Below are 57671 nucleotides of genomic sequence, written 5' to 3' on the forward strand. Positions count from 1 at the left end.
GCTTCATTTTGAAGCACTTTAGGTTTTTGCTACTTTTTAGGAGATTTTTAATCTCCGCTATAAAAAGTAGTTATAAAAGATAAGGTTCCTTTTTAAATGGGAACCATTTAAGACAGGCTTCATTCTTGAAGCACTTTAGGTTTTTGCTACTTTTTAGGAGATTTTTAATCTCCGCTATAAAAAGTAGTTATAAAAGATAAGGTTCCTTTTTAAATGGGAACCATTTAAAAAGGAGAGTATTTGAGAATTAGTGTTCCAGCAACTAGTGCCAATTTAGGGCCTGGATTTGACTGTTTAGGAGTAGCTTTAAATTTAAAAAATCAAGTAATAATTAGACCATCAAAATTTCATAGTGTATCTTTAAAAGGTGAGGGTTCAAATAATCCTGCATTAAAAGATAATAATATGTTTATATCTATTTTTAATGATTTTTACTACAATTTGACGCAAAAAAAGAGACATTTTAGATTTGAATTTTTTAATGAAATCCCACTTTCAAGAGGTTTAGGAAGCTCTTCTGCCGTTATTGTTTCTGCAATTGCTAGTGCTTATGCAATTGAAGGAATAAAAGTTGAAAAAGAGAGGCTTTTAAATCTATCGTTGGCGTATGAAAGTCATCCTGATAATATAACACCAGCTGTTATGGGCGGATTTAATGTAGCAAGTGTGCATGAAAATGAAGTTAAATTTATAAATAAATCAATTCCTAGAAGTTTAAAAGCAGTTGTTGTTGTACCAAATAGACCAATTTCAACTACACTATCAAGAAAAACACTTCCATATAAATATTCAAAAGAGGATACAATTTTTAATATATCTCACTCATCACTTTTAACAGCTGCATTTATGAGTGAAAATTGGGAAATGTTAAAGTATGCATCAGCTGATATGGTTCATCAACAATTTAGAATGAGACATATGCCAGAGCTATTTGAAGTACAAAAAACAGCTCTTAAAAATGGCGCTTTAATGAGTACACTTTCTGGTTCAGGTTCAACATTTTTCTCAATAGCATATAGTGAAGATAGTCAAAAGCTTGAACTAGCTTTAAAAGAGAAATTTCCTCACTTTAGAGTAATGAGTGTAGATTTTGATAACAACGGTGTAAAAATTGAAATTTAATTATTTTATATTATTAAGAAAAATTTAGGTATAATAGTTGGCTAATTTGAAAACAATCTTAAGAACTTGCATATTTTGTAGGAAAAAGCTTGAACAAAAAGAGCTTTTAAGATTTAAATGTTCAAATAAACAGTTATCTATTTATGATAACATTGGAAGAAGCTTTTATATTTGCAAGCCATGTAAAGTTGATTTTCTAGATATGAAAGAGATTAAGAGATATGAAAAAGCACTTTGTAGAGAGTGTAAAAATAAAGATAAGTATGTTATACAACTTGAGGAGATTTTATTAGATGTCAGATAAAGTAAGAGTTTTTGAAATTGCAGAAGAAGCCGCATCAACAAGTGCTGAGGTTATGCAAAAAGCAAAAGAGTTAGGGATAGATTTAAAAACAGCACAAGCTACAGTTTCTTATGAAGATGCAGAAGAGATTACGCAATATATAATGACTGGAAAGAGTTCTAGAATTAAAGAGCCAGTACAAGAAAAAGTTGCAAAACCTAAAAAAGAGGTAGAAGTAAAAGAGGAATCGGAAGTAAAAGTTCCAAAAATAAATGAACAAGATAAAGTAATTGGCAACTCAATAAAAACTGAAATCAAAAAACCAACTATTTCAAAACCTATTTTAAAAACTGAAGAAAATGTTACTAGTCTAAATGATGAAGATAATATGATAAATCCAACAAAAGTTGTTCCAAAAAGAAAAGGTCTTGTAATTATTAAGAAAAAAAGACCTGAAGAGCAAGAGGTAAAAATTGTAAAAGAAGATTTTGAAGTTAAGAAAACTCAAAAATCTTTAAGTGATATTTTTAGTGAAAATGAAGAGAAAAACTTTGAAAAGAATAATAGAGTAAGAGAAGATAATCAAAGAAATCAAAAAGTAAAAAAAGAGAAGAAAAAAACTCCTATAAAAGCTCAAGATCATGGAAGAAAAATAGAAGTTTCACATACTAGTGAAGAGTTTAAAAGTAGTGATGATTCTCTTTTAGGAGATGAAGTTGTTCTTCTTGATATGGATTTACAAGATAATTTTAAAATCTTTGATGAACCAAAACCAGTAAATACTGCAAATCACTCTAGAAGTTCAAAACCTGCAGCTTTTGGAAATACTCCAACAGGACTTAAAAGAGGAAAAAGAAAGAAAAGAGTTGTTAGAACTCAAGAAAAAGAGGATATTACTTCGATTGTAATTCCTGAGGATATTAGAGTTTATGAGTTTGCAGAAGCTTGTGGAAAAACTCCAGCTGAAGTTATTACTGTACTATTTCACTTAGGAATGATGGTTACAAAAAATGACTTTTTAAAACAAGATGAGTTAGAAATACTTGGTGAAGAGTTTGGTATTGAAGTAACTGTAAAAGATGCATTAGAAGATGTAAATTATGAAGAGAGTTATGATGAGGAGATTGATACTAAATCATTTGTAACTAGACCTCCAGTTGTAACAATCATGGGACATGTTGATCACGGTAAAACATCTCTATTAGATAAAATTAGAAGCTCAAAAGTGGCTAGCGGTGAAGCTGGTGGAATTACACAACATATAAACTCATATACAATTACAAAAAATGGACAAAAAATTACTTTTGTTGATACTCCTGGTCACGAAGCATTTAGTGCAATGAGAACAAGAGGAGCAAATGTTACTGATATTATTATTATAGTTGTTGCTGCTGATGATGGAGTAAAAGCTCAAACAGAAGAGGTAATTTCTCATGCAAAAGCAAGTGGTTGTCCAATTATAGTAGCCATGAATAAAATGGATAAAGAGTCGGCAAATCCAGATATGGTAAAAGCTCAAATGGCTGAAAAGAATTTAACACCTATTGATTGGGGTGGAGATATAGAGTTTATTGGAGTATCTGCAAGAACAGGTGAAGGAGTTGATGATTTACTTGAAAATATATTAATTCAAGCTGAACTTCTTGATCTAAAAGCTGATCCTACTGCTAAAGCTAAAGCAACTGTTATTGAGTCATCTTTAGAAAAAGGAAGAGGTCCTGTTGCAAATATTATTGTTCAAAATGGAACTTTAAGAGTTGGAGACAATATAGTTTGTGATACAACATTTGGAAGAGTAAAAGCTATTACAAATGATATGGGAGAAATTGTAAAAGAGTTAGGTCTTAGCGAAACAGGAACTGTTTTAGGTTTAAATGATGTTCCAACAACTGGTTCAAGTTTAGTTGCAATGGATAGTGAAAAAGAAGTAAGAGATATTGCAACAACAAGAGCTGAGCATGCAAGAGCAAAAGAGTTATCAAAATCTACAAAAGTATCACTTGAAGAGATGAGTGGATTAATAGCAGAAGGAAAAATTAAACAGTTACCAGTAATCATTAAAGCAGATGTTGGTGGTTCTTTAGAGGCAATTAAAGGCTCTTTAGAAAAAATTGCAAATGATGAAGTAAAAGTAAAAGTTATTCATTCGGCTGTTGGTGGAATTACTGAAAGTGATATAGTTTTAGCAAGTGCTAGTGAAGGTTGTATAATCTTAGGATTTAATGTACGACCTACAGGAGCTATAAAAGCAAAAGCAAAATCTGATGGAGTTGAGATAAATACATATTCAATTATTTATGATTTACTTGATGATGTTAAAAATGCTCTATCTGGAATGATGAGTGCTATTATAAGAGAAGAGAATACTGGACAAGCAGAAGTTAGAGATACATTTGTTGTACCAAAAGTTGGAACAGTTGCTGGATGTTTAGTAACAGATGGAAAAGTAATAAGAGGTGGTCATGCTAGAATTATTAGAGATGGAGTTGTTACATATACTGGAAAAATTGCATCACTAAAAAGATTTAAAGATGATGCTAAAGAGGTTGCAAGTGGATATGAGTGTGGAATTATGTTTGATAAATTCAATGATATAAAAGTTGGAGATTATATTGAAACATTTATTCAAATTGAAGAGAAAGTAAAAATTGACGATTAATGAAAAGTATAAATCTTCAAAGAACTGAATCATTATTGATGGAGCTTATACCTCAGGCTCTATCACAACTACAAAATAGTAAAATAAACTCTTTGCCAATAACAGGTGTAAACTGTAAGAATGGAAAATATGATGCTATTGTATATTTTGATGGTAGTGATTTTGATAAAGATGAGGTAAAAGAGGTTATTGAATCTCTAAAAAAAGCAAATGGAAGAATAAAAAGTGATGTATTGGCAAGTACGGGATGGTATAAATGTCCAAATTTTAAATTTGAACTTGATACATCTTTAGAGAAATCAAAAAAGATAGAAGACCTATTTGCAAAAATTAAAAAAGATAAAACAAAAAGTGAAGAAGAATGAATTTAGAAGAACAAATTAAACTAATAGTTGAAAATAGTGGTTTAAAACTTTATGATATTGTTACAACTAAAGAGCATGAGAGAAATATTTTTAGAGTTGTTGTTACAAGTAAAGATGGTGTAAATCTTGATAAATGTGCTGAAATTTCAAGATTAATATCTCCAATTTTAGATATTGATGAACCAATGGGTGGAAAATATAATCTTGAAGTAAGCTCTCCTGGAATTGAGAGAAAACTAAAAAAGCCTGAACATTTTATAGCAAGTGTTGGTGAGCTTGTAAAAGTAAAAAATATTGAAACAGATCTTTTCAAAGGTGAACTTATAAATGCTGATAATGAAAAAATTACTATAAAAACGCAGTTCGCAGATGAAGAGATTACTTATGATAATATCTTAAGTGCCGCAACATATTTTGAGTGGTAAAAAGTAGTTTTTTGTGAAGATTGATGATAATTTCTATATGAAATTAGCCATTGATGAGGCTTGGAAATATCAACTTTTAACTTATCCCAATCCTGCTGTTGGATGTGTTGTTGTAAAAGATGGAAGGCTTTTAGCAATTGAAGCTCACAAAGAAGCAGGAATGCCACATGCTGAAGTAAATGCTTTAAAAACAGCACTTCTTAGCAAAGAATCTAACTCTTTATTAAGAGCCTTAACAAAAAGTTCTGAAATACATGAGTATTTAATTAAAAATCATAATAACTTTTTTAATGATTGTGAAATATATACAACTTTAGAACCTTGTAATCATGAAGGAAAAACTCCATCTTGTGCAAAACTTTTATCTATTTTAAAACCCAAAAGAGTAATTATTGGCTCTATTGATACAAATAAAATTGCAAGTGGTGGAATAAAAACATTAGAAGATGAAAATATAAATGTGACAACAAAGGTTTTAGAAAAAGAGTGTGAAAATCTTTTAATTCCTTTTAAATCTTGGCAAAATAAAACATCTATTTTTTTCAAAATGGCACAAACTTTAAATGGCTCTATAGATGGACAAATAAGCTCTCAAAGAGCAAAGCTATATGTTCACACATTAAGAGACAAAATAGACCTTATTTTAATTGGTGGAAACACTATAAGAACTGATAAACCAACCTTAGATACAAGATATATAAAAGGAAGAGAACCAGATATTTTTATCTATTCAAAAAGCAAGGCTTTTAGTCAAAATATACCACTTTTTAAAGTACCAAATAGAAAAGTAATCATTAGTGATGATCTATTTAAACTGCTTGATTATAAGTTTGTAATGGTTGAAGGTGTCTATAATCTTCTTGATATTTTAAAGGATAAAATAGACTTTTTTATTTTAATTATAAGCCCAAAAATAAGAAATGGTGTAAACGCTTTAAATGAACTAAATATAGATTTTGAAATATTGCATGAGAACTATTTAGGAGATGAAAAGATAGTTTTTTTAAAGAGAAAAGTTTAAAATTACTTTATCTTTATATATCTAAAAAAATCTCCATAAATAAATTTATTTCTTTCTAAAAACCTATAAAAATATATATTTTCGTGTTTATAAACATCATATGTAACAAGATAGTGACAATTATTTTTCAAGGCAAAATCACTTAAAAAGTCTATCATTTGACTACTATAATTTTCATCATATTCAAACATTATGTTAAGTTCATTTATAAAAAGATGTTTTTATAATAAAGTGTTGTCTGTATGCTAACCCCAGCATAACATACAAGAGTATCATCTACAAATAATCCAAACATCTTATAATCATTTTTTTCTTTAATCTCTTTTATTAGCACTACAAAATCATCATAACTTTTAATATTTTTTATAAAGTTTTTATTTATTATTAGCTCAAAAACTTCTTTTAAGTAATTTGAACCAAGCTCACGAATATTCATAATATTTTCATAATTTGTAAATATTGCATCATTTTCTTTTTTGCAACTTTTATCAGGTGCTATACTACTAAAATTATATTTGAATTTTTCAAGAGATTCTCTTTTTGTATCATTGAAATAAAGTTCTATTTTTTGCTCATCTTTTGGAATATCAAAAAATTTACTACCAAAGATTATTTGTGTCTCTTTTGGTAAATTGTTATTAAAATTTTCCATAATATCACTAATTTCAAATAAACTTATATCTTTATTTACATGAAAGATTACTATCAAAGATGAGAAATTGTTCTTATAAAGTTCAGCAAAAGATTTAAAATCAAGAGTTAGTTTTTTTATATATTTTGTATCTTTAAAAGCAATTTTAAAATCCTTTTCATCAACATGTATTTCATCGCTATTTTTTGGAAACTCAAAATCTTTTATACACTCTTCTAAACTATCATATGATTTCTCTTCATATTTTACTTTTACTGAGCTATCTTCTAAAAGAGTAGAAACCCTCCTATTTAACTTATCTATTAACTCAATTTCTGCCATAATATCCTCTTTTTTTATAAAAATCTTATTGCTAAACCATCTATGATATGATATTCATCTATCTTTGTATCTATGCTCTTGTGTTTTCCAAAGCCAGAGGTTTTTATATTTGAACTAGTTGAGTGCTGATAGCTGTAGTTTATTATAGCATCTGCTTTTATATTAAAAGCTAACTCTAATAGTTGCTCTTCACTATTTTCAAATGATTTTCCCTCTATATGAAGCCTTCTAATCTCCTCATACTCTAATCCTTTTGGAGTAGTTTCCCAAAATTTTAGTTGCTCTTTGTAACTTTTTTTTAAAACCATTTTTTTAACCACCTCATAAGGTGAAGAAAATACTAGAAATAATTTAACAATATAAAAAGCTATAAATAAAGAAGCCAACATAGATAAGACAAAAATACCAGAATTTGAAGTTTTAGCTGTAAACATAATATATAGTGGAATAAGTAAAACTAAAATAGATAAAATTAGATAAATTTTATACTCTTTTTGGATTGCTTCAGAGTGTTTTGGGTTTGATAACTCATTCTCTATAGATTTAAAATCAACTTTTTTAATATTCAAGCTACTGCTAGTTGGAGTTTTCTCCTCTTTTTCTATCTTTATAGCTTCTTTTGAACTCTCTTTTGTTTTTATAGGGTAAATCTCTTTTGCTATATTTTCATCTACAATAAAATCAACTTCACAATCAATATCTATAGATTTGTTTTTGCCTTTATAATCAGAAATATCAAAAATATATCTATTTCCATCTTCTCCTAAAATCAATCCATTATTTTCTGTATTAGAAAAATCTAGTACTGTTCCTTTCATCTTTTTCCCTTTTTTTAATAATATTATATCTTAACACTATATTAGTGAATTATAAAAACTTTCCATTTTCCATTCTCTTTTTGGTAAGTAAAAACATAATCATACTCCCTAGACCAATTTTTTCTATCTCCTATAAAATCTCTCCAAGCTGCTTCATCATCTTTTGCTGTTTTATTTCTCACTGTAAAATACACAGAATATTGACCACTTATCTCTTTGGTTTTTACAATTTTAATTTCATATTTATCTGGATTTTCAACTTTACCATAAAGGTTTCTTGATCCAGCATCAAATCTCTTTTTAATGTATTCTTCATTACCATAAATAAATTTTTGAACATTGTCCTTATTTGTTTTAGCTAATTCTTTAAATACATACTCTGTAATCTCTTCTGGAGTACCATTTTCTATATTACCACATCCTGTAAATCCAAAAGCAATAATTATTGTAAAAAATATTTTTTTCATTATACTCTCCTTAAGTCGTTTTTATTATTTATAATTATCGCTATATATTGCTTAAATAGAAATTATTTCGCAATAAAATATAAAATAGCAATATTTTAATCTATATTATGGATAATATCTCTTATTTTTGGAAATATCTCATAAACTATCTTTTTTATAATCTTCTCATCTATTTTTTCATAATCAAACTCTATAAAAGTTCTAGCTTTTTTTATATATTTCAAATCTTCACTATCAAATTTTTGCAAAACTTCAAATTCGCAACTATCTTTTAGTTTGCAAAATTCTTCATCAACTCTCATAATATTCATATAAATAGATGATTGAACAATTTTGCTATCTATTTTAGAACTAAAAGCAAAATTTATAGTTTCAATAGAATCTAAGATATTGTTAAAGAGATATCGTTTAATTCCAAACTTCCTATTTAGATAATCTTTGTCGTTTAGTTTAATATCTTTAATGCTTATATCATCAGAAAAGTTTGTATCTTTTAATATTTCTGTAAACTGCATAATATCAAATTTATTTCGCTCATAAAATATCTCCAAGAGTTTTCAAAGTTATGCAATTATGATACAACATAAAGTTATCTTCTAAAAGGATTGCTTTGTTCATTTTTTAAATTTTTCCTAATATATCTATCATAATTAAATCCAACCTTTAATTTTCCACTCATTATTAATTTTAATTAATGTAAAATTTTTTGAACTATCATATTTTGTTCCTGAAAAAAGAGAAGTCCACCTTTGGTCAAAATTAGGATTAATCATTAAAAGAGTATAAATATTAGTCCCATTCATATTTTTTTCAACTTTAAAATTCCAATCTTTTACATTATTAAAAGTTTTATAATCACTTCCCGAATTTGTAAGATGTCTATAAAAACCTTGTATTTCAGTTTCTAAAATATTTTTAGTTCCTAAATTGGGTTTCATAATATTTTTTGGTTTGATAAAACTTTGTTTATCTAAAAAATTCTTTGCCTTTTCAAAATCTTCATTTTGAATAGCAGCTGCAAATCCTAAAATAACACTTTCAGGAGTATTATTACTTGCGTAAACATTTAAACCAAATCCCAAAACTAGCATTAAAGCTAAAAATAACTTTTTCATTTTATATTTTCCTTTGTATATTCAAATTATATCGACAATTATTGCAATATATTGCTTAATTAAATATTATTTTGCTATAATATATATCAAATAGTATAAAAAGAGATACAGATGAATGAAATAGAGTTTTATATTGAAAAATTATTGAATTATTTTAATGTTACAACAATTAGTGATTTAGCTGAAGTTATGGAGATAAAACAATCTTCAATTTCTAGTTGGAAAATTAGAAATTCTATAAGTGCTATTAGAAAAAAATGTAGAGAATTGGGAATTTACAAAGAGATATTTGGAGAGTTAAATGACTTTTCAAACTCTAGCTACAACTTAAACAACCATTCAAGTTTGATAGATAATTCAAATAATAAATATATTTCTACTCAAATAACAAATATTCCAGATAATTTGATTTTTGAATTAAATAGTCTATTCTCGAGAATTACAGATGAAAATCTAAAAAAAGAGATATCTTATAAAATAGAAGATTTTATAATAGATATTAAAAAACAAATAAGAGAATAGATGAACCAAAATTTTGATTTCTCAAACTCGAAACACTCTTTGGACAATAAAAGCAAAGTTATTGACAACCAAGGTGCAAATATAGAAAACCAAAATTTTCATATTCATTTAGCTATGAATAAAAAAGCTTTTACTATTTTTGTTTTTATTATAACTACTTTTTTGATATTTTATTGTTATAAATCTTACCAAGAATATAAAGATAAAAAATACAAAGAAGAGAGAATAAGAGTTTTAATCGAAGAAAAAAATAGCATTATTAAGCAAAATTTTGACAAAGATAAAGCTAAAGAAGATATTAAGAAAATTCTTGAGTAGAATTTTTGTAGATTTTATTTATAAAAAGCTAGAATAAATCTAGCTTTTTAATTATTTTACTTTTTCTAAGTATTCACCAGTTCTAGTATCTACTCTTATAACATCACCTTCAAGTATATGAAAAGGAATTTGTACAACAGCACCTGATTCTAAAGTAGCAGGTTTTCTACCACCTTGAGAGTCACCTTTGAAGTTTGGTGGAGTATCTATAATTTTAAGCTCAACAACCATTGGAGGTTCAACTGTAATAGCTTTACCGTTGAAATACATCATATCTACTTGCATTCCATCTATTATCCAATCAAATGCATCTCCAACTTGCTCATAAGTTAATCCTTCTTGCTCATAAGTTGCAGTATCCATAAATTGTAATAATTCACCATCATCATACAAAAATTGCATCTGTTTTTGTTGTAAATTTGGAGTTTCACACTTATCTCCAGCATGGAAAGTTTTTTCAATAGTTTTTCCATTTAAAAAAGATTTTATTTTTGCTCTTACAAATGCAGCACCTTTACCAGGTTTTACATGTTGGTATTCAACAATTTTATATGGAATTCCCTCAACTTCAATCTTAAGACCTTTTTTTAATTCGCTCATTCCAATTGCCATTTTTACTCCTTATATTTCAGCATAAGCAACAGCAATACTAGCTTCTAAATTATCAAGTTCGCTAATTACTTTTGAGTTTGCTTTTTCATCTATTAAAATAACTGCAAGAGCAGTTCCCTCTTTCCCACGACTTAGTCTAAAGTCAGAGATATTAATTCCATTTTCACCTAAGATATTTCCAACTTTTCCAACAACTCCTGGAATATCTTTGTTTTTCATAATAATCATTTTACCTTTTGGATCAACATCAATTTTGAATCCATCAAGATCAACAACTCTTTGAACATCTTCACCAAATACAGTTCCAGATATATTTTTTACACCTTTTGATGTAGTTATTTTAATAGTAACTTTATTTTTATATCCGCTACTATTTGTTAAAGCTTTAGTAGATAGTTCAATACCTTTCTCTTTTGCAATAAAGTTTGCACTTACATAGTTTACGCTACTTCCAGAACTAACACTTAACACTCCAACACTTGCAAAAGTTTGTAAAGAGTCAACAAATTCAGATAGTTCACCCTCAGCACTTACTTCAATAGCTCTAATTTCACTTTTACTAATTTGTGCTAATAAAAATGCCATTTTTTGTGTTAATTCAATATATGGCTTTACAAATGAAGGTATTTTACTCTCATCTATTGGAAGATTTAATGCGTTTGGATAAGATATTCCTCTAGCACTCTCTATTGCATTGTTTGCACTTTGAATAGAGATCTCTTTTTGACTCTCTTTTGTATTTGCTCCTAAGTGAGCTGTTACTGTAACATTTGGTAAATCTAATAGTGGATGAGAAGTTGCAGGCTCTTTTTTGAATACATCAATTCCAGCCATTGCAATTTTTCCATTTTTTAGGTTTTCTACTAATGCTTCTTCATTATATAATCCACCTCTAGCACAGTTTATTAATACAACTCCATCTTTCATTTTTTGAATCTCATCAAAACTAATCATATCGATAGTCTCTTTGTTTTTTGGAGTGTGAATTGTAATAATATCACAAGCCAAAATATCATCAAAGTTAGTTGTATATTTAATTCCTAAATCTGTTGCTTTAGTGCTTGGAATATAAGGGTCATAAGTAATAACATCCATTTCAAATGCTTTTGCTCTAAGAGCAACTCTATGTCCAATATTTCCAAAACCAATAACACCTAGTTTTTTACCATAAAGCTCATTTCCATACCAATCTTCTCTTTTCCAAACTCTATCAATTTTTAATTGATTATGAGCATATGGAAATTTTCTCATACAAGATAGCATATGTGCCATTGTAAGTTCAACTGCTGCTATTGTGTTTGCAGTTGGAACATTCATAGCAATTATTCCTCTTTTACTACAACCTTCAATATCAACATTATCATAACCAACACCAGCTCTTATAATTGCTTTTAAATTAACTGCTGCATTTAGAAATTTTTCATCAACATCTGTTGAAGATCTTGTAATTGCAACGTCTGCATCTTTTATAATATCTAATAGTTTTACTTTATCAACGTCAGCTGCAAATACATAATTTATATCTTCAGTTTTTTCTAAAATTTTTAATCCAGCTTCGTGAATATGATCACAAACTACAATTGTTTTTTTACTCATTAAAATATTCCTACTTTTTGAATTGATCTTTTATAGCATCACCCAAAGTCATAGACATATCATCATTTACAGACTTTAACATATCTCTTTCTTGTTGTTGCTCTAATCTTCTTATTGATAATCTAACTCTATTTTTTTTAGTGTCAATATTTATAACAACAGCTTCAATTTCATCACCAATTGTTACTTCATCAATATTTAATGGACCAAAATCTTCAGTTCTTACAAGTCCATCTAGGTTATTTTCAAGTTTTATAAATAGACCAAAATCTTTTTTATCTTTTACAGCACCTTTTACAATATCGCCAATTTTATATTTATCTTGAAAATCTTTTGCAGGAGAAGTAGCTATCTCCTTGATTGAAAGTGAAATATTCTCTTTTTCTCTATCAATTTTGATAATTTTAACTTCAACTTCATCACCTTTTTTGAAAAGGTTTTTACATTTACTATTTGGTTCCCAACTAGATTCCTCATTATGAAGCAATCCATCAACATCACCTATAGTAACAAAAGCTCCAAATTCAGTTAAAGTTGCAATTTTACCTTTTAAAACATCTCCAACTTTGTGAGAGTTTACAAATTTATTAAATGGTTTTTCTTGAAGGTTTTTTAAACTAACTCTTAATCTTTTTTGCTCAAAGTTTAGTTCAATTACTTCAACATTTATCTCATCACCAATGTTTAAAATCTCTTTTGGATTTTTAATATTTTTATTCCATGAAAGTTCCGAAATATGTAAAAGTCCTTCTATATCATTTCCTAAATCAACAAAAGCACCATAAGATTCAAAGTTTGAAACAGTTACAGTAATTGTATCACCAACTTCTAATCTATCTTTTATCTCTTCCCATGGATTTGATAAAGCAGCTTTAATTGATAAGCTTAAATGTTGTTTATTTTTATCATAAGATAATACGATAACAGAAACAGTATCTCCTTCAGCGTAGTAATTTGCAGGATTAACAGGACCTTTGTAAGAGATTTCATTGTAGTTTACAAGACCATCAATTCCACCTAAATCTACAAACATTCCATAAGAAGTAATTTTCTTAATAACACCATTTATTGGTTCTTTATTCTCTAAAATTTTAGCAATTTTGCTATCTTTTTCAGATTTACCTTCTTCTATTAATTTTTTTCTTGAAACAATAATTGAGTTTTGATTTTTATTTACTTTAATAACTTTTGCTTTTACTGTTTTTCCAATAGCACCAATAGTTTTCATGTAAGATTGAGCTAGAGGCATAAAGTATTCACAACCATCTGCATCTTCAAGAGTGAAACCACCTCTTTGTTTAACAGATACTATTTTAGCTTCAATAGTAACATCTTCAAAGTTTTCACCATGTTTAGCTATAAAGTTATTAAACTTCGCTTTTTGAAGTACTTTTTTATGTGAAATACTAGGTCTTTCCCCTCTATTTCCCATAAGCATAACAGGAATTGTATCTCCAACTTTGTACTTTATCTCACCATTTGTTGTAATTTCTGATAGAGACAATAAACCTTCAATTTTTTGTCCAACATCAACTAAAACTCTTTCAGCATTTATATCAACAATTACACCATCAACCACAGAGTTATTCTCTGATTGCTCAAAAGACTCATTTAACATTTGCTCAAAGTCAAAGTCTTCACCTAAATCTATATCTTCCATACGCATTTTGTACCTTCTTTGTTTACCAGTTTATTTAAAATAGCAAGATTGTACAAAAAAATCGCTTAAATTATGGTTTAAAACTCTTTATTTTTTCATAGACTTTTTTAATAACCCATTCAGGCGTGCTCGCACCAGCAGTAATTCCACAAAATTCCTTATCTTTAAACCAAGAAATTTCAAGCTCTTGTTCATTTTCAATTAAATATGAATCTTTACAATTTTCAAGACAAATAGAGTGAAGTTGTTTTGTATTTGATGAACTTTTTCCACCAATTACAATCATAATATCAGCTTTTATTGAAATATCTCTAGCCGCATCTTGGTTTTCAAAAGTTGCATCACAAATTGTATTAAAAACTCGAACCTCTTTATTTTTTAAAATAAGTTCATTTACAATCTCAAGATATGTCTCTTTTTTCTTTGTAGTTTGTGCGACACAAGCAATTTTATTATTTTTAAATTTTATATTTTTTAAATCATGGACAGATAAAATTATATGAACATCATCTAAATCATCAGCATAAGATTTTACACCTTTTACTTCAGGATGCTCAATGTCTCCAAAAATAAGAATAGAGTAGCCCTCTTTAGACATATTTTTTACTATATTTTGAGGAGTTGTTACAAATGGACAAGTAGCATTTATAACTTTTTTAACACTTTTTTTAAGCTCTTTTAAATCATTTTTAGGGATACCATGAGTTCTAATAATAACAGTATCATCTGGTTTCACATCACTTAATTGTGAATATAATCCTACTTTAAAATCTTTTTTTAATCTATTTATCTCATCTTCATTATGAATAAGTGGTCCCATAGTTGCACTATTTTCATACTTTTGTGCAATTTCTATGGCTCTTTTTACACCAAAACAAAAACCATAGCTACTTGCTAGTTCTATTTTCAAAATTTATCCTTAATACAAAGAGTCTAAAATCTCTTTAAAGTTTGGAAAAGATGAGTTTATACACTCTACGTCATCTATTTTCATATCACAATTTAATCCAGCTATTGCAAAACTCATGGCAATTCTGTGATCTCCATAAGAGTCTATAGTTGCACTTTTTAACTCTCCACCTCTTATCTCATATCCATCTTCAAACTCTGTGAAATCAACACCACAAAGAGCTAAATTATCAACAACTGCTTTTATTCTATCGCTCTCTTTTACTCTTAGCTCTTTTGCATTTTTTACTTTCGATGTTCCTTTTGCTAAACTCATTGCAATACTAAGAGCTGGAAGTTCATCTATTAGCCAAGATATATTTTGGCTTACTTCAACACCATTTAATTCATTTCCAATTATTTCAATATCACCAATAGGTTCATAAACATTCTCTTTTTCAATAAAGTTTACTATGGCTCCCATTTTTTTTAAAACCACATATGCTTCAACTCTTGTAGGGTTTAAAGATGCATTTTTTATTACAACTCTAGAGCCTTTTGAAATTGCAGCTGCAACAGCAAAGAAAAATCCACTAGAAGGATCTGCTGGAACAGTTATATTTAAAGGTTTTAGATGCGATGTTAGAGGTTTTATATTTATAAAACCTTCATTATCTGTAAAAATTTCTGCTCCCATACCTTTTAACATTCTCTCAGTATGGTCACGTGTAAGCTCATTCTCTTTATATTTACTAACATTTGTGGCTCTTAGAGCTGCTAAAATCATAGCTGATTTAACTTGAGCTGAATCAACAGGAGAGATGTAAGTAAAAGGTTTTAAATACTTTTCTCCTCTTATAAATAGGGGTGCTTTGTTCCCATTCTCTCTTCCATCAATATTTGCTCCAATATTTCTTAAAGGGTCTGCAACTCTTTTCATTGGTCTGCTTCGTAAATATTTATCTCCACTTAAAACAAAAGAGCCATCAACACTTGCTAATAATCCACAAAAAAGTCTCATAGCAGTTCCAGAGTTTCCACAATCAAGTACATCATCAGGTTCACTTAAATTATAAACAGGAGTTATTTCAACACTGCTTCCGTCTCTTTTTATTTTTGCTCCTAATTGTTCTACAATTTTTAGAGTATTTAAAGTATCTTCAGCAGTTAAATAGTTTTTAATATACGAAGTTTTATTTGAAAATAGTGAAAACATTGCACATCTATGAGATATTGATTTATCGCTTGCAATATTTTCTATAACAACATCAAAAGGCTTATTTAATCTTTTTATATTAAAACTTGACATATTTTTCCCTTATCTTAAAGTAATATTTAATTTCTCTTTTAAAGCATCTAAAATTGAGTTTATAACTTGATTTATATCTTCATCTTCAAGTGTTTTATCATCACTTTGAAGAGTAAATCTAATAGTTAAACTCTCATTTTCTCCTAATTTTTCATCACTATATATATCAATTAAGTTATATTGCTTAATTAGATTATTATTTAGTGAATTTATAACCTTTTTAATCTCTTTAAACTCTAAAGTTTTTGGAGCAATTATGCTTAAATCTTTTCTAGAAGCTTGAAACTTAGAGTAAGAAGAAGCTTTTACTAAACTGTTTTTTAAACTATCAAAATCTATTTGCGCAAAAAAAGTGTCACTTAAATCGAAATCAGATTCAACACTTGGATGAAGCTTAGATATAAATCCTGATATTTTTCCATCTATTAAAATATTTGCACTTTGATAGGGATGAATAAATTTATTATCAATATTTGTCATAGGTTCAAGTTCAAACTCTCCAATAGTATTTAAAACTTTTTTTGCAAATGAGAAAAAGTCTATATTTTTTGGTTTTCCTGAATTGCTTACATCTTCTAAAGATGAAGCTCCACTATGAACAAACGCAATTTTTTTACTTTCAACTCTATTTTCATCAAAAATAGTTCCAATTTCAAAAAAACTAGCACTTCTTGCACCTGTTTTAAAATTATTTGAACAAGCTTCAATAAGATTTAAAAGTATGGTAGTTCTATAAGTATTTAACTCTTTTACAATTGGATTAATCAAATCTAAATCATCTTTTACAGTTTTAAAACCATATTTTTCTAAATTTTCTTTTGAAGAAAAAACATATGTTAATGTTTCAAAAAATCCATTTTCAATAGCTTTGTATCTTAATTTATTCTTTTTTTGTAAATCCAAACTAGTTTTATTTACTCTATTTACTTCATCAATAGCCAAAGGTTTTGAAATAATATTATCAATTCCAACCATTCTTATAACTTCTTCAGCAATATCAGCAATATTTTTAATATCATGTCTATAGTGTGGAACTTTAATCAATAAAATATCATCCACAGACTCTTTTATTTCAAACTCTAAAGAAGTCAAAATTCTCTCTATATCAATTTTTTCTATATCTTGTCCAATAATAGAGTTTATATTTTTTACACTAATACTAAGAGTTATTTTTTCAATATCTTCCAAAAACTCTTTTGCTCCTGAGTATATAGTTGCCCCCATTTTAGAAGCAAAACTAGAAAAATAATTAACGCCATAGCTTAAATCAGGATTACTACCTCTTGATGCTTTGTAGAATATATCTCCTGTTTTTATCTTTGCATCAAAAACTCTTTTTGATATAACTTCAGGGTTTATATAAGATGCTTCAAGCAGAAAATCATTTGAATTTTCACTAAAATCTTTTTGATCTACACATATTTGACTTAGACAATTTGTACTAGAATAAGAGCAATCAAAACCTTTTTCATTTTTTCTTAAATCTAAAACACTAAGTTCATTTTTTAAAACAAAATCTTCTCTAGGATATGCATTTAAAATAACACCAACACAGTGAGTTGCATAAATAAGTGAGTTTTTAATATTGTGATTTTCTTTAAATTTACCAATTAAAGCAACTCTTAGATTTGTTATCAAATCTAGTTTGAAACCAGAAAAATCTATTGCCTTATATGCTAAAAAAGTATCAATATTTGAACTATTTATCTCAAATATTTGACCAATACTAAGTTCGTGACTATTTATATTTTTATCTAATTCTATTAAAGGTAAATCATAAAAAGCTGCTAGCTCTCTAGCAACTCCTAAAATACTTAAGCAGTCACCTCTGTTTGGAGTAAGACCAATTTCTATAATGTCATCATTTAAACTAGGGTAATCTTTTAACTCTTTTCCTAAGATAAGCTCACCTATAGAGTTATCTAAAACCATAATTCCATCATTTAATTTTGGAAGTCCTAATTCTGTTGATGAGCAAATCATTCCATTTGATTCTACTCCTCTTAGTTTTGCTGCTTTGATTTTAAAATCATTTCCTAAAATAGCTCCAATAGTAGCAACTGCGACAGTTTGTCCAGCTTCTACGTTTGAAGCTCCACAAACAATTTGAGTAACTTCATCCCCTAAATCAACTTGACAAACATTTAATTTGTCTGCATCTGGATGTTTTTCTTTACTTAAAACTTTTGCAACAACAACTTTTGAAGCAATACTCTTTTTTTCTACACTATCAACTTCTAAACCAATGCTATTTAATGTTTTGCAAATTTCATCTGTGCTTATATTTGATATATTTATAAACTCTTCTAGCCATCTTCTTGTAATTATCATTTAAATTGTCCTAATAGTCTTGTATCACTCTCAAATAGAGATCTTAAATCCCCAATACTATGAATTAGCATAGCAAATCTTTCTATTCCTAAACCAAATGCATAACCTGATTTATCTTTATATCCAACAGCATCAAAAACATTTTGATCTACAACACCACATCCTAAAACTTCAAGCCATCCTGTTTGTGAACATACACGGCAACCACTTCCTTTGCAAAAAACACATGAAATATCAACTTCAGCAGAAGGTTCTGTAAATGGGAAATATGAAGGTCTAAATCTAACTTCAACTTCTCCAAACATGTGTTGTAAAAATTCAACTAAAACATGTTTTAAATTTGCAAATGAGATTTTATCTGCTTCATCTACAACTAAAGCTTCAATTTGATGAAACATTGGAGTGTGAGTGATATCAAAATCTCTTCTAAAAACAGTTCCTGGAGCAATCATTCTTATAGGAGCTTTTTGACTTAGCATTGTTCTTATTTGAACAGGAGAAGTATGTGTTCTTAAAAGTGTATAATCTTTGTTGTAAAAAGTATCTGCCATATCTCGTGCTGGATGATATTCAGGTAGGTTTAGTGCTTGAAAATTATGAAAATCATCTTCTACTAGTGGACCTTCTTCAACCGTAAAATTAAGGTTTAAAAAGTAGTTAATAATTCTATTCATAGTCTCTGCAACTGGGTGAGCAGCACCACAGCTAAGCTCGTTATTAAACTTTGTAACATCAATTTTTTCAGATTGTAATTTTTTATCTAAAGCGATTGCTTCTAGTTCTACTTTTTTGCTATCCAAAGCTCTTGTTATTTCATCTTTTTGTCTATTTAGATTTTCTGCAAATGATTTTTTATCATCAGCTGGAATATCCTTCATTTTTGCAAATTCTATAGTCAAAACTCCCTTCTTACCAAGGGTATCAACTCTTAAACTCTCCAGTTCTTCAAGTGTTGAAGCAGATTCGATTTTCTTTATCCAAAGTTCCAATTTTTATTCCTAATCTCTAATTTATTTTTTACAAAATATTTATTTATAATCTCTCAAAGTTGCGATTATACCTAATTTTTTATTAGAGTTTGGTTATAATTTATTATAAAAAATCAAGGAGAAAATATGTGCATTTTTTGCAAAATTGTAAATAAAGAGATACCCAGCAATATTGTATTAGAAGATGATAATTTTTTAGCTTTTCATGATATAAATCCTACAAGAAAGATTCATGTTTTAGTGATTCCAAAGTCTCATTATGATTCATTTGAAGATACTCCATCTGATATTATGTCTGATTTAAGTAGTTTTATAAAAAAAGTTACAAAAGAGTTAAGAATAGATAAAAGTGGATATAGAATGATTACAAATATTGGAAATGATGGTGGGCAAGAGGTACCACACTTACATTTTCATTTAATTGGTGGTGAAAAAGTTGGAAGATTAGTTAGAGACAAAAATGATTTATAAGATAAACTAAAAAGTTTATCTTATTTATTACTCAGAGAAAGATCCCAAATTCATAATTTTTTGATATTTTTTCTCTTGTCTCTCTTGTGGAGTTAGTTTTTTAAGCTCTTCAACCGAGTTTAAAAAATACTCTTTTAAAGCCATATAAGCTTCATCTTTATTTCTATGAGCACCAATTAGAGGCTCATTTATAACATCATCTATTAGATTTTGTTGCTTTAGATTTTCAGCTGTAATTTTAAGTGCTTGTGCTGCTGTTTCAACTTTTGATGGGTCATTCCATAAAATAGCACTACAACCCTCAGGTGATATAACAGCATATACAGAATATCTCATCATAGCAAGCTTATCAGCAACAGATATAGCTAAAGCTCCACCACTACCACCTTCTCCAATTACAACTGAAACTGTTGGAGTTGTAAAATTTGCAAATTCATAAAGATTTTTTGCAATTGCTTCACTTTGATTTCTCTCTTCAGCTCCAAGCCCTGGATATGCACCTGGAGTATCAACTAACATAAGAATCGGAATTTGAAATTTTTCTGCTATTTGTGCAGCTCTTAAAGCTTTTCTATAACCTTCAGGACTAGGCATTCCAAAGTTTCTTTTTAGTTTCTCTTTTGTTCCCCGACCCTTTTGCTCACCAATTACTAAAGTTTTTTGAGTTCCAATAAAACCTAAATAACAAACAATTGCATTATCATCTACAAAGTGTCTATCTCCATGAATTTCGTAAGCATTTGATAAAATAGCATTTATATAATCAAGTGCATAAGGTCTGTCTGGATGACGTGCAAGTTGAAGCTTTTGATAATCATTTAAATTTTTAAAAGTTTTTTCAACTTCTTTTTCAAGTTTTTTATTTAATATTTCAACAGCAGCTTCATCCGATTTTGTTTTTGCAATTATTATATCTTCTTCAATTTTCTTTATTTTTTCTTCAAATTCTAAGTAAGTAGCCAATATTTTTCCTTAATAAAAAGGGTAGCAATACCCTTTAAGGTTTAGATTTATTTTGTAAATTTTTTAAAAATTACTGAACCGTTTGTTCCACCAAAACCAAAGTTATTTGACATAACAGTTGTTAAATCAACTTTTCTAGCAACATTTGGAACAACATCCAAATCACATTCTGGATCTTGGTTTTCAACATTTATTGTAGGAGGAATAACACCTTCATTTAAAGCTTTAATAGCCATAATAGCTTCAATAGCTCCAGCAGCACCTAAACAGTGACCAATTTGACCCTTTGTAGATGATACAGGAGGGCAGTTATCTTTTCCATTAAAAAGTTCTTTAATAGCAGCTGTCTCATTTTTATCTCCAACTGGAGTCGAAGTTCCATGAGTATTTATATAGTCAATTTTTGGATACTCCCCAGTTAACTCTTTCGCCATTTCAAATGCAGCTCTCATAGCTCTTAAAGGACCATCTATTACAGGTGAAGTGATATGATTTGCATCTCCACTCTCTCCAAAACCAATAATCTCACAATATATTTTTGCATTTCTAGCTATTGCACTATCAAGAGTTTCAAGAACTAAAGCACCAGCTCCTTCACCCATTACAAATCCATCTCTATCTATATCAAAAGGTCTTGAAGATTTTTTAGGGTCATCATTTCTAGTAGATAATGCTTTCATAGCAGCAAAACCACCAACACCAGCTCCACAAATAGCACTTTCAGCCCCAACAACTAAAATTCTATCAGCTCCACCTAAAACAATTGTTTTCATAGCATCATTTAATGCATGAGTTGAAGCAGCACAAGCAGTAACATGGCTTAAAGATGGACCTTTTAAATTATGTTCAATAGAGATAAACCCACTTAGCATATTTGCTAAAGATGATGGTATAAAAAATGGAGATATTTTTCTTGAACCTTTTGTGTCACAAATTGTAGAATTTTTTTGAATTGTACTTAATCCACCAATTCCAGAACCTGAAATTATTCCAAATCTATTTGCTATTGAATCATCTACTTTTTTATTTTCACTTGTAACAAAACCACTATCAATCATAGCTTCTAAAGCTGCTTTTATACCTAATTGAATAAATCTATCAGCTTTTTTAACCTCTTTTTTATCCATTACAGTTTCAGGATCAAAATTTTTTACTTCACCTGCAATTTGAACTGAAAAATCAGTTGTATCAAACAGTGTAATTTTATCAATTCCGCAAACACCGTTTACAACGGCATCAAAAGATTCGTTTACACTATGTCCAGTAGAATTTATAGTACCTAATCCTGTAATAACAACTCTTTTCATCTAATAATGCTCCAATATTTTATTTAAACTATTCAATTTTTAAATTAAAAAACTCAATAATAAAAACAATAGATAAAAGAGTAACTCTTTTATCTAAAAAAAGAAAAAACTATTTGTTGTTTTCAATGTATGATATTGCATCACCAACAGTTAATATTTTTTCAGCTTCTTCATCAGGGATTTCGATATCAAATTTCTCTTCTAAAGCCATTACAAGCTCCACAACATCTAGTGAATCTGCTCCTAAGTCTTCAATGAACTTTGAATCTTCTTTTACTTCAGCTGGATCGCAATCTAATTGATCAACAACAACAGCTTTTACATCATCTAATAATGCCATTTTAATTCCTTTAATAAAATTGTCCCAAAATTATAGCAAAAAAGTTTTAAAAACTTTTTAATTTAAATAAATTATAGTTTAAAGATAAACTTTAAACGTATAATCCACCATTTACTTTTAGAATCTCACCTGTGATATATGATGAGTGATCGCTTAGTAAAAATGCTACTGCATCTGCAATTTCACTTGGATTTCCAAATCTTGAAAGAGGGATATTTTTTTCATAATCAGCTTTTACTTCAGCTTTTAATAAATCTGTCATATCTGTTTGAATAAATCCTGGAGTTATTGCATTGTATCTTATATTTCTACTAGCGGCTTCTTTTGCAAATGATTTTGTCATAGCATTTAATCCACCTTTTGAAGCTGAATAGTTTGCTTGACCAGGATTTCCCATCTCTCCAACAATCGAAGATATATTTACAACAGCTCCAAAACCTTTTTTACCTCTTTGTTTGAAAAACTCTCTACAACCTATAAATGCTGAAGTAAGATTTGCATCAATTACAGATGTAAAATCTTCAACACTCATTTTAAGAGCTAGTTTATCTTTTGTTATTCCAGCATTATTTACCAAATATGCCAACTCCCCATCACTTTCAATAATTGTTTTAATAGCAGCTACGAACTGTTCTTCTATTGATACATCAGCTTTTATAATTGCTGCTGTTCCTCCAGCTTTTTCAATTTGTTCTTTTATAGCTTCTGCTTCTTCAATCTTACTTCTATAATTTATCCAAACTTTTAAACCATAGCTTGCTAAATTCTTTGCAATTTGGGCACCAATACCTTTGCTTGCACCTGTTATTAAAACATTTTTTCCACTAAATTTCATATTTTTATCCTTTTATTTTTTTGCATAAAGATTTATTATATCAATATTTTGATTATATTTATGATTTATGATTTTTTAATAATGCATTGTTTAACTCATTGCATTTGAAACATTTATTACATCTTTCATTATTGATTGGATTTGCACAAGAAAAAATTAAATTCAATGGTAAATCATAATTTCTTAAAATATCCTCTTTTAATGTATTATAAAAAGGTATTTCAATTTTAAAATTTTTTTGCATGCTTCCAATTTTAATTAAATCTTCTACTTTTTTGATATATTCGATATTTGAATCTGGGTAATCAAAATCTTCTTGTAAACCAAAAGATAAATTAAATATATTTTTGTTTATAAAATATAAAGATGATAGTGTTAATAATGTTAAATTTCTTAAAATTATTATATTTTCTTGAACATTAGTAACCTTGCCTAATGATTTAGAGTTAAAATGATTTGAAAAATCTAAACTATCAACAGAAAGATTAAAAAAGTTTGCTACGAGTTCCGCATGTTTAAATTCTGTTTTCTCCCATTCATATCCCATAAAAATATACAACAAAGAAATATCATAATTTTTATCTTTGTAATATTTTATTAATGCAGTACTCTCTGTTCCTCCACTAAAAAGGATTCCTATTCTATTTTTTTCCATCCTAATATCTCCATACTTATATTTAAACCAACAGTAACGATATGAGCCACTTTTCTTGAAATTTGTTCTTTTTCTATATTATGAAATAAGAAGTCATCATTTGTATTATATTTTATATCAAACCACCAATAATTATCTCTAGTGCTCAAACGATTTGAATCTTCAATACTACCAGAAAGATTTAATTTTGATAATGCCTTATGAATCTCATCTTCTGTTTTATTTGTATATTTTTTATCAATAGCAATAGCAATTGCAACAAAACTACCCGAATGCCATATACTAAAAAGCACTCTTTCTTCAAATTTATCATTTAGTGAATATGTTATATATAAAGTATCAATGGCATTTAATATAAAATTATTTAGATTGTTTATTGAAATTTTATGTATTTCTTCATTTCTTGAATAATCTGTTTGATATTCTGTTAATTTTCTAATTTCATATTGTCCTTCAAAATCATTTATTGGAAAATTAAATCTATATTGAAATACTAATTTCGTTCTTTCAAATACTTTCTCATAAAATCTTTCTCTAGCTTTTTTAATAGTATTGTCTGAATCACCTTTTAGTATGAACAATATCGAGAATACAACAATGGAGATGATTAATGATTGGTATGAGAATTTTAATATTTCAACTTGTGTTGAATGAATTTTTGAGAAATTACTTAATATATATAGTCGATTATCTATAAATATATATAAAATGATAGATAAACATAATATTGAATATGCAACTAAAATCCAAGATAGTTTCCAAGCTCTTTTTGAAATAGCCTGTAAAATCTCAGAAGTAAACTCCATTATATTCTACCAAATGTATATTGTCGTAATCTTATCGCAATTAAATAAAATATGGGAGTATCCATAAGAGCAATAGTAACTTTTATTAAATAATCACCTATTATAAGTTTTATAATAGTTTCAAAAGGTAAAACGAAAGCAAAAGCCAAGAAGAAAAATAAAGCCGTATCAAATAGTTGTGAAATAATACTTGCTCCACCAATTCTTAACCACCATAAATTTAGAAATCGTTGTCTTAGGAACATAAAAATTCTTACATTTAAATATTGAGAAATTACTAAGCAAGATAAAGAAGCAAAAGCTATTCTCCAATCAGCTATTATTATTGTGGGAATAACAGCTATAAGAATACCATATTTTATGATATTTAAAACCTCTTCTCTTGAATACTTTTCGCTTAGTATATCGGCAAGTAAAAAAGAGAATGGAAACATAATAGCACCATATGTAAGCCATTCATTTATGGGAAATTGTACTGTATAATTTGCTAATACTATTATTATAGAAAAAAGTATTGAATAGATTATTATTGCTTTTTTTGTCATTTTATCTCTAAGTTAAAAATTATTTTAAACTCTCATTTTATCTAAATATTATTTAAATTTATATTTTATTGGATCTTTCTTATTTGCTTTTTCAAATCCATTTAATCGAAGTCTGCAAGAGTCACAAACTCCACAAGCTATTTTCTCTTCTTTGTAGCAAGACCAAGTAAGTTCTAGTGGAACATTTAATTTTATAGCTTCTTTTACAATTTGAGCTTTACTTAAATGAACAAGAGGAGTTATTATCTCTATTTTTGTATCCTCTTTTGTACCTTCATTTATAGCATTTTGCATTTTTTGTATAAAGTTATCACTACAATCTGGATAACCTGAACTATCCTCTTCTACTACACCAATATAGATTGCACTTGCATTCTCTTTTTCCGCAATAGCACTTGCGATACTTAAAAATATTCCATTTCTAAATGGAACATAAGTAATTGGGACAACACCTTTTTCAATCCCATCTATTGGAACATCTATATTTTTATCAGTTAAAGCACTAGCTCCAATTTGAGAAAAAAATGGAATATCAATCTCATATTTATTTAAAACATTTAACTCTTTACAAATATCTCTAAATGCCTTTAATTCTCTATCTTGAGTTCTTTGACCATAGTTAAAGTGAATTGTTATTAATTCATAACCACTATTTTTTGCAATATAAGAGCTTAAAGTGGAATCCATTCCACCACTTAATATTACAACTGCTTTTTTATTAAAATTTTGATTCATAAACTAAAAAATCCTTATATTGTATAAAAATGTATGAAAATATTGAAAAATATAAACTTATTATAAGTTGGATATAATAGCAAAAATTTTTAAAAGTGAGATAAACTTAATATGGAACTAATGCAAAGTGCGATAACAACTCATATTTATGCGATATATATTTTTTTAGGAATAATGTTATTTAATTTATACTCTGTTGTGACAAAAAAAGATTTTATATCTTTGGCAAAAAGATTAAAATTTATGACACCAATATATCATTTGAGCAATGCTGTAGTAATTTATACGGGAACAATAGTTGCTTTTTATGCTCATCATTTTAGTGTTACAATTGCTTTAATGATTCCAGCTTCAATCTTTTTGCTTGTAATTGAGATAAAAAGATATAAAAAACAAAGAGTTATAAAAGTTGCTGACATAAAACTTCAAGAAGATTTTTATATTTATGCAAAGAAGATTTATATTATTGAAATTGCAGTTTTATTAGCTGTTTATATTATTAGCAAAGTATTTTAATGCAGTTTATATATGATAAAAATGCCAAAAATGAGCTTCTAAAAATTGAAGATGAGAATTATAACTATATAGTAAAAGCAAGACGACATAAGCTTGATGATATTTTAGATTTTAGAAATTTAGAAGATGATTTTTTGTATTCATATAAAATATCTCAAATCGATAAAAAGAGTTTATTTTTAAATCTTCTAAAAAAAGAAGAAAAAATTATTGAAAATAGTAAAAAAATTCATCTTGCTTGGTGTATTGTTGATCCAAAAACTATTTATGAAAATATAGCCAGCTTAAATGAGTTAGGAGTTGATAAAATTACTTTTGTTTATAGTGATTTTTCACAAAAGAATTTTAAAATAAATTTTGAAAAATTAGAAAAAATATTGATAAATTCATCATCTCAATGTGGAAGAAGTAGCATTATAAAACTTGATATTTATAAAAATATTGATACTTTTATAGCAGATAATCCAGATACATATTTTTTAGATTTTTCTCAAACTTCTATAGATAGTAAAGTATTAGATATTAAAACTTTAATGATTGGAACAGAAGGTGGATTTTCAAAAAGAGAGAGAGAACTTTTTAATAAGAATTTTATTGTTGGATTTAGTTCAAATCTTATTTTAAAATCACAAACAGCTATAATATCTGCTACTTCTAAAATAATATTATAAAATAGAAATAAAAAAAGCTAGAAGTAGTAACTTCTAGCTTTTTAATTTTGAATAGATGTTCTTAATGAACATCTCTCCATTTACTTGCTTTCCATAAAAATGCGAAGATTGCGAAAATTACTAGATAGATTAGGAATTTAGGACCTAACTCTTCTCTTTCCGCTTTTTTAGAAGCTCCAATTTCTTCCATGTATTTTATAACTTGTTCTTGTGACTCTTGATTTAAACCAACTCTTGGCATTGCAGTACCTTCAAGTAGTTTTTGAGGGTCATTTATAAATTTACCTAAATAATCAGGACCTCTACTAATAATATATTGAGATAAATCTGGAGGAAGTTTTCCCATATATTTTGTAATATCAGCATCAGGTGAGAATGCACCCATTGTTCCTTTTTGCATATCGGCATATTTTAAACCATGACATCTTTGACAAGCATCATGGAAAACCTCTTTATTTGTCATCTCTTTTGGAGCAATTGATTGTAAATATGCAACCATATCAGCAATTTCTTGTGGAGTATTCATTAACTCATAGCTAGGCATTGGATGAGCTCTTCCATCTGTAAATTTATGAGAAACTTTTGATGCAAGTGCTGGATTATTGATAAAAGCAATTAAATAATCTTTAGAATAAAGCTTACCTGCGCTTCCTAAATCAGGAGTTGCAACACCATAAGCACCAGCTGTAGATGCATCATCCATTAATTTTGGAAAACCTTTTGATTCAATACTATGACAAGCTGTACAGTTTGCCGTTACTAAAGCTTCACCATTTGCAACATTAGGAGTTGCAGTTATTGCAGCTTTGTTAGCATCCCAAAAAGCATTGATAGTTTTTTCAAAAGTTAAAGCTGCTTCTAAATCAGCTTTTGCTCCTTTAATAGCTTTTTCATCTGCTTTTTTCTCAGCTTCAGCTAAAGATTTTTGTGCTTTTTCAACTGCTTCTTTTGAAGTAGTTCTATCAGATTCTTCAAAGTTATAGTTTACAGGATCAACATGCGGATGCATTTGTGAGTGAGCAAAAGGCTCAACTCCCCAGTAAGTAATAAGAGTTAATACTACTACTACTGCTAAAATTTTTAATTCTCTCATCTTTTACCCTCTTCTTTTTTGATCAAGTTTTGTAATAACTGGAAGTAGAACAAATAGTAGTATAAATGCTACTGCTGCAAAGAAACCTACCCAAGCATTTGCACCCGTTGGAGGAAGTTTTCCATAAACAGTTAATACGATTAAATCTACAACTAATAGCCAGAACCAGATAAAAAATAGTGGTCTTTTATGAGCTGGTAAAATTTTATTATCTCTATCTAACCATGGTAGAACAAAGAAGATACCATTTGCAAATGCAAACGCAATTAAACCAATATCAAATGCTTTAATTCCAGCAATATCAAAGAAGAATCCTCTTAAAACTTCATACGACCATAAGAAATACCACTCTGGATAGATATGAGCTGGTGTTACCATTGGATCAGCTGGATCAAAGTTAACTGGGTCCATAGCAAAACTATAGTGGAAGAACACTAAATAGAAGTAGAATATTAAAAACACTCCAAGAACTGCTAAATCTTTTGAGATAAATACAGGCCAGAAAGGAATAACTTTTGACTCTTTTTTATTTCCACTTAAATATTTTTCAGCTTCAGCATCAAAATCAATATCTTCAGATGATTGATTATTTACGTGAGGAATTCTTAATGTATAGAAGTGTAAACCTATTAATCCCATAATAGCTATTGGTAATAAGAATACATGTAACATAAAGAATCTTGTAAGTGTTGCATCAGCAACATTAAAATCTCCTCTAATCCAAACAACTAGTGCATCTCCAATAACAGGAACTCCACCAAATAAGTTTGTGATAACCATTGCAGCCCAGTAAGACATTTGTCCCCAAGGAAGCATATAACCAGAGAAACCAGCAGCACTAAATGTAACAAATAGTAACATTCCTGAAATCCAAATCATCTCTCTACCTTGTTTGTATGAACCATAGTAGATACCTGTAAGCATATGAATATATATAATTAGGAATATAACAGAAGCTGCAACACCATGAATATGTCTAAATAACCAACCAAATGCAACCTCTTGCATAATTGTATAGTTAACTGAATCAAATGCTAAATTGATGTCAGGTTTGTAGTACATCATTAAGAATAATCCAGATATAACTAAAATAGTAAATGTAGTAGCTAGTAGTACTCCCATTGCCCATAAGAAGTTAATATCTTTTGGAATCCAATACTCAGTCATCATAACTTTGTTAATTGCTTTTATATTAAGTCTTTGCTCTAACCACTCACCAACAGAGTTAGCTTTTTCAAATTTTGCCATCTATTGTCTCCTTATGCTTTCATCGCTTCGGCGATTTTTTGACACTCTGGTCCTTCGTTTCCTAGAACTATCGTATTACCTTTTACTTCAAATGGAGGCAAATCAAGTGGTCTTGGTGGTGGTCCAAAAGTTTGGTGACCACTTGCATTAAACTCTCCACCGTGACATGCACATTTCCAAATATCTTTTTTCCATGCTGGAATACATCCAAGGTGAGTACAAAGTCCAATTGCAACAGTATATCTGTCACTACCTATAATTAAATCTCTTGTACTACTTTCCATGTCAGCAGTTTTCTTTAAAACAAAGATAGGTTTCCCTCTCCAAGTGAAAGTTCCTGGTTCTCCTGCTTTTAAAGCAGATAAATCAATAGTTGTAAATCCACCAGCTAAAACGCTAGGAAGTGGATCCCATACCTGTTTCATACCATACAAAGATGCGGCTCCTCCAACTGCAGCAACTGCAGCAAATGAGTAGCCAATAAAATCTCGTCTATTTGTATCTTTAGACATATTTGGCTTCCTTTTTTTAAAATTAGAATCGGCTTTGATTTTAATATAAAGATACTTAAGAAAGATTGATTTTGGTCAATTTTATAAACGAAAGATTAATGAAATGTGTAAAAATAGAATATTTAAAAATAGTTTAATCTGTTGTTTATTAGAAAATCTTATGATTTTCTAATAAATTTTATTATTTCAGATTCAATATTCTCTTTATTTATTACTAAAGAGTGATTTATTTTTGCATTAAAAAGATTTTTAATAGATTGAGGTAAACTAGCACCAAATTTTGAACTAATCTCTTCTAAAGCCTCTTTATCACTATACTTTTTAGAGTCTTGCTTTAAAGCATTTAAAACAGTTGGTGAGAATTTTGTCCACTCTGCTGTTGAGTATATTACAGTTTTTAGTGGTTTTTCTCTTAGGTCATTGTAAGCTTTTATACAAGTTGCTGTATGAGGATCCATTAAATATCCAGCATCTAAAAACTCTTTTATAGTTTTGTTACCAAATGAGTCATTACTAAAAGTAGCACTAAAATATTTTTGTAACTCTTTTGTCTCATTTTGAGTCATTGTAAATATATTATTTTTATTTAAATCTTCCATTAACTCTTTTGTTCTACTACTTCCAAATAGATCAAAAATTACTCTTTCTATGTTTGAAGATTTTAATATATCCATAGCAGGTGATTTTGTAAGTTTTAGAGCTTTATCTCTGATATCATAAATTCCTGTGTTTATCCATTGTGTTAAAATGTTATTTTCATTTGATGCAACTAAAAGTTTCTCTATATTTAGTCCCATCTTTTTAGCATAGTATGCACCAAGAACATTCCCAAAATTTCCACTAGGAACTACTAAATAAATTTTTTCACCATTTTTAATAGCATTTTGTCTAATCAACTCTAGGTATGACCAGAAGTGATAGATTATTTGAAAAATAATTCTTCCAAAATTAACACTATTTGCAGCACTTAACTTTATATTATCTTTTTCTAATTCTGCTTTAAAACTATTTGAAGCTAAAAGAGATTTTAGAGCATTTTGTGCATCATCAAAGTTTCCTTTGATTCCTAAAACTTTTAGATTTTCTCCATCTTCACAAACCATTTGAAGTCTTTGAACATCGCTAGTTCCTCCATCTGGATATAGACAAACAACTTGAATATTTTTTTTATTCCTAAAAGTATTTAAAGCAGCTGGTCCTGTATCTCCAGAAGTTGCTGCTAGTATTAGGTAATTTTCATCTCTTTTTTGTGCAATAGAGCTAAAAATACTTCCAAAAGGTTGAAGTGCCATATCTTTAAAAGCACGTGTTGGACCATGATACTGCTCATTTACATATAAATCATCTTTAACTTTTACAACAGGACTTGGATTTAAAGGATTATCAAAATTATCATATAAATCAAGTGCTTTTTTAATTTCAATATCATCAATATCTATTTCAAAAGCTTTTAAAATATCAAATGCAAGCTCTTTATAGCTTTTGTTTATATGGTTTTCTATAAAATTTTCACCTAAATTTGGTAAATTTTTTGGTACATAAAGTCCACCAAAAGAGCTACTTGGATTTAAAATAGCTTCACTAAAACTAACTTCTAGTGGCTTTACTCCATCATTTCCTCTAGTCTCTATAAAATTCATTACTCTATTCCTTTTAATTATCTAACAATTTTTTAATATCTACACCATTATTTGGATTATCAACTCTTATAAACTGTGTTCCTATTCCATCACTTGTAAATAGCTCAAGTAATATTGAGTGTTCAACTCTACCATCTATAATATGTGCTTTATTTACACCATTATGAATAGCCTCTATACAAGAATCAACTTTTGGAATCATTCCGCCAGCAATTGTTCCATCTTTTTTAAACATTTCAACAGTTGCTTTATCTAAAGTTTGGATTAGCTCACCACTTTTATTTAAAACACCAACTGTATCAGTTAAGAATATAACTTTTTGAGCTTTTACAGCCATTGCAATTTCGCAAGCTGCTACATCAGCATTTATATTATAACCTGGATGATTTGGTTCATCACCATTTGCAATAGGAGCAATTACTGGAATAAATCCCTCTTTTATAAGGTTATTTATTATCTCTCCATTTACAGAAGTTATATCTCCAGTGTAACCAAACTTGCCACCATCTTTTGGAATAGCTTTAATTATTCCACTATCTTTTCCAGATATTCCAATAGCTTTTGCACCATGATGATTTAATAGTGAAGCAAGATTTTTGTTTATCTCTCCACTTAAAACCATCTCAACAACTCTCATGCTCTCTTTACAAGTAACTCTGTATCCATCTACAAAATGTGAAGGAATTTCAAGTTTTGTTAAAAGTTCTGTAATTCTTGCTCCTCCACCATGAACAACTATAGGTTTTATTCCTAAAAGTGTTAGCAAAACTATATCTTGAGCAAATTTTTCTTTTAAATCATCACTTGTTTGTGCACTTCCACCATATTTTATAACTATTGTTTTTCCATAAAATTTTTTGAAATATGGAATAGCATCTATTAGAGTTTGAACTTTTGGATTTGTTTTTGTCATAAAAAATATCCTTGTAAATTTTAAAGTCTTGATTGTATCTAAAAATCTCTTTTAAAATGAAATATAGTAAAATGAATTTATGGAAAAATATTTAGCATTAAAAGCCAGTGCAGGGAGTGGAAAAACTTTTGCATTAACGGTAAGATATATTAGTTTACTTCTAAAAGGAGCAAAACCTAGTGAAATCTTAACTCTAACTTTTACAAATAAAGCAGCAGCTGAGATGAGTCAAAGAGTTTTTAATACACTTCAAACATTAGGTGATGACGAAGCATATTTAAATGAGATTATCAAAGTATCAAATTTTAAGAAAGAGCAAATCTTATCTAAAAAATCACTACTTATAAAACTATTTATAAATGATAGTTCAAGTATTTTTACTATTGATAAGTTTGTAAATAAGATTTTACGAGAATTTTGTGGATATATTGGAATAAGTGATGATTTTAAAATTGCAAATGATGATATGGAAATTTTGAGTTATAAATTTTTACAAAGTTTAGATGAGAATGGCTTCAAAGAGTTAGTTGAGTTCTCTTTATATGAGAAGAAAAAATTTAACTCTATTTTTGAACTATTTAAAATATTAATTGAAAAAAATGAAAATATAAATCCTGTAGAAATAGATGCAAAATTAATTAATCTTATAAAAGATGATATTTTGCAAAAAGCTTTTAAGATAAAAGAGCATATTTTAAACTGTCCAAATGCTAGTAATAGTGCTATAAAAGCTGTATCTTTTACAAACTTTGATGAACTTTTTGCAAATACTTGGATAGAAAAAGAGAGTATGTATGATTATTCATATTTTAAAAAATGTGCAAATGAAGAGATAAATATTGTATTTTTAGAACTTAGAGATAGTTTGTTAAACTACTATAAATTAAGAACTTCATATAGCTTAAATAAAATATTTAAGCTATATATAAATTTTAAAGAGTTTAAGAAGAGCTTTAATATTGAAAAAAACTATTTTGAGTTTAATGATATTTCAAATTTAGTTTACGAACTTTTAAGTAATAAAATCAATAAAGATTTTTTATATTTTAGATTAGATAGTAACTATAACCATATTTTAATAGATGAGTTTCAAGATACTTCAATTTTACAATATAAAATTCTTAAACCCTTAATTGATGAGGTGATTGCTGGAGATAGTGAAAAATTTAAAACATTTTTTTATGTTGGAGATCCAAAGCAGAGTATTTATAGATTTCGTGGGGGAAAAAGAGAGCTTTTTGATTTTGTTTTGAGTGAAAATAGTAATATAAAACTTGAAGATCTAAATACAAACTACAGGTCTTCTAAAAATATTATTGACTTTGTAAATGATACTTTTTTAAATCTTTCAAATTATGATTATTTAGCTCAAAAAAGTATTAGAAAAGATGGATTTGTAGAGGTGATAGAAGATCCAAATTTACAAAGTGATGAGAAGTTTATATCTATTTTTAATAAAATAAATGAGCTATTAAATAGTGGTATTAATGAAAATGATATCGCAATTTTGTGCTATACAAATAGTGATGTTTTAGAACTTTTTTACTATTTAAAAGAAAAATTACCAAATCTAAAAATTAGAACAGATATGAGTTCTAAATTAATTAATCAACAAAATGTAAAAGCTCTAATAAATGCTATAAAATATATATATTTTAAAGAGGATATTTACAGAGAAAATTTTAATGCTCTTGTAGGAAACGATATAAATAGTGAATTTTTGTTAGATATTGATTTAAATGAGTTAAGTGTAGAAAAAGTTATCTATTTTATTGCAACTTATTTTGATATTATGGATGAAAATATTATAAAACTAATAGAGCAATCAACTACTTATTTTAATATAGTTGATTTTATTTATGAGATTGATAAATTAGATATTAGTATTGAAAATAGTGAGAATTCTGGTTTGCAAATACTTACAATTTTTAAATCAAAAGGATTAGAGTTTCATACAACTATTTTAATTGATAGAATAAAAAGAAAGAATCATGATAAAAGTTCTCTTTTGTTTGATTATGAAAATATTAATTTAGAAAATATATATTATAAGGTTTCTGGTTATGAAAATTTTGATGAGAACTATAAAAAAGCTTTGGAAAAAGAGAAAAATCTAAATCTTGATGATGAGAAAAATGTTCTTTATGTTGCGCTGACTCGTGCAAAAAATAATCTAATTGTATTTAAAAAAGAGAAAAGTAGTGTATTTGATATTTTGAATATAAAAGCTTTTAAATTTGGAAATTTAATCTTAAGTGAAGTAGTACAGAGAAAAAATAGTAATAAAAAGATTGATTATAAACCATTAAATTTAGGTAAACAAGATATAAAATCTTCAAAAGATAATATTGTAAATAGTGATATATTAAAATCAAAATATTTTGGGCTTGCTACTCACTATACTTTAGAAATGATGAGTAACTTTGATGAAAAAGCTTTAAACCATAGTTTGAATTTATCAAAAGCAAAATATTTTAACTATTTAGACGAACTTGATTTTGTATCTATAAAAAAGATTATTCAAAATTTAATTAGAAATGATAAATTTCAAAATTTAATTAAAGATTCACAAATAGTTCAAGAACAAGCTTTGATTTACAATGAGGAGATAAAAGTTTTAGACCTACTTTTATATAAAAATGATAGATTTATTATTGTTGATTATAAAACGACAACAGAAGTTTTATATTCTCATAAAACACAAGTTGAGTATTATAAAAAAGCTGTTAGTGAAATCTTTAATATTAAAAATGTGGATGGATATTTAGTTTATTTAAAAGAAGATAGTATAGAATTTTTTGAAGTTTGATAGAATTTATAACTTATCCTTTGACACAAAATATTAAACAATCCCTAGTTCTTGAACAAATTTGTTTAATTAGAAATAATATATTTTAATTTTATTATTCAATTATTTAGATTATAAAAATTCATTCATATAAGTTTTATATAAAATTGGGACTTAACTAAACACTCCCACACTACTGCATATTTTTATACTTTTTTACTCCCTTGCATCTTCTCCACAATTTTGGCAAAAATTCATTCCATTTACTGTAGGAGTTTTGCAATTCTTACACTCTATAGTTAATTTATTATTACAAACTGGACAAAAATTCATAGATATATAAGATACTCTATTTCCACAAGAGCTACAAAGATTTTGATTGTAAAATTGAATTTTAGAGATTTTATTATTTTTTAGTTTTTCGTTATCTTCTTTAAATTTCTTTTGTATTTTTATAATAATAACTGCAAAAATAACTACAAAAACTACTACTAATATGTAATAAACTACAAAAGGAATATCCAAATTGTAGAAAAATTCAATTACTTTTGATAAAAAAACTTTTGGTAAAAATTTATAAATAATTAAAAATATTGTAAATAAAGTTGGGATTAATGCAACAAAAAATAGATTTTTAAAAATTATATAAAGTATATATTTTTCATCCTTTAAATATTTTTTCATAATATAAAAAAATGCAAAAACCAAAGGCAATAAAAATATCATCTTAATAATTTCAATCATATAGTAGTAATATCTAAAATCTTTTTCTTCATCTTTTAAATACTGCTCTTTATTATTTTTTATATACTCTTCTAAATCTTTCACAGATAAATTATTTGAAAAATCTGAATATATTTTTTCTCTTTTAGTTTTATATTTCTCCATTTCATTTAAAGCTTCATCGTATTTGGCTTTTATATTTTCAGAATTTATAGAATCTTCAAGTATTGATTTATTATTCTCTTGCTCTGCGATTTTTTCAAAAAGAGTTGTGTTGTAATTGCTTCTAAAATAATCTAAATCATTTTGTGTTTTATATATATTATCATTTAATTTTAAAATCTCATTTCTTATTTTTTCAAGATCAATTTGCTCTTTTATAAGAGTTACTTTTTTGTTTAACTCTTCACATCTTAAATCTATTTCACCATCTTTTTTAGTAATATTTCCACGATAAGAGTTATCATCGTATTTGTAGTAGTGTATTGAATAAATAAAATCATTAATATTTGATAAATTTTTATATTCCATAATATTTTTACAATAAAAAGGATATTTATTTGATGGAGAGTTTACAAATTGTGTTTGAAAGCTTAAGCCTTCTAAAATTATATTAAATACTATAATATTTAAAATAACTATAAAAAGTATGGTAAGTTTTGATAATTTCTCTTTTACTCCATAGACAAAATTATTTTTGTAGAATTTTTGAATAAACCCTTTCATTTGTTCCCTTTTATTAAATAATAAAGAATATTAACATAAAGATTATAAGAAATATTTTTTGCTATTATTTTTAAGTATTTGTTTAAAGAGTTTAAACAAAATACCTAATGGATGCAAAACCGTAAGCTTTAGTTTTTTCTATCTCTTTTATCTGCTCATTTTGTATTATTCCACCAAGTGCAAATATTTTTAGATTTGGAAATTTTTCTATAACTTCATTTAATTTATCTACTCCTTTTGATTGACCTTTGTTTGGTGTATCAAAAATAGGAGAGTATGTTACAAAATCTATATTTTTATTCATTGCCTTGTCTAACTCTTCTAAATTATGACAAGATATAATTGTGATAAGTTTTGATTTTTTTGCATTTTCGATTTTATCAAACTGTTGTGAATTTAGATGAACTCCATCAAAACCTAACTTAGTTGCTAAATATATATTGGAGTTAATTAAAATATTTTCTATTTTAAACTCTTTACAAATTTGTAAAAATATTTTTGCTAACTCTTCAATATTCTTAGAACTTTTATCTCTAAAACAAGCGAAATCAATTTTATGATTTTTTAAAACAGCTATTAATTTTTCTTTAAAAATTTCTTTATTATCAGAAAAATAGTTTGGATCTGTTATTAGATAAGATTTTATATTTCTCATATTTTCTTCCAAATAAAAAAGGGAGTAAGCAAAACTCACTCCCTTTCTTGATTTATTTATACTAAGAACTTCTTAGTGATGTTCTTCTTCCATCATAATAGATCCAGCAATATAAACATATGTTAGGATACTAAAAATAAATGCTTGTAAAACACCAAATGCAGTTAATAGGAAAAACCCTGGTAGTGGTAAAATCCATGGAACTAACATTAAAAGTACCATTAAGAACATATCATCACCTCTAATTGAACCAAATAACCTAAAAGATAGAGATATTATTCTTGATAAGTGTGAGATAATCTCAATTGGGAACATTAAAGGAGCTAATACTGGCATTGGACCCATAAAATGTTTAAAGTAGTTTACAAAACCATTTTTCTTGATTCCTAAATAGTTGTAATATACAAAAACAATGATAGCTAAAGATGCAGTAAAGTTAATATTACTTGTAGGTGCTTCAAAACCTGGAATTACTCCTATCATGTTACTAACAAAAATAACTAAAGCTAAAGAACCAATCAATGGCATATAAATTCTAGCATTTTTTTCACCCATAGTATCGCTACCCATAGCAATAACACCACCTACAAATGCTTCCATAACATTTTGACTTCCTGTTGGAACTAGTTGCATTTTTCTTGTAGCCATTCTAGAAACTAGAAAAATAATTCCAATTACTAAAACAAAGTGAGATAAAATTATCCACTCTTGTCCGTGACCACCAATAGTTCCTAAGAATGTAAACAATCTTCCTTCCATTTTCTTCCTTTTTTCTTTTCTACTATTACTAAATTATGCGCTGATTATAATATTTGTTTTCTAAAATCTTTATAAATATAAAAAATTAATCTAAATTTGTTTAAATCTATATCCATTTTGTTTCAAATTTTCTCTTATTTGCTCTTGATGCTCTTCACCCTTTGTTGCCAAAGCAATAGTTACATAAGCTTCTCCAAACTCTAATTTTACAGAATTTCTATCAAAATCAATCTCTACAATATTTGCTGAACATTGAGTGAAAATATCTGTTAAGTGCATTAAAGCACCTGGTTTATCCATTAAAGTTACTATTAAATTCATTTTTCTATGAGATTTTATTAAACCTTTTTCTATTATTATTGAAAGCATAGTAACATCTATGTTTCCACCACTTACAACCGCACATACTTTTTTATTTTCAATATTTACTTTATCGTGCATAATAGCTGCAACACTAACAGCACCAGCACCTTCAACCATCAGTTTATGTTTTTCTAGTAAAAAAAGAATTGCATTTGCTGTTTCATTATCACTAACTTCAACAATTTCATCAACATACTCCAAAATAATATCTAGTAACTTTGGATTAACATCACGAACTGCAATTCCATCTGCAATAGTTCTAACACTTGATGAGTCTATTGGCATTCTCGCTTCAAAACTCTCTTTCATACCTTTTGCACCACTAGCAACTACACCTGTGATTTTTATATTTGGATTTATACTTTTTGCAGCAATTGCAATTCCTGAGATTAATCCTCCACCACCAATTGGTACAATTATCTGGTCAATATCTTCAATTTTTTCTAAAATTTCTAAAGCAATAGTTCCTTGTCCCGCTATTACTTCATCATCTGCAAATGGATGAACAAACTCTTTGTTGTTATCTTTTGCAAATTTTATTGCACTAGCATATGCTTCATCAAAATTTTCACCAGTTAAAACAACGTTTGCACCGTAAGATTTAACTCCTAAAACTTTTGTAAGTGGAGTTGCTTCTGGCATAAAAATAGTTGCTTCACATTTAAAATAAGAAGCTGCAAAAGCTAAACCTTGAGCATGATTTCCAGCACTTGCAGCTACAACTCCAGCTGCTTTTTTTACATCATCAAGCATTGCAACTTTGTTGAAAGCTCCTCTTAATTTAAAGCTTCCTGTTAGTTGAAGATTATCCTCTTTGAAGAAAATTTCAGCATTTTTTTCAGTACTTAAAAAAGGAGCTTTCATAAGTGGAGTTTTGTAAACTGTACCATCTAACCTTTTTTTAGCATCTTTTATATCATTTAATGTAATCATTTTTTATCTTTTTTTGAGAAATTTTAGAAGATTTTATCAAAAATTGATTAAAAACTAGGTTTTAATCAATTTTTATTTAAGTTGTTAGTTTTTGTTTAGGGCTAATAAATCACTAAAAGCAGTTTCAAGTCTAGCTATCATAGTCTCTTGACCAGCTCTTAACCATTTTCGTGGGTCGTAGTAGTTTTTGTTTGGTTTATCTTCACCTTCAGGATTTCCAATTTGTCCTTGTAAATAACCATGATATTTAGCTTCATAAGCTCTAACACCATCCCAAGTTGCCCACTGAGTATCTGTATCAATATTCATTTTAATAACACCATAAGAGATAGCTTCTCTTATTTCACTTAATAATGAACCTGAACCTCCATGGAATACAAAATCAACTGGATTTTTAGAAGTTTTATATTTCTCTTCTATAAATTTTTGAGAGTTATCTAAAATTTTTGGACTTAATACAACATTTCCTGGTTTATAAACTCCATGAACATTTCCAAAACTTGCAGCAATTGTAAAATTATCTCCAACTTCTTTTAATTTTTCATATGCATAACAAACTTCAACAGGCTGTGTATAAAGTAGAGCATTGTCAACATCACTGTTATCAACACCATCTTCTTCTCCACCTGTAATTCCAAGTTCAATTTCAATCATCATATCAATAGCATTCATTTTTTTAAAATACTCAACACAAATTTCAATATTCTCTTCTAAGCTCTCTTCACTAAGATCTAGCATATGAGATGTAAACAGTGGTCTTCCTGTTTTTGCAAAATGCTCTTTTCCTGCATCAAGTAAACCATCAATCCAAGGAAGAAGTTTTTTAGCAGCATGATCTGTATGTAAAATTACTGGAATTCCATAAGCTTTTGCCATAGTGTGAACATGATTTGCTCCACTAATTGCTCCTAAAATAGCAGCATCACTAGTTTTTAAACCTTTTCCTGCATAAAATCCAGCTCCACCATTTGAAAATTGTACTATAACTGGAGATTTAACTTTGCTTGCAGCTTCCAAAACAGCATTTATAGAATCTGTTCCAACAACATTTACAGCAGGAATTGCAAAACCCTCTTTTTTTGCATAAGCAAAAAGTTTTTTAGCTTCACTTCCAGTTAATACTCCAGCATTTACAACATCTAAAACACCCATCTAATCTCCTTATTTAATTACGATTTTTGCGTCTTTTCTTAACTCTTTTGTTAGTTCATCAATTTTTTTATTGAATTTCTCAGCTATCATTGCTTGATTTATATTATCTTTTACTTCATCAAAAGTTAATTGTTTTGTAGGGAAAATCTCTTTAACAAATATTACATGGTAACCAAATTGAGTTTTTGTAGGATTTTTAGAATATCCACCTTTTGGAAGAGCTTTTACAGCCATTGCAAACTCTGGAACCATTTGTTCAGCAGCAAATTTTCCTAAATATCCACCATTTTTAGCAGTTGCATCTTTTGATTTTGAATTTGCTAACTCTTTAAATTTTGTTTCTCTAGAATTTACAGCAGCTTTTTCTAAATCTTTTATAACAGCATTTGCTTCAGCTTCACTATTTACTAAAATATGAAATGCTTCAAATGTCTCTGGAATATTGAATTTTGATTTGTTTGTATCATAAAAAGCTCTTTTTTCTGTATCACTAAATTTGATTTTATCAATCTCATTTTTTTGCCAAACTTGAAGAGCTAAATCTTCTTTGATTTTTGCTATAGCCTCTTTATATTGAGGATCTTTTTCAATACCATCATCTATTGCTTTTTTTGCAATTAGTTTTCTATTTATTGCACCTTCAAGAATTTGAGACTTTGCTTCTTGTGGAAGTTTGTCAAAATCAACTCTTGGGTCTTGTAAAAGAACATTGATATCATCTTTTGTAATTTTATCCCCATCAACAGTAGCGTAAAAATCAGCTGCATTTAATGTTGAAATTAAAGCAATTGAAGCTATAAAGCTCATAACTATTTTTTTCATTTTTTTCCTTAAAATTAAATTGCGACATTTTATCCATTTCGAGTTAATAAATAGTTTATTTTTATATAATTTTATAATTATTTTAAAAAAGATTTACGATTTTTAACATTTACCTTAAAAAAGCTTTAAATTTTGAAAATTTTGTGATATACTTGCAAGCAATTTTAAGATTAAATTTAACTTAAGGATTTTTATGAGAATTTTAATTATTGAAGATGAAATTACATTAAACAGAACACTACAAGAGGGATTAATAGATTTTGGTTATCAAGTTGATACTGCTGAAAACTATAAAGATGCTGAGTATTTTATCGATATTAGAAACTATGATTTGGTTTTAACAGATTGGATGTTACCAGATGGTGATGGAATTGAACTTTGCAAAATTGTAAAAAATAGAAGTTCAAGAACTGCTGTTGTTATTATCTCTGCTAGAGATGATAAAGAGAGTGAAATTGAAGCACTTAAATCAGGAGCGGATGATTTTATTAAAAAACCATTTGATTTTGATATTTTACTTGCAAGAATTGAAGCAAGATTAAGATTTGGTGGAACAAATATTATAGAGATTGATGATTTAATTATCAATCCTGATGAAGAAAAAATAGAATATGCTGGTGAAGAGATAGAGTTAAAAGGTAAACCTTTTGAAGTTTTAACTCACCTTGCACGTCATAGAGATCAAATTGTTTCAAAAGAGCAACTTCTTGATGCTATTTGGGAAGAACCAGAGCTTGTAACTCCAAATGTTATTGAGGTTGCAATAAATCAAATTAGACAAAAAATGGATAAACCTTTAAATATCTCAACTATTGAGACTATTAGAAGAAGAGGTTATAGATTTTGTTACCCAAATCAGGTAGAAGAAAAGTAATTTTTAGCTGATTTATTATGGAGAGTAGAAGTATTTATAAGCAGTTTTATCTAAAGCTTATATTTGCAACTTCTCTTTTTCTTATTATTCTCTCTTTTATTTTTTTTGAATATACAAAAAACTCATTTTATGACAACATTCAAGACAATTTGCTCTTTCAAGCAAAACAGATAGAAAAAGGCTACATAAGTTTTGATAAGTTCCAAAATGTAATATCCTCTTCCCAAATTATTGAATTAATAGAAAATAATAAAAACACAACAAAACAGATAGAATTTTCAAAATTTTCAAAAGGCGATAAATCTTTTATTAGATTAGAGTTTTTAATGCATGATAATGCAATTTTACAAATTACAAAAGATATAAGTTTGGAAAAAGATATACTCTATTTAATAATATTTAAAAACTTTTTTGCACTTGCAATTCCTGGTTTTATTTTTATGTTAATTTATGCATTAATAGTTGCAAAATCACTTTTAAAACCAATAGTTCAAATAAATAAAAAACTATCAAATATGGATGAAAATTCACTATCTCAAATTGACAAAAAAGATTTACCAGAAGAGTTTTTAACTTTGGCAAACTCTATAAATTCGCTTACAAATAGAATAGGTACTTATTTAAAGTTTAAAAAAGAGCTTTTTATTGGAATAGCACATGAGCTTAAAACTCCACTTGCTGTTATGAAGTTAAAAAATGAGTTAATGTTAAAAAAAACAAGAGAAATTTCTCAATATGAAGATGCGATTAGGCTTACAATTAAAGAGATAGATGGTATGAATGTTATGATTAGCTCTATTTTAGATATTGGAAGAACAGAGGGAGCACAATTTGAACAAGCAAAAAATATTGATTTAGTTGAGTTTATAAAATATAAAACAAATGATTATAATATGCTTGCAGCTAAAAAAAGTATTACAATAAAATTTAGTTCAAATGTATCTAGTTTACAAATGATGATTCAAGAGACGCTTTTTAATCAGATTTTACAAAATTTTGTACAAAATGCCATAAAATTTACTCCAAATGGTAAAACAATAAAAATTAAGCTAAAAAAAATAGATGATAAAGTTACATTAAATGTAATTGATGAAGGTATTGGTATAGATGAAAATATAGATGTTTTTGCTCCATTTAAAAAAGTTGGAAAAGAAAATGGTGTAGGTTTGGGACTATATTTAGCAAAAATTGCAAGTGATGCACTAAATGCTAAAATTTCTATAAAAAATAGAGAAGATGGTAAAAATGGTGCTATTGCAAAACTTGAATTAAATTTGTAATATTTAATTTTAATATATAATCTATTTAATATTATAAAAATATATAAAAGTAGGAAAAATTATGGCAAATTGTAAATTTGGTTTAAATGACCATAAGCCTTTCATATCAAAAAAATCAGTTCATCACCATCATCATGATAAAAGTAAGCATAATTTTATAGAAAAAGAGCAATATATTCATTCTCATGACCATGAAGAGCATGCACATACTCATCACGAACATAGAGGAACAGATAAAAAAGTTTTAAAATGGGCTTTAAGTATTACTTTAATAACTATGTTTTTAGAGTTCTTTTATGGATTTTTATCAAACTCATTAGCCTTGATTTCTGATGCAATTCATATGTTTACTCACTCTTTTGCTTTGATTATTTCACTTCTAGCAATAATAATTGCAAGTAAAACAGCACCTATTTCTAAAACATTTGGTTATTATAGAGCTGAGGTATTAGCTGCATTTATAAATGGATTTACTATCGTATTATCAATTATTTGGATTATTTATGAAGCTATTGAAAGATTTTTAAATCCACAAATTATTGACATAAAAACAGCAATGATAGTTGCAATTATTGGTCTTTTTGTAAATATTATCACTGGTGTTATTTTGATGCAAGGTGATAAAGATAATATAAATCTAAAATCAGCATTTATTCATATGCTAAGCGATGCCTTATCTTCAGTTGCAATTATCATAGGTTATATAGTTATCTATTTTACTTCATGGTATTTTATAGATATTATTTTAGCTGTTATTGTAGCTCTTGTGATTGCAAAATGGGCAATTGATATTTTGAAAAATTCAACAAATACTTTACTTGAAAGCTCTCCTGTTGATGTAAAAGAAGTTCAAGAGTATATTGAAAAAAATGAAAAAGTTTTGGAATTACATGATATACACATTTGGGAGATTACCCAAGATATGTATAATATGACTGCTCATATAAAAATAGATAAAAAAGATTTAGAAAATTATGAAGAGATTTTACATCAAATAAATCATAATTTAAAAGAAAAATTTAAAATAGTTCATACAACTTTTCAGTTTGAGTGGTAAGTTTTTATAAATAATCTCTTGTATAAATCTATTCCATTATGCATATCTCTTTTTTTGCCATATGTTTTATCGTAGCAACTGCAACCAAAATTACAATTAAAGTTGTAATCATTGCTAGAGTATAAGATAAAAACATATAAAAATCTTTTTTTGTTAATTCATACATTAAAATAGAACTTAAAGTTACAGCTGCTAAAGGAAAAGTAAAAGCCCACCATGAGATAAAAAATTTTATTTTTACAAAATTTTTATACATAAATGCAACTAAAATAGTAAAAAATAGAGCTAAACTAAATAAAATTTGGGCAAAAAAATCTAAATTTCCAGTTAATTTTATATATGAGATAAATCCTATTGCAGGAGGTGCTATTAAAATAAACATTGTTGGCATAAATTTAGCAGCAAATGGATTATGAAAAATTATTCTATTTAAAATTATTGAAAATAATATTATCCAAAAAAACATACCAATTGAAAAATAAAAGATTAAAATAGCATTATCTACAAAACCAACTCCAGCAATAGGAACTATTAAATTCCCAACAATAGGAATAAACCAAGCTGGATTAGAATGAACTATTTCTAAATTATTATTTATCCAAAATCGAATAGTATAATATGTGAAAAATATATGTAAAATTGCCCCAAAATAAAAAAAACTTAATGACATATCTAAACTGTATTCTCTAAATGCAGCTGATAAAATCAAAATTGATATTGAACTTGCTGCAAAAAAATTAATTCTTATAGGATGATTTAACTCTTTTACAACTTCTTCTTTATATTTTATAATTTTTAAAAAATATGTAAAAAGAGTTATAAAAAATAAAGCTGTAGTAATAGTCAAAAAAGTTGTAGCAAAAATAGTAGAAAATGAGAAAACATGATTTAACCTTTCAAAAACTAAAGTTAAACCTCCAAGTCCCATAACTGTTGCAAACATCATAACTGGAAAAAACTGCAACCTATTTGAAGGTATTGCTTTTATAATCTCTTCATTCATATTTAAATCCTATTTTATTTATTTGAGCTTATATTATAATTTGAAATAATTATAATATTATAAAAATAAATTATTTATTAATTAAACATATATCTTCAACATTACTCTTTTATTATAATTTTAAATTATACTACTTTCATAAGATTTTAATATAATATTGCATACAATCTACAAAATTTTTTATGAAAGGATTTTTATATGACATTAAGAGAGAAATTTTCACCTACTTGCTTTTTGAGTGCTTTGGGTGCTGGAGGACTTAGCGTATCATTTTTTATGTACCTAATGTTTTTAGTTCCACATCCAACAACTCCAATGGCAACTTTTGAATATATTATGGAAGCTTTAGAAAAAGGTGATTCTATAAGCTTTATATCTTCATTTGCTCTTGTATTTATAATTGCATTTGCAATTCTTCACTTTAAACTTCTTTATTGGAATACAAAACAATATCTACTATATAAAAAAAGTGATGCTTACAAGGCTTTGATTAAATCAAATGGTCAAATTAGCATTATGGCACTGCCATTAACATATACAATGAGTATAAATGTTGGTTTTGTTTTAGGAGCTGTTTTTGTACCAAATTTATGGAGTTTTGTTGAGTATCTGTTTCCATTTGCACTTATTGGATTTGCTATTAATGGATATTTTGCTCTAAAAATATTTTTTGACTATTTTTCAAGATTGATTATTAATGGTGATTTTGATTTTACAAAAAATAACAACCTAACACAAATGATATCTATTTTTGCACTTGCAATGGTAGCAGTTGGATTTGCAGCACCTGGTGCTATGAGTTCAAATATTGCTGTAAATGCAGTTGGAATATTTGGAGCAATACTTTTCTCTTCACTTGCAATGATGTTGATATTTATAAAAATAATCTTAGGTTTTAAAAATATGTTTGAACATGGTGTTACAGTTGAAACAACTCCATCTTTATGGATTATGATTCCAATCTTAACACTTCTTGGAATTACATTTATAAGATTAAATTTTGGACTTGAACACAATTTAAATGCAATAAGCGATAAATCATCACTATTTGTTTTAACTTCAACAATACTATCTTTACAAATAGTATTCGGGATTTTAGGTTTTGTTATTATGAAAAAGCTTGGATATTTTGAAAAGTTTATAAAATCAAATGAAAAATCTGCACTATCTTTTGCACTAATTTGTCCAGGTGTTGCATTTTTTGTATTTGGAATGTTTTTTATAAACTTAGGTCTTACATACAATGACATTATTACAAAGTATTCAGTTGTTTACTATTTACTTATGGTTCCATTTATATATGTTCAAATAAAAACTATAGTTCTATTTTTTAGACTATACAAAAAATTTTCATTATAATAATTTAGTTAATATTTTATATATAAATAAGTATTATTTATGTAAAATAGATAACTTTTAATTATAAATTAAAAAGAAAATATAAAAGGAAATTTTATGAAAAAAATATTATTGAGTTTATGTACGGTTCTAATTTTTGGAACAACAGCAAGTGCTAATGATAATAGTGCAAAAGGTTTAAATGTAATGATTACATCAGAAGATGCTCAAACACAAATGATGGGTATGGTTTTATCTACTATGACTTTGAAAAAAGGTAAAGAGGTAAATATGGTTTTATGTTCAAGTGCTGGAAATCTTGCCTTAAAAGATAGCGAAAGCCCAAAACTTAAACCTCAAGACAAATCACCAAAAATGATGCTTGAAGCATTAATTAAAGATGGAGCAAAAGTTGAAGTTTGTCCACTATTTTTACCAAATGCTGGAAAAAAAGAAGCTGATTTAATCCAAAATGTTACTGTTGCTAAGCCACCAGTTGTTGCTGATAAACTTTTAAATAAAGATTATCAAAATTTAAGTTATTAAAAATTAGTAAGAGATTAAGTTCTCTTACTAATACTTAAACAATTTTTACTCCCTAGGATTCTTTGAATGAAAATCTATATATTAATTATAGTGGCTTTTATCTCTTTTATTGTATATGGAGTTTTTAACCAAAATAGAATTGATCCAAAAGTAAAAAGAGTACCTTGTCAAAATAGTGTTACAACTTTTGAGAAAATTTATTCTACAGATTTAAAATTTGCAAAAGAGCTTCTTCTAAGCTCAAATTATATTATTGAATCAAAAATAGAGTATTCAAAGAGTATGAAAAGTAATTTATATAATATTTTTTCAAATAAACAGAGCGACCAAATATTAAACGATGTATTAAGTAAATTTAAAAATAGTGATAAAAAATATGATAAAAAACTATTAATCTCTTACTACATATATGAAAATGATAAAGAAGATAAAGGTAAAAAAAATAAAGATGCTCTACTTTATGCTGGGTATTTAGTTTTTGAATTCAAGCTAGATAATGAAATTTTATATAAAATTCAAATAGATTACATGCAAACAGATGCAAGTGATATAAAATCTAGAGTAAATTGTGCTATTGAATCATTTTTAACTATTTAATATATAAGTTTTTTTTATTTTCCAGAAGAAGTAAAGTTACTTCTTCTGAATTTAAAACTCATATTTTAAAGCAAATCTATAATCTCTTCCCATTTCATATCTATATATACTAGCTTGATTTTTTGTAGATATAGTTGTAGCTTTTGCATATTGCTTATTTGTTAAATTATTAACAGCTACAAATAAAGTCCAATCTAAATTTATCTTATATTTCATACTAACATCATGTGTAGTGTAGCCAGCTCTTTTTATTTCATTATTACTACTATCTAAGACGTTGGTACCTTTAACTGCATTTAAAGTATAATCAACTGCTAATTTATTAGTTAGCTCAACTTGAGAACTCCAAACAAATTTTTTACTATCATATCCACCAACTCTTCTAATATATTGATCTTCGTTTATATCAGAACTGTTATTGACATCACTAGGATTATTGTTTGTATCAATTCGAGTATAAGCCAAAGATGTTGAAAAAATATCATAATTATATGAAGTTTTTATTTCAAATCCTTTTGATTTGAACTCATCATCTTTGTTATAAATATCTTGTAATGTCCATCCTCCTTCACCACTTCCACATTTTCCTAAATTACAATTTGTATCTTTAGATACTATAAAATCATTAAGTTTTGTTTGAAAAACATTTGCATCAAAAGTAATGTAATCATCATTTAAAAAAGTATCTCTTTTATCATATTTATATCCGATTTCATATCTGTCTGATTTTTCTGCATTTAAATCTTTAGAGTAAGTTGAGCCAATTTTTGTATTTAAAGCCCAAGTAAATGGAATAATTCCACTCATTCTACTAGATTTTCCATAGTTTGAATACACCAAAGAGTTTTCTGTTAGTTTATAATCCATTCCAATATTTGGCGAAAATGTATCATCACTTTGTTTTCCAAGTCCTGTTTCAAAACTATAATAATCGTATCTTAAACCATAATTTATCCCTAAAGAACCAATTTCAGTTCTATTTTGTATAAATAAAGCTTTATTTTCTGAATGTAAATCAGAGTATTTTGTTCTAGGTTTATCAGCAGGTTTTAAATCTGCTATATAAAAACTACCATCACCATGCTCTTTTTGATACTCTGTACCAATTGATACTCTATTTTTTGTTGAAGATAGATTAAAATCAAAATGATTTTGTACTTTTAATCCTATATTTCTATTATCATAATCTCTTTTACCATCTTTATTATTAGCATTTTTTCTTTCTAAAGATATATCAGTTAAATTTAAATTTGTATCTAAATTTAATAGATTGTTAGGATTATAATTATGACTTAAAGCATAATTTGTAGTAGTTGATATAATTTTTTCAAGTTGATTTGGTTGCGGTCTATACTCTGTTCCAGCCCATCTTGAATTTCCACTATTTTCATTTTTATTTACTGTTAATCTTAAATCATGATTATTTGAATCCAACAAACTTATTTTAAATAAGTAGTCTCTGTCATGGTAAGCTGTAGCTGTTTCACTATTTTTATTTGCGTCTTTATAGTTATCACTGTTAACACCACTTATACTTATATATGCACCTAAATTATTATCAAAAACTTGATATGCAGTTGCATTACCATGTTTCATATAAGCATTTGTGTTATATCCTGTTTTAAAGATTGCACCATATTTTTTATTACTTCTAACAAAATCTTGTGCATCTTTTGTACTCATTTCAATGCTTCCTCCTAGTGCTCCTGCTTTTGAAGCATCAGGTGAAGTGTTTACATCGACAACTTTTAGTAAATCTGGATTAATACCTAGTTCATTACTTCTATGTTGGAACATATTTTTACCCTGTTTTGCACCATCTAAAGATATATTTAAATTTGAACTCTCAATTCCTCTTAAATATATTCTTTGCACATTTATTGCTCCTCCTCCAACTTCAATAGAAGAGTTATTTTTAAATACTTCTGTAAGAGAATTTGCTTGGCTTTGTTCAACTTTTTCTAAATCAATATCAGTAGAATTTGTTTTAAACTCTTTGTTTTCTTCAATTTTTATCTCATCTAGTATAGATGTATCTGCAAAAAGTATAGATTGCGATATTACTAATGATAAAGAGATAATTTTTTTATTAATTTTCATTATAATCCTTGTATAAAATTTTTAAATGCAACTTAGTTGCAAAAAGCAAATTCTATTTTAATGCAACTTAGTTGCATCTTAATTAAATAATTATATTTCAGTTTATATGGTATCTTTTTTAGATATAATTGCCCAAAAATTACAAAAAAGAGTTGATATGATTGATATAAAACTATTGCAAAATGATTTTGAGAAAACTAGTATTTCTTTACAAAAAAAAGGTGTCTCAATTGAAGTTTTAGAAAACCTACAAACTTTAGCACAAAATACAAAACAAAAAAGACAAATTATGGAAGAGGTAACAGCTGAGCAAAATATTCTTTCAAAAGAGTTTCCTAGATATAAAAAAGAGAATCTTGATGTTGCAGATCTACAACAAAAAATCAATAACTTAAAAAATAGAAAACAAGAGTTAGAAGATGAGGTTAGAGTTTTAGAAGAAGAGCTATCTTCGATTGTATTAGGAATTCCAAATCTTCCAGATGAAAATGTACCATTTGGAGCAGATGAAGATGAAAATGTAGTTTTAGAAGTTATTGGAACTAAGCCAACTTTTGATTTTAAACCAAAAGAGCATTGGGAATTAGAGTGTGATTGGTTAGATTTTCAAAGAGGTGTAAAACTTGCAAAATCAAGATTTACAGCACTTAAAGGTGATGGAGCAAGATTAGAGAGAGCTTTGATAAACTATATGCTAGATTTTAATAGAGCAAGAGGATTTAATGAGTGGTATGTACCTTTTATGGCAAATTCAAACTCTCTTTTAGGAACAGGACAGCTTCCAAAATTTGAAGATGATTTGTTTAAAATAGAAGGAGAAGATCTATATCTTATTCCAACAGCTGAAGTTAGTCTTACAAATTTATATAATGATGAGATTTTAGATAAAAATGAATTGCCTCTTCTGCTTACATCATATACTCCATGTTTTAGAAAAGAGGCTGGAAGTGCAGGACGTGATACAAGAGGGCTTATAAGACAACACCAATTTGATAAGGTTGAAATGGTAGCAATTACTTCACAAGAGCAATCAGATGAGATATTTTTTAAAATGGTTAATTGTGCTAGTGATTTATTAACTTCATTAGGACTTTGTCATCAAAAAGTACAACTTTGTACTGGAGATTTAGGATTTGGAGCAGCTGTTACAATAGATTTAGAAGTTTGGCTTCCTGGTCAAAATAGATTTAGAGAGATATCTTCAATCTCAAATACAAGAGATTTTCAAGCAAGAAGAGCAAAAATAAGATATAAAGATGACAAGAAAAATATATTTGCACACACTTTAAATGGTTCAAGTCTAGCAGTTGGAAGAACTCTTTTGGCAATTATGGAGAACTATCAAGAAGCCAATGGAACTATTAAAATTCCTGAAGTTTTAAAACCATACTTAAAATAGATAAAATTCTAAAATTTGAGATAAAAAAAGGTGGAGGGGAAACCACCTTTTAATTATTAAGGGAGAAAAAAAGGGGTTGAGAGAAACCCCTTTGATATTAAGTTTTAAATAATAAAATAAAATCTTTTCATAAACTTAATATTTTACAGAACGACCTTTGAAAGAGATTTTATCCAAAATTGCTACATTTTAACTAAGGAGAGATAAGTCGTAGATAAAACCTCTTGATCAACGAAATTTTACAATTTATAAACTTAAAGTTTGCTATTTTAATGCTACGTTTGTAATAAAAATATTAATTTGGTAAAATTTATTTTACAAAAACCTTTGTGTCATATAGTTTTCCATCTATAAAAACTTCAAAATAACCCTTTTGTACATCTAAATGTTTAAAAGTTAGTTCATATCCAAATATCTTTTTTGTTAAATTATTGTAAAGAGTCTCTGTATTTATTAATTTTCCATTTGAGTTATTTATTTTTGTTGTTACATTTACATTTTTATTGTAATTTCCTATTATGGCAACTTTGAAGAAAACTTCACCTCTATATTGAAAATCAGTTTTTATTTTATGTTGCACATTTTCAACTCTATTTTTATCATAAACTGCTACTAAAAATGCTTTTTGTATATCGCTTGCATTTAAAAAAGCAAAACAAAAGAAAATAAATAATAATTTTTTCATACCAAAGTTTCTGGTTTTCCTATATGATAACCTTGTGCACAACTAATTCCTATCTCTTTTATTGTTTGTAATATCTTTTCATCACTTACAAATTCAGCAACTGTTTTAATTCCAATTCTTCTTGCAAAACTAACTATTGTTTCAACAATTAATCTATGTTTATCATCTGTAACTATATTTTTTATTAAAGAACCATCAATTTTAATATAATCAACATCTAATCTTAAAAGATGTTCAAAATTTGAATATCCCGTTCCAAAATCATCTATAGCAATTCTTGCACCCAAAGATTTTATTTGATTGATAAAAGAGATAACTTCTTGATAGTTTTCTATACCTTCTGACTCTAAAATCTCAAAAGTTACTCTTCTTGAAGTATTTGTCTCTTTTATAGTTTTTAATATAAAATCAACAGTTTCTAAATCTTTTATATCATCAACGCTTAAATTTATAGAGAAGTTTTCATCTCTATTTTGGAATGTTTTACAAGCTTGGGTTACAACTATTTTTGTGATACTTGAGTATAGTTTTATTTTTTTAGAAAAATCTAGAAATTTATATGGAGCAAGAGAGTTCCCTTTGTTATCTATAAGCCTTACTAAACTCTCATAAGAGTAAATTTCACTATTTTCTATATTTAAAAGAGGTTGATAATGACAAATAATTCTATTTCCTAAAATTGCCTCTTTTATCTGAGTTGCAAGTTCAATATTCTCTTTATATCTCTCTTCTATATTTTTACTCTCTTCGTAAATACAGATATGATTATTTGAAGTTTTTGCATTATTTACAGCAATATCAACTTTTGTTAAAAGTTTTTCATCACTTTTTGCAATACCAATAGAAAATGTAATTAAAATTGTTTTATCATCAATATAAAAAGGTTCACTATCTAATAAATCTATAATTTTAATTGCTTCATTTTGTAACTCTTCTTCTGATTTTTCATCAAAAAATAAAATAGCAAATTCATCACCATCTATTCTATATGCTGTGTATCCATATTTTATAAATCTTAAAGCTATATCTTGTAATATTTTATCGGCATTATTTGTACCAAAGAAGTCATTTACCTCTTTAAAATCATCAATATTAAAAACAATAGAAGATTTAGCTTTTTTATTTTCAATATCTAAAATAATTTTTTGTCTATTTGGAAGAGATGTTAGTTGGTCAAAATACATAAGATATTCATTTCTCTCTTTTAAAAGAATTTGTTCTGTAATATCTCTTGCAGTTCCTATTACACCAATTAAATTTTTATTTTCATCAAAAAATGGAGCTTTATCAACTTCAAGATATGTCATTTTCCCTTGAATATTCCCATTTTCTAGAAATCTTAATGGTCTCATATATTTTATAGTTTCTAAATCAGTATTAGCACATAACTCTCCAAATGTATGCCAATTTTTATTATCTTTATTTTTTTCTCTTTCTCTTAAAGCGAAAAATATATCAGTTTTTCCAATAACTTCATCAGGAGTTGCAATTAGTAAGCCATTACAAATAGCATTATTTGCATATAAATAACGACCATTTAAATCTTTTATCCATAACATATCAGGAGAGTGTTTAGTAATTAAGTTAAGAAGAGTATCCGAGTTTATAGTATTTTTTTTCATAATCCCTCAAATTGAATAGTTGAAGGATTATATCTTAAGTTATTAAAAATAACTTTAAGGAATATTTAATAATTATTTTCTTTTAAGTATTATTTTTTACTATTATCAAACTCTTTTGCAAAACCTATTAAATCTTTTCTTTTTAAATCACCTCTATAAACTATATCTTCAACTTTTATATCTTTATCATTTAAAACTTTTGGAACTAAATCAGCATTTTCTAAAACTTCCATATGATTTGATAGCTCTTCTTCACTATAACTCATCTGCATATCAGCACTACTTACATAAGGAATTGCCTCAATTACTTTTAGTTTTTTTAGCTCCTCTTCTACATTTTTACCTTCAATTGTAATAATAATTCTACCTTTTTCATCATGCATATGATAATCACAAACACCAGATTTTTTAAGATTTTCTATCACACTATCAAGATATTTTGGTAGAGTTTGTACAACAATACTTGAAATATTCATTTTTAATCCTTTTTTAAATTATATATATTTACTTTTTTATCATCACTTGCTACAACTAAACTATTTTCATCTAAAAACAAAATAGATGTAATAAGTGCATTATTTCCTTTTAGGATAAAAAGCTCTTCTTTTGTATCTATATCAAAAACTAAAACATCATTATCTTCATTTAATGAAATTGCTGCTTTTTTTGCTTTATCATCTAAAGCTCCTGCATAAACTAAAAAATCAATTGATTTGTAGTATGGCTTTTTTTGATTTTTGTAATAAATAGATGCTCTTCTATCTTGTCCGCAAGCTAAAATAGTATTTTCTTTGAAATCAACTTGAAAAACTCTATCTACATTTTGACCTTTAAATTGTCCAATTTTTTCTAAGTTTGAAGTGTTGAGTTCTGAAATAATTCCACTTTCATCAGCTACAAAAATAGATTTTTTATCACTACTTAAAACAAAATGAGAAAAAGATGATTGAGAAACTTGAGTTGATTTTAAGATTTTTTTATTTATTAAATCATATATAAATATCTGATTTGATAAAAGAGCATAGACTATTTTATTATTATCTAAGAATTTTGCATAAGCTATAAAAAGTCTCTCATCTGAACTAATTACATTTTCTAAAATACCATTTTTTGATATAAAAATATCTCTTCCTCCACTTTGTCCTTGTGATAAAATTAAAATCTTATCATCAATTATATCTGTGCTAAAGATTTTTGCACTTATCTCTTTATTTGTAAAATCTTTTATATTTTTAATTTTTATTGAAGAGATTATCTCTTTTTTTTCAAGGTTAAAAATATCAACAAAGCCATCATCTGTTGCTAAATATAAGTTCTGTTTATCTTTTGCAATGTTTGTAACTCCACTTGATGCAAAAAAAGAGAAAGTTGCTTCTAACTCTTTTGCGAATAAAAAGTTTGAGCTAAAAATAAAAATAAGTGTAAAAATTAAGTTTTTCAAAACAAATCCTATTCTATTTTGATTGCATTTGTTGGGCATACTTTTATACAAAAGCCACAAGAACTGCAATTTTGATTTATAGTTGGTCTAAACATTCCTAAAAAATCTATTGCATTTTCCAAACAAGGATCTTTACATGAAAAACACATAGTATTCTGCCAAGATAGACATGTTAGAACATCAATCTCTATTTTAGCTTCTATTTGCTTTTTATCTTCAATATTTAAAACACCATTTTGACAAGAAATTGCACATAAGTCACAATAAGTACAACCAGAATTTGAAAAGTTTATTTTTGGAGTACCATCTTCTAAAATCTCTATAATATTTTCTTCACAAGCAGTTGAACAAGGTTTTTCTATACATTCCAAACATTTTGTAAAAAAAAGATTTATATCTTTAAAGTAGGGTGGTCTTATAGCTTTTTCTTGCAAACTTCTATTTTTAAAAGGTTTTGCAAGAGAGCTAAAAAGCTCTCTTCTTTGCATACTTATTTTACACCCTCATTTATAGTATCTATAAGATTTGATTTGTCATTTAAATCACTACTTCTAAACTCTGTTTGGAAGTTATTTTTTGGAACAATTTTACTATCTGATTGTGGTGCATGGCAAGCAGAACAGTTAAATCTAGCATTTGATAAGTGATCAAGAGGTTTTATAATAGTTTTTAAATCACTACTATTTGCTACAACTTTTCCATCTCTTTGAAGTTCACCTTTTTTATCTATGTTTACATTTTCTCTAAAACTTGTAAAGTGTGATTTTGGAATAGGAGTTGCGCCCATAGACTCTGCTACCATTGGATCATGACATGAAGCACATTGGTTATTATCTATTGTAATAGGTAACATACCTTCTGTATCATGTGGAATCATAGGTGGAGCATTTTCAAATGCTCTTTTTATTTTTGTACTAGTTCCTGCAGGTTCTGTAGCATATTTTGTCTCATCACTTACAACTTTATCTTCTGAAAATAGATTATCTTGTCTAATTCCAAGAGATTCATCTTTGATACTTTTATTTGCAGCATAAGCAAAAGTAAAAAGTGTTGCAATGGCAACTAGACTTAAAGCTAATTTTTTTAATTTCATTTTTTCTCCTTCATATAATTTCTTAATTCGAAATTTAGTGCATCATCTTCACAAACTTCAATACATCTAGCACATAAAGTACACTCTTGTAAAACAGGTTCGCTACTTTTATCTATCATATGTAAAATTTGAATTTCAGGGCAAACAACTTTGCATTTCATACAAGCAGTACATTTTTCACTATTATGATGAACTCTTAATAGACTAAATCTTCCAATTAGTGAATAAAATCCACCAAGAGGACAGATATGTCCACACCAACCATTTTTTAAAACAAACAGATCAAACAAAAATATTACAATCATTGTTGCAAGTCCAAATCCAAGTCCAAAGATTAAACCTCTGTGAACCATTGATACAGGAGATATTAATTCAAAAGCTGCAACACCCATAAAATATGAGATGATAAAGCTAATTAAAATTAGCCAATATCTTAAATTTCTAGTTGCTGGTTGCTTTTTTTGTACTTCATCAAATTTCAAAACTCTTCTTAAGTAGTTTGCACTATCTGTAATTATATTTACAGGACAAACCCAAGAGCAAAAAGCTCTTCCTCCAAGAATAAAGTAGAAAATTGAAATAATTAAAGCACCTAAAGCTATATCAAAAGAGATTATAGCTCCTGCAAAAATCATTTGTAAAACCGCAAAAGGGTCGCTTAATGTAACAGTTTGTAAAACCAAAGAGCTACTTAAATTTCCCATTAATATATTTATTCCATAAACATTTGCCAAAATATATAAAGCTAAAATAGAGAGTTGTGTAAATCTTCTAGCAATTAAAAATCTATATTTTTTCATTCTAATAAATCCTTCATATCGCTATTTAGTGACTCTACTGCACCTTTTTTATTTATTTTAGTTTTACCTAATTCAATATTTGAATCTTTAACTCTTTTATCATCTGCTTCATCCCAACCTTTTATATAGTGATCACCAACTTTTCCAAGTGCAATTTCTCTTGGAAGCACAAAAACAGCTGGTTTTTCAGTA

Annotated in this window: 60 protein-coding genes (1 of these 60 running past the window's edge); 19 read left to right on the plus strand and 41 right to left on the minus strand. The window is 27.3% G+C overall.

Features of this window, described 5'->3' with window-relative positions; genetic code table 11:
- The first annotated feature begins 240 nt into the window (after positions 1-240).
- The 6 genes from thrB to ribD are packed head-to-tail and all read left to right on the plus strand — an operon-like array spanning position 241 to position 5875.
- A complete protein-coding gene (gene thrB / locus AC5LG6_RS07750) occupies positions 241-1122 on the plus strand; it encodes a homoserine kinase (protein ID WP_066156502.1) in 882 nt (293 codons plus the stop codon).
- Positions 1123-1159: 37 nt separating this feature from the next.
- Positions 1160-1426, plus strand: coding sequence for a DUF448 domain-containing protein (locus tag AC5LG6_RS07755; protein WP_066221552.1), 267 nt, complete (start codon positions 1160-1162; stop codon positions 1424-1426).
- Positions 1416-4064: a translation initiation factor IF-2 gene (infB, locus tag AC5LG6_RS07760; RefSeq protein ID WP_498586147.1), complete on the plus strand. Its 2649-nt coding sequence runs from the start codon at positions 1416-1418 to the stop codon at positions 4062-4064. The genes AC5LG6_RS07755 and infB overlap by 11 nt, the downstream gene beginning before the upstream one ends.
- Positions 4064-4429: a 30S ribosome-binding factor RbfA gene (gene rbfA, locus AC5LG6_RS07765; protein WP_066156484.1), complete on the plus strand. Its 366-nt coding sequence runs from the start codon at positions 4064-4066 to the stop codon at positions 4427-4429. Before infB ends, rbfA begins: the two co-directional genes overlap by 1 nt.
- Positions 4426-4854, plus strand: coding sequence for a ribosome maturation factor RimP (rimP, locus tag AC5LG6_RS07770; RefSeq protein ID WP_498586148.1), 429 nt, complete (start codon positions 4426-4428; stop codon positions 4852-4854). Before rbfA ends, rimP begins: the two co-directional genes overlap by 4 nt.
- A gap of 13 nt (positions 4855-4867) precedes the next feature.
- Positions 4868-5875: a bifunctional diaminohydroxyphosphoribosylaminopyrimidine deaminase/5-amino-6-(5-phosphoribosylamino)uracil reductase RibD gene (gene ribD / locus AC5LG6_RS07775; RefSeq protein WP_498586149.1), complete on the plus strand. Its 1008-nt coding sequence runs from the start codon at positions 4868-4870 to the stop codon at positions 5873-5875.
- Between the two features lie 205 nt (positions 5876-6080).
- On the opposite strand, the gene AC5LG6_RS07780 is transcribed toward ribD, so the two are convergent.
- From AC5LG6_RS07780 to AC5LG6_RS07800, 5 genes are all read right to left on the minus strand, one after another.
- Positions 6081-6848 (minus strand): hypothetical protein, encoded by a 768-nt coding sequence (locus AC5LG6_RS07780; protein ID WP_498586150.1) that lies wholly within the window; start codon positions 6846-6848, stop codon positions 6081-6083.
- Positions 6849-6862: 14 nt separating this feature from the next.
- Positions 6863-7666, minus strand: coding sequence for a hypothetical protein (locus tag AC5LG6_RS07785; RefSeq protein ID WP_498586151.1), 804 nt, complete (start codon positions 7664-7666; stop codon positions 6863-6865).
- 41 nt (positions 7667-7707) lie between these two features.
- Complete coding sequence (locus tag AC5LG6_RS07790) at positions 7708-8133, minus strand: hypothetical protein (protein WP_498586152.1); 426 nt, start codon at positions 8131-8133, stop codon at positions 7708-7710.
- Positions 8134-8228: 95 nt separating this feature from the next.
- Complete coding sequence (locus AC5LG6_RS07795) at positions 8229-8648, minus strand: hypothetical protein (protein ID WP_498586153.1); 420 nt, start codon at positions 8646-8648, stop codon at positions 8229-8231.
- Positions 8649-8783: 135 nt separating this feature from the next.
- Positions 8784-9248 (minus strand): hypothetical protein, encoded by a 465-nt coding sequence (locus AC5LG6_RS07800; protein WP_498586154.1) that lies wholly within the window; start codon positions 9246-9248, stop codon positions 8784-8786.
- Positions 9249-9359: 111 nt separating this feature from the next.
- Here AC5LG6_RS07800 and AC5LG6_RS07805 point away from each other — a divergent pair, with 111 nt between their 5' ends.
- Positions 9360-9770: a hypothetical protein gene (locus tag AC5LG6_RS07805; protein WP_066404150.1), complete on the plus strand. Its 411-nt coding sequence runs from the start codon at positions 9360-9362 to the stop codon at positions 9768-9770.
- Positions 9771-10088 carry a hypothetical protein gene (locus AC5LG6_RS07810; RefSeq protein WP_260966842.1) on the plus strand — a complete coding sequence of 106 codons (318 nt, stop codon included), beginning with the start codon at positions 9771-9773 and terminating at the stop codon, positions 10086-10088. It begins immediately after the preceding gene.
- 51 nt (positions 10089-10139) lie between these two features.
- Here AC5LG6_RS07810 and efp read toward each other — a convergent pair whose 3' ends face one another.
- From efp to AC5LG6_RS07845, 7 genes are all read right to left on the minus strand, one after another.
- Entirely contained in the window at positions 10140-10700 is a 561-nt protein-coding gene (gene efp, locus AC5LG6_RS07815) for an elongation factor P (RefSeq protein WP_066168315.1), read from the minus strand.
- A 9-nt stretch (positions 10701-10709) separates the two neighbouring features.
- Positions 10710-12296 (minus strand): phosphoglycerate dehydrogenase, encoded by a 1587-nt coding sequence (serA, locus tag AC5LG6_RS07820; RefSeq protein ID WP_066156473.1) that lies wholly within the window; start codon positions 12294-12296, stop codon positions 10710-10712.
- A gap of 10 nt (positions 12297-12306) precedes the next feature.
- On the minus strand, positions 12307-13962 hold the full coding sequence (locus tag AC5LG6_RS07825) for a 30S ribosomal protein S1 (protein ID WP_498586155.1): 1656 nt from the start codon (positions 13960-13962) through the stop codon (positions 12307-12309).
- A 64-nt stretch (positions 13963-14026) separates the two neighbouring features.
- Positions 14027-14866, minus strand: a complete 840-nt coding sequence (locus tag AC5LG6_RS07830; RefSeq protein WP_498586156.1) for a 4-hydroxy-3-methylbut-2-enyl diphosphate reductase — start codon at positions 14864-14866, stop codon at positions 14027-14029.
- A gap of 9 nt (positions 14867-14875) precedes the next feature.
- Complete coding sequence (aroA, locus tag AC5LG6_RS07835) at positions 14876-16153, minus strand: 3-phosphoshikimate 1-carboxyvinyltransferase (protein ID WP_498586157.1); 1278 nt, start codon at positions 16151-16153, stop codon at positions 14876-14878.
- Positions 16154-16162: 9 nt separating this feature from the next.
- Positions 16163-18484, minus strand: a complete 2322-nt coding sequence (pheT, locus tag AC5LG6_RS07840; RefSeq protein WP_498586158.1) for a phenylalanine--tRNA ligase subunit beta — start codon at positions 18482-18484, stop codon at positions 16163-16165.
- Complete coding sequence (locus AC5LG6_RS07845; protein ID WP_260889305.1) at positions 18481-19473, minus strand: phenylalanine--tRNA ligase subunit alpha; 993 nt, start codon at positions 19471-19473, stop codon at positions 18481-18483. Before AC5LG6_RS07845 ends, pheT begins: the two co-directional genes overlap by 4 nt.
- A gap of 126 nt (positions 19474-19599) precedes the next feature.
- Between AC5LG6_RS07845 and AC5LG6_RS07850 the strand changes: the two genes are divergently transcribed.
- Positions 19600-19944, plus strand: a complete 345-nt coding sequence (locus tag AC5LG6_RS07850) for a histidine triad nucleotide-binding protein (RefSeq protein ID WP_141051478.1) — start codon at positions 19600-19602, stop codon at positions 19942-19944.
- A gap of 27 nt (positions 19945-19971) precedes the next feature.
- Here the strand turns inward: AC5LG6_RS07850 and accA are convergent, their stop codons facing one another.
- The 8 genes from accA to queC all read right to left on the minus strand — a co-directional run bounded on the left by accA (position 19972) and on the right by queC (position 26130).
- Positions 19972-20907 carry an acetyl-CoA carboxylase carboxyl transferase subunit alpha gene (gene accA / locus AC5LG6_RS07855; RefSeq protein WP_066221593.1) on the minus strand — a complete coding sequence of 312 codons (936 nt, stop codon included), beginning with the start codon at positions 20905-20907 and terminating at the stop codon, positions 19972-19974.
- 47 nt (positions 20908-20954) lie between these two features.
- Entirely contained in the window at positions 20955-22214 is a 1260-nt protein-coding gene (locus AC5LG6_RS07860) for a beta-ketoacyl-ACP synthase II (protein ID WP_066156449.1), read from the minus strand.
- Between the two features lie 109 nt (positions 22215-22323).
- Entirely contained in the window at positions 22324-22554 is a 231-nt protein-coding gene (acpP, locus tag AC5LG6_RS07865) for an acyl carrier protein (RefSeq protein WP_066156446.1), read from the minus strand.
- A 91-nt stretch (positions 22555-22645) separates the two neighbouring features.
- Complete coding sequence (gene fabG, locus AC5LG6_RS07870; protein ID WP_066221597.1) at positions 22646-23389, minus strand: 3-oxoacyl-ACP reductase FabG; 744 nt, start codon at positions 23387-23389, stop codon at positions 22646-22648.
- A gap of 58 nt (positions 23390-23447) precedes the next feature.
- The gene (locus tag AC5LG6_RS07875) at positions 23448-24044 is read right to left on the minus strand and encodes a 7-cyano-7-deazaguanine synthase (RefSeq protein ID WP_066404164.1); all 597 of its coding nucleotides are present in this window, start codon (positions 24042-24044) and stop codon (positions 23448-23450) included.
- A complete protein-coding gene (locus tag AC5LG6_RS07880) occupies positions 24026-24850 on the minus strand; it encodes a hypothetical protein (protein WP_498586159.1) in 825 nt (274 codons plus the stop codon). Before AC5LG6_RS07880 ends, AC5LG6_RS07875 begins: the two co-directional genes overlap by 19 nt.
- Positions 24850-25395: a queuosine precursor transporter gene (locus AC5LG6_RS07885; RefSeq protein WP_066404168.1), complete on the minus strand. Its 546-nt coding sequence runs from the start codon at positions 25393-25395 to the stop codon at positions 24850-24852. Before AC5LG6_RS07885 ends, AC5LG6_RS07880 begins: the two co-directional genes overlap by 1 nt.
- 48 nt (positions 25396-25443) lie before the next feature.
- The gene (gene queC / locus AC5LG6_RS07890) at positions 25444-26130 is read right to left on the minus strand and encodes a 7-cyano-7-deazaguanine synthase QueC (protein WP_498586161.1); all 687 of its coding nucleotides are present in this window, start codon (positions 26128-26130) and stop codon (positions 25444-25446) included.
- Between the two features lie 111 nt (positions 26131-26241).
- Here queC and AC5LG6_RS07895 point away from each other — a divergent pair, with 111 nt between their 5' ends.
- Entirely contained in the window at positions 26242-26646 is a 405-nt protein-coding gene (locus tag AC5LG6_RS07895; protein ID WP_319084940.1) for a hypothetical protein, read from the plus strand.
- Positions 26646-27317 carry a 16S rRNA (uracil(1498)-N(3))-methyltransferase gene (locus tag AC5LG6_RS07900; RefSeq protein WP_141049455.1) on the plus strand — a complete coding sequence of 224 codons (672 nt, stop codon included), beginning with the start codon at positions 26646-26648 and terminating at the stop codon, positions 27315-27317. The genes AC5LG6_RS07895 and AC5LG6_RS07900 overlap by 1 nt, the downstream gene beginning before the upstream one ends.
- Positions 27318-27378: 61 nt before the next feature.
- Here the strand turns inward: AC5LG6_RS07900 and AC5LG6_RS07905 are convergent, their stop codons facing one another.
- The 5 genes from AC5LG6_RS07905 to argB form a co-directional block, all read right to left on the minus strand.
- Positions 27379-28410: a c-type cytochrome gene (locus tag AC5LG6_RS07905; RefSeq protein ID WP_498586162.1), complete on the minus strand. Its 1032-nt coding sequence runs from the start codon at positions 28408-28410 to the stop codon at positions 27379-27381.
- A gap of 3 nt (positions 28411-28413) precedes the next feature.
- Positions 28414-29658, minus strand: coding sequence for a cytochrome b (locus AC5LG6_RS07910; protein ID WP_066168345.1), 1245 nt, complete (start codon positions 29656-29658; stop codon positions 28414-28416).
- A gap of 11 nt (positions 29659-29669) precedes the next feature.
- Positions 29670-30170 carry a Rieske 2Fe-2S domain-containing protein gene (locus AC5LG6_RS07915; protein ID WP_066156420.1) on the minus strand — a complete coding sequence of 167 codons (501 nt, stop codon included), beginning with the start codon at positions 30168-30170 and terminating at the stop codon, positions 29670-29672.
- Positions 30171-30328: 158 nt separating this feature from the next.
- On the minus strand, positions 30329-31810 hold the full coding sequence (gene thrC, locus AC5LG6_RS07920; protein WP_498586164.1) for a threonine synthase: 1482 nt from the start codon (positions 31808-31810) through the stop codon (positions 30329-30331).
- 13 nt (positions 31811-31823) lie between these two features.
- Entirely contained in the window at positions 31824-32723 is a 900-nt protein-coding gene (gene argB / locus AC5LG6_RS07925; protein ID WP_066404181.1) for an acetylglutamate kinase, read from the minus strand.
- A 79-nt stretch (positions 32724-32802) separates the two neighbouring features.
- On the opposite strand from argB, the gene AC5LG6_RS07930 reads away from it, so the two are divergent.
- On the plus strand, positions 32803-35532 hold the full coding sequence (locus AC5LG6_RS07930; protein ID WP_498586165.1) for a RecB-like helicase: 2730 nt from the start codon (positions 32803-32805) through the stop codon (positions 35530-35532).
- Between the two features lie 195 nt (positions 35533-35727).
- On the opposite strand, the gene AC5LG6_RS07935 is transcribed toward AC5LG6_RS07930, so the two are convergent.
- From AC5LG6_RS07935 to AC5LG6_RS07960, 6 genes are all read right to left on the minus strand, one after another.
- Complete coding sequence (locus AC5LG6_RS07935) at positions 35728-36960, minus strand: ABC transporter permease (protein ID WP_498586166.1); 1233 nt, start codon at positions 36958-36960, stop codon at positions 35728-35730.
- 91 nt (positions 36961-37051) lie between these two features.
- The gene (locus AC5LG6_RS07940) at positions 37052-37615 is read right to left on the minus strand and encodes a thiamine phosphate synthase (protein ID WP_498586167.1); all 564 of its coding nucleotides are present in this window, start codon (positions 37613-37615) and stop codon (positions 37052-37054) included.
- A gap of 72 nt (positions 37616-37687) precedes the next feature.
- Positions 37688-38374, minus strand: coding sequence for a F0F1 ATP synthase subunit A (locus AC5LG6_RS07945; RefSeq protein WP_066360667.1), 687 nt, complete (start codon positions 38372-38374; stop codon positions 37688-37690).
- Between the two features lie 90 nt (positions 38375-38464).
- Entirely contained in the window at positions 38465-39670 is a 1206-nt protein-coding gene (gene ilvA, locus AC5LG6_RS07950; protein WP_187474678.1) for a threonine ammonia-lyase, read from the minus strand.
- An 84-nt stretch (positions 39671-39754) separates the two neighbouring features.
- Entirely contained in the window at positions 39755-40822 is a 1068-nt protein-coding gene (gene fbaA / locus AC5LG6_RS07955; protein ID WP_066404184.1) for a class II fructose-bisphosphate aldolase, read from the minus strand.
- Positions 40823-40831: 9 nt separating this feature from the next.
- On the minus strand, positions 40832-41644 hold the full coding sequence (locus AC5LG6_RS07960; RefSeq protein WP_498586168.1) for a peptidylprolyl isomerase: 813 nt from the start codon (positions 41642-41644) through the stop codon (positions 40832-40834).
- 193 nt (positions 41645-41837) lie between these two features.
- Between AC5LG6_RS07960 and hsrA the strand changes: the two genes are divergently transcribed.
- The 3 genes from hsrA (at position 41838) to AC5LG6_RS07975 (ending at position 44855) form a co-directional block, all read left to right on the plus strand.
- Entirely contained in the window at positions 41838-42518 is a 681-nt protein-coding gene (gene hsrA / locus AC5LG6_RS07965) for a homeostatic response regulator transcription factor HsrA (RefSeq protein WP_066156397.1), read from the plus strand.
- A 17-nt stretch (positions 42519-42535) separates the two neighbouring features.
- A complete protein-coding gene (locus tag AC5LG6_RS07970; protein ID WP_120985756.1) occupies positions 42536-43798 on the plus strand; it encodes a sensor histidine kinase in 1263 nt (420 codons plus the stop codon).
- A 61-nt stretch (positions 43799-43859) separates the two neighbouring features.
- Entirely contained in the window at positions 43860-44855 is a 996-nt protein-coding gene (locus tag AC5LG6_RS07975; protein WP_498586169.1) for a cation diffusion facilitator family transporter, read from the plus strand.
- A gap of 28 nt (positions 44856-44883) precedes the next feature.
- Here the strand turns inward: AC5LG6_RS07975 and AC5LG6_RS07980 are convergent, their stop codons facing one another.
- Positions 44884-45858, minus strand: coding sequence for an SLAC1 anion channel family protein (locus AC5LG6_RS07980; RefSeq protein ID WP_498586171.1), 975 nt, complete (start codon positions 45856-45858; stop codon positions 44884-44886).
- Between the two features lie 198 nt (positions 45859-46056).
- Between AC5LG6_RS07980 and AC5LG6_RS07985 the strand changes: the two genes are divergently transcribed.
- The 3 genes from AC5LG6_RS07985 (at position 46057) to AC5LG6_RS07995 (ending at position 48339) form a co-directional block, all read left to right on the plus strand.
- On the plus strand, positions 46057-47217 hold the full coding sequence (locus AC5LG6_RS07985) for a TsoY family (seleno)protein (protein ID WP_498586173.1): 1161 nt from the start codon (positions 46057-46059) through the stop codon (positions 47215-47217).
- A gap of 96 nt (positions 47218-47313) precedes the next feature.
- A complete protein-coding gene (locus AC5LG6_RS07990) occupies positions 47314-47742 on the plus strand; it encodes a DsrE family protein (protein ID WP_498586174.1) in 429 nt (142 codons plus the stop codon).
- Positions 47743-47808: 66 nt separating this feature from the next.
- Positions 47809-48339: a hypothetical protein gene (locus AC5LG6_RS07995; protein ID WP_171018052.1), complete on the plus strand. Its 531-nt coding sequence runs from the start codon at positions 47809-47811 to the stop codon at positions 48337-48339.
- 51 nt (positions 48340-48390) lie between these two features.
- Here AC5LG6_RS07995 and AC5LG6_RS08000 read toward each other — a convergent pair whose 3' ends face one another.
- Positions 48391-50439 carry a TonB-dependent receptor domain-containing protein gene (locus AC5LG6_RS08000; protein WP_498586175.1) on the minus strand — a complete coding sequence of 683 codons (2049 nt, stop codon included), beginning with the start codon at positions 50437-50439 and terminating at the stop codon, positions 48391-48393.
- 157 nt (positions 50440-50596) lie between these two features.
- Between AC5LG6_RS08000 and serS the strand changes: the two genes are divergently transcribed.
- The gene (gene serS / locus AC5LG6_RS08005; RefSeq protein ID WP_066358275.1) at positions 50597-51838 is read left to right on the plus strand and encodes a serine--tRNA ligase; all 1242 of its coding nucleotides are present in this window, start codon (positions 50597-50599) and stop codon (positions 51836-51838) included.
- 310 nt (positions 51839-52148) lie between these two features.
- Here serS and AC5LG6_RS08010 read toward each other — a convergent pair whose 3' ends face one another.
- The 8 genes from AC5LG6_RS08010 to napG all read right to left on the minus strand — a co-directional run.
- Positions 52149-52523, minus strand: coding sequence for a hypothetical protein (locus AC5LG6_RS08010; RefSeq protein ID WP_260933607.1), 375 nt, complete (start codon positions 52521-52523; stop codon positions 52149-52151).
- A complete protein-coding gene (locus AC5LG6_RS08015; RefSeq protein WP_498586177.1) occupies positions 52520-54145 on the minus strand; it encodes an EAL domain-containing protein in 1626 nt (541 codons plus the stop codon). Before AC5LG6_RS08015 ends, AC5LG6_RS08010 begins: the two co-directional genes overlap by 4 nt.
- Before the next feature lie 89 nt (positions 54146-54234).
- Positions 54235-54621 (minus strand): chaperone NapD, encoded by a 387-nt coding sequence (locus tag AC5LG6_RS08020; protein WP_066153074.1) that lies wholly within the window; start codon positions 54619-54621, stop codon positions 54235-54237.
- A gap of 2 nt (positions 54622-54623) precedes the next feature.
- A complete protein-coding gene (locus tag AC5LG6_RS08025; RefSeq protein WP_498586179.1) occupies positions 54624-55586 on the minus strand; it encodes a WD40 repeat domain-containing protein in 963 nt (320 codons plus the stop codon).
- 8 nt (positions 55587-55594) lie between these two features.
- Positions 55595-56074 carry a ferredoxin-type protein NapF gene (locus tag AC5LG6_RS08030; protein WP_066358269.1) on the minus strand — a complete coding sequence of 160 codons (480 nt, stop codon included), beginning with the start codon at positions 56072-56074 and terminating at the stop codon, positions 55595-55597.
- A gap of 2 nt (positions 56075-56076) precedes the next feature.
- The gene (locus tag AC5LG6_RS08035) at positions 56077-56679 is read right to left on the minus strand and encodes a nitrate reductase cytochrome c-type subunit (RefSeq protein ID WP_498586181.1); all 603 of its coding nucleotides are present in this window, start codon (positions 56677-56679) and stop codon (positions 56077-56079) included.
- Positions 56676-57479 carry a quinol dehydrogenase ferredoxin subunit NapH gene (gene napH / locus AC5LG6_RS08040; RefSeq protein ID WP_498586183.1) on the minus strand — a complete coding sequence of 268 codons (804 nt, stop codon included), beginning with the start codon at positions 57477-57479 and terminating at the stop codon, positions 56676-56678. The genes AC5LG6_RS08035 and napH overlap by 4 nt, the downstream gene beginning before the upstream one ends.
- Positions 57476-57671, minus strand: the 3' end of a protein-coding gene (gene napG, locus AC5LG6_RS08045; RefSeq protein WP_498586184.1) for a ferredoxin-type protein NapG. It continues 608 nt past the right edge of the window; 196 of the gene's 804 nt are visible here — the last part of the coding sequence; its start codon lies off the right edge, out of view; the stop codon is at positions 57476-57478. The genes napH and napG overlap by 4 nt, the downstream gene beginning before the upstream one ends.

This window comes from Arcobacter thermotolerans (assembly GCF_983172305.1).

What these genes read in the sequence shown, in the direction of transcription:
- AC5LG6_RS07935 (WP_498586166.1), bottom strand. Translation starts at nt 36,960, where the DNA reads ATGAAAGGGTTTATTCAAAAATTCTACAAAAATAATTTTGTCTATGGA.
- AC5LG6_RS08030 (WP_066358269.1), bottom strand. Translation starts at nt 56,074, where the DNA reads ATGCAAAGAAGAGAGCTTTTTAGCTCTCTTGCAAAACCTTTTAAAAAT.
- AC5LG6_RS07850 (WP_141051478.1), top strand. Translation starts at nt 19,600, where the DNA reads ATGTGCATTTTTTGCAAAATTGTAAATAAAGAGATACCCAGCAATATT.
- AC5LG6_RS07795 (WP_498586153.1), bottom strand. Translation starts at nt 8,648, where the DNA reads ATGCAGTTTACAGAAATATTAAAAGATACAAACTTTTCTGATGATATA.
- queC (WP_498586161.1), bottom strand. Translation starts at nt 26,130, where the DNA reads ATGAATCAAAATTTTAATAAAAAAGCAGTTGTAATATTAAGTGGTGGA.
- AC5LG6_RS07940 (WP_498586167.1), bottom strand. Translation starts at nt 37,615, where the DNA reads ATGAGAAATATAAAATCTTATCTAATAACAGATCCAAACTATTTTTCT.
- AC5LG6_RS07885 (WP_066404168.1), bottom strand. Translation starts at nt 25,395, where the DNA reads ATGACAAAAAAAGCAATAATAATCTATTCAATACTTTTTTCTATAATA.
- AC5LG6_RS07860 (WP_066156449.1), bottom strand. Translation starts at nt 22,214, where the DNA reads ATGAAAAGAGTTGTTATTACAGGATTAGGTACTATAAATTCTACTGGA.
- AC5LG6_RS07810 (WP_260966842.1), top strand. Translation starts at nt 9,771, where the DNA reads ATGAACCAAAATTTTGATTTCTCAAACTCGAAACACTCTTTGGACAAT.
- AC5LG6_RS08010 (WP_260933607.1), bottom strand. Translation starts at nt 52,523, where the DNA reads ATGAAAAAATTATTATTTATTTTCTTTTGTTTTGCTTTTTTAAATGCA.
- hsrA (WP_066156397.1), top strand. Translation starts at nt 41,838, where the DNA reads ATGAGAATTTTAATTATTGAAGATGAAATTACATTAAACAGAACACTA.
- serA (WP_066156473.1), bottom strand. Translation starts at nt 12,296, where the DNA reads ATGAGTAAAAAAACAATTGTAGTTTGTGATCATATTCACGAAGCTGGA.
- AC5LG6_RS07805 (WP_066404150.1), top strand. Translation starts at nt 9,360, where the DNA reads ATGAATGAAATAGAGTTTTATATTGAAAAATTATTGAATTATTTTAAT.
- AC5LG6_RS07975 (WP_498586169.1), top strand. Translation starts at nt 43,860, where the DNA reads ATGGCAAATTGTAAATTTGGTTTAAATGACCATAAGCCTTTCATATCA.
- AC5LG6_RS08020 (WP_066153074.1), bottom strand. Translation starts at nt 54,621, where the DNA reads ATGAATATTTCAAGTATTGTTGTACAAACTCTACCAAAATATCTTGAT.
- serS (WP_066358275.1), top strand. Translation starts at nt 50,597, where the DNA reads ATGATTGATATAAAACTATTGCAAAATGATTTTGAGAAAACTAGTATT.
- AC5LG6_RS07900 (WP_141049455.1), top strand. Translation starts at nt 26,646, where the DNA reads ATGCAGTTTATATATGATAAAAATGCCAAAAATGAGCTTCTAAAAATT.
- AC5LG6_RS08015 (WP_498586177.1), bottom strand. Translation starts at nt 54,145, where the DNA reads ATGAAAAAAAATACTATAAACTCGGATACTCTTCTTAACTTAATTACT.
- AC5LG6_RS07895 (WP_319084940.1), top strand. Translation starts at nt 26,242, where the DNA reads ATGGAACTAATGCAAAGTGCGATAACAACTCATATTTATGCGATATAT.
- fbaA (WP_066404184.1), bottom strand. Translation starts at nt 40,822, where the DNA reads ATGGGTGTTTTAGATGTTGTAAATGCTGGAGTATTAACTGGAAGTGAA.
- AC5LG6_RS07960 (WP_498586168.1), bottom strand. Translation starts at nt 41,644, where the DNA reads ATGAAAAAAATAGTTATGAGCTTTATAGCTTCAATTGCTTTAATTTCA.
- AC5LG6_RS07990 (WP_498586174.1), top strand. Translation starts at nt 47,314, where the DNA reads ATGAAAAAAATATTATTGAGTTTATGTACGGTTCTAATTTTTGGAACA.
- AC5LG6_RS07985 (WP_498586173.1), top strand. Translation starts at nt 46,057, where the DNA reads ATGACATTAAGAGAGAAATTTTCACCTACTTGCTTTTTGAGTGCTTTG.
- AC5LG6_RS07980 (WP_498586171.1), bottom strand. Translation starts at nt 45,858, where the DNA reads ATGAATGAAGAGATTATAAAAGCAATACCTTCAAATAGGTTGCAGTTT.
- fabG (WP_066221597.1), bottom strand. Translation starts at nt 23,389, where the DNA reads ATGAAATTTAGTGGAAAAAATGTTTTAATAACAGGTGCAAGCAAAGGT.
- thrC (WP_498586164.1), bottom strand. Translation starts at nt 31,810, where the DNA reads ATGAATTTTATAGAGACTAGAGGAAATGATGGAGTAAAGCCACTAGAA.
- AC5LG6_RS07875 (WP_066404164.1), bottom strand. Translation starts at nt 24,044, where the DNA reads ATGGAAAAAAATAGAATAGGAATCCTTTTTAGTGGAGGAACAGAGAGT.
- ilvA (WP_187474678.1), bottom strand. Translation starts at nt 39,670, where the DNA reads ATGATTACATTAAATGATATAAAAGATGCTAAAAAAAGGTTAGATGGT.
- AC5LG6_RS07825 (WP_498586155.1), bottom strand. Translation starts at nt 13,962, where the DNA reads ATGCGTATGGAAGATATAGATTTAGGTGAAGACTTTGACTTTGAGCAA.
- AC5LG6_RS08000 (WP_498586175.1), bottom strand. Translation starts at nt 50,439, where the DNA reads ATGAAAATTAATAAAAAAATTATCTCTTTATCATTAGTAATATCGCAA.
- rimP (WP_498586148.1), top strand. Translation starts at nt 4,426, where the DNA reads ATGAATTTAGAAGAACAAATTAAACTAATAGTTGAAAATAGTGGTTTA.
- AC5LG6_RS07930 (WP_498586165.1), top strand. Translation starts at nt 32,803, where the DNA reads ATGGAAAAATATTTAGCATTAAAAGCCAGTGCAGGGAGTGGAAAAACT.
- AC5LG6_RS07995 (WP_171018052.1), top strand. Translation starts at nt 47,809, where the DNA reads ATGAAAATCTATATATTAATTATAGTGGCTTTTATCTCTTTTATTGTA.
- aroA (WP_498586157.1), bottom strand. Translation starts at nt 16,153, where the DNA reads ATGTCAAGTTTTAATATAAAAAGATTAAATAAGCCTTTTGATGTTGTT.
- argB (WP_066404181.1), bottom strand. Translation starts at nt 32,723, where the DNA reads ATGACAAAAACAAATCCAAAAGTTCAAACTCTAATAGATGCTATTCCA.
- efp (WP_066168315.1), bottom strand. Translation starts at nt 10,700, where the DNA reads ATGGCAATTGGAATGAGCGAATTAAAAAAAGGTCTTAAGATTGAAGTT.
- AC5LG6_RS07780 (WP_498586150.1), bottom strand. Translation starts at nt 6,848, where the DNA reads ATGGCAGAAATTGAGTTAATAGATAAGTTAAATAGGAGGGTTTCTACT.
- pheT (WP_498586158.1), bottom strand. Translation starts at nt 18,484, where the DNA reads ATGATAATTACAAGAAGATGGCTAGAAGAGTTTATAAATATATCAAAT.
- AC5LG6_RS08035 (WP_498586181.1), bottom strand. Translation starts at nt 56,679, where the DNA reads ATGAAATTAAAAAAATTAGCTTTAAGTCTAGTTGCCATTGCAACACTT.
- rbfA (WP_066156484.1), top strand. Translation starts at nt 4,064, where the DNA reads ATGAAAAGTATAAATCTTCAAAGAACTGAATCATTATTGATGGAGCTT.
- AC5LG6_RS07945 (WP_066360667.1), bottom strand. Translation starts at nt 38,374, where the DNA reads ATGGAAGGAAGATTGTTTACATTCTTAGGAACTATTGGTGGTCACGGA.
- napH (WP_498586183.1), bottom strand. Translation starts at nt 57,479, where the DNA reads ATGAAAAAATATAGATTTTTAATTGCTAGAAGATTTACACAACTCTCT.
- AC5LG6_RS07915 (WP_066156420.1), bottom strand. Translation starts at nt 30,170, where the DNA reads ATGTCTAAAGATACAAATAGACGAGATTTTATTGGCTACTCATTTGCT.
- AC5LG6_RS07905 (WP_498586162.1), bottom strand. Translation starts at nt 28,410, where the DNA reads ATGAGAGAATTAAAAATTTTAGCAGTAGTAGTAGTATTAACTCTTATT.
- AC5LG6_RS07910 (WP_066168345.1), bottom strand. Translation starts at nt 29,658, where the DNA reads ATGGCAAAATTTGAAAAAGCTAACTCTGTTGGTGAGTGGTTAGAGCAA.
- AC5LG6_RS07790 (WP_498586152.1), bottom strand. Translation starts at nt 8,133, where the DNA reads ATGAAAAAAATATTTTTTACAATAATTATTGCTTTTGGATTTACAGGA.
- AC5LG6_RS07880 (WP_498586159.1), bottom strand. Translation starts at nt 24,850, where the DNA reads ATGGAGTTTACTTCTGAGATTTTACAGGCTATTTCAAAAAGAGCTTGG.
- AC5LG6_RS07970 (WP_120985756.1), top strand. Translation starts at nt 42,536, where the DNA reads ATGGAGAGTAGAAGTATTTATAAGCAGTTTTATCTAAAGCTTATATTT.
- AC5LG6_RS07800 (WP_498586154.1), bottom strand. Translation starts at nt 9,248, where the DNA reads ATGAAAAAGTTATTTTTAGCTTTAATGCTAGTTTTGGGATTTGGTTTA.
- infB (WP_498586147.1), top strand. Translation starts at nt 1,416, where the DNA reads ATGTCAGATAAAGTAAGAGTTTTTGAAATTGCAGAAGAAGCCGCATCA.
- acpP (WP_066156446.1), bottom strand. Translation starts at nt 22,554, where the DNA reads ATGGCATTATTAGATGATGTAAAAGCTGTTGTTGTTGATCAATTAGAT.
- AC5LG6_RS07785 (WP_498586151.1), bottom strand. Translation starts at nt 7,666, where the DNA reads ATGAAAGGAACAGTACTAGATTTTTCTAATACAGAAAATAATGGATTG.